The sequence below is a fragment of the Thalassoroseus sp. genome (assembly GCF_984380535.1).
This window is the reverse complement of record NZ_CFHRBF010000005.1, coordinates 152,570-210,240: the sequence shown is the minus strand read 5'-3', so window position 1 is coordinate 210,240 and position 57,671 is coordinate 152,570. Positions and strand designations below refer to the sequence as shown.

41 protein-coding genes (2 of these 41 running past the window's edge) are annotated in these 57,671 nt (G+C 55.1%); 25 read left to right on the top strand and 16 right to left on the bottom strand.

The annotated features are described in order from the left end of the window. Nucleotides 1-97, top strand: the 3' end of a protein-coding gene (locus AC5DDB_RS08525; RefSeq protein WP_491739285.1) for a hypothetical protein. Its footprint begins 137 nt before the window's first position; 97 of the gene's 234 nt are visible here — the last part of the coding sequence; its start codon lies off the left edge, out of view; it ends in the stop codon at nt 95-97. A gap of 145 nt (nt 98-242) precedes the next feature. Further along, nucleotides 243-1,484: a TlpA disulfide reductase family protein gene (locus AC5DDB_RS08520; protein WP_491739284.1), complete on the top strand. Its 1,242-nt coding sequence runs from the start codon at nt 243-245 to the stop codon at nt 1,482-1,484. A gap of 52 nt (nt 1,485-1,536) precedes the next feature. Here the strand turns inward: AC5DDB_RS08520 and AC5DDB_RS08515 are convergent, their stop codons facing one another. Continuing rightward, on the bottom strand, nt 1,537-1,782 hold the full coding sequence (locus AC5DDB_RS08515; RefSeq protein WP_491739283.1) for a hypothetical protein: 246 nt from the start codon (nt 1,780-1,782) through the stop codon (nt 1,537-1,539). A 303-nt stretch (nt 1,783-2,085) separates the two neighbouring features. Between AC5DDB_RS08515 and AC5DDB_RS08510 the strand changes: the two genes are divergently transcribed. Next, nucleotides 2,086-3,399 (top strand): outer membrane protein assembly factor BamB family protein, encoded by a 1,314-nt coding sequence (locus AC5DDB_RS08510; RefSeq protein ID WP_491739282.1) that lies wholly within the window; start codon nt 2,086-2,088, stop codon nt 3,397-3,399. A gap of 180 nt (nt 3,400-3,579) precedes the next feature. Then, complete coding sequence (locus tag AC5DDB_RS08505) at nt 3,580-5,325, top strand: hypothetical protein (RefSeq protein ID WP_491739281.1); 1,746 nt, start codon at nt 3,580-3,582, stop codon at nt 5,323-5,325. A gap of 34 nt (nt 5,326-5,359) precedes the next feature. On the opposite strand, the gene AC5DDB_RS08500 is transcribed toward AC5DDB_RS08505, so the two are convergent. Then, complete coding sequence (locus tag AC5DDB_RS08500) at nt 5,360-5,758, bottom strand: hypothetical protein (RefSeq protein WP_491739280.1); 399 nt, start codon at nt 5,756-5,758, stop codon at nt 5,360-5,362. Nucleotides 5,759-5,908: 150 nt separating this feature from the next. On the opposite strand from AC5DDB_RS08500, the gene AC5DDB_RS08495 reads away from it, so the two are divergent. Genes AC5DDB_RS08495 through AC5DDB_RS08485 form a run of 3 tightly spaced genes read left to right on the top strand, consistent with a single transcriptional unit; the run spans nt 5,909 to nt 6,834 of the window. Then, on the top strand, nt 5,909-6,229 hold the full coding sequence (locus AC5DDB_RS08495) for a hypothetical protein (protein ID WP_491739279.1): 321 nt from the start codon (nt 5,909-5,911) through the stop codon (nt 6,227-6,229). Then, nucleotides 6,219-6,509, top strand: coding sequence for a hypothetical protein (locus tag AC5DDB_RS08490; protein ID WP_491739278.1), 291 nt, complete (start codon nt 6,219-6,221; stop codon nt 6,507-6,509). The genes AC5DDB_RS08495 and AC5DDB_RS08490 overlap by 11 nt, the downstream gene beginning before the upstream one ends. A gap of 58 nt (nt 6,510-6,567) precedes the next feature. Beyond that, the gene (locus tag AC5DDB_RS08485) at nt 6,568-6,834 is read left to right on the top strand and encodes a hypothetical protein (protein ID WP_491739277.1); all 267 of its coding nucleotides are present in this window, start codon (nt 6,568-6,570) and stop codon (nt 6,832-6,834) included. A gap of 68 nt (nt 6,835-6,902) precedes the next feature. Here the strand turns inward: AC5DDB_RS08485 and AC5DDB_RS08480 are convergent, their stop codons facing one another. Beyond that, nucleotides 6,903-7,253 carry a hypothetical protein gene (locus AC5DDB_RS08480; protein ID WP_491739276.1) on the bottom strand — a complete coding sequence of 117 codons (351 nt, stop codon included), beginning with the start codon at nt 7,251-7,253 and terminating at the stop codon, nt 6,903-6,905. Nucleotides 7,254-7,888: 635 nt separating this feature from the next. Here AC5DDB_RS08480 and AC5DDB_RS08475 point away from each other — a divergent pair. Genes AC5DDB_RS08475 through AC5DDB_RS08465 form a run of 3 tightly spaced genes read left to right on the top strand, consistent with a single transcriptional unit; the run spans nt 7,889 to nt 10,857 of the window. After that, nucleotides 7,889-8,383, top strand: a complete 495-nt coding sequence (locus AC5DDB_RS08475; protein ID WP_491739275.1) for an RNA polymerase sigma factor — start codon at nt 7,889-7,891, stop codon at nt 8,381-8,383. After that, a complete protein-coding gene (locus AC5DDB_RS08470) occupies nt 8,361-9,131 on the top strand; it encodes a hypothetical protein (protein ID WP_491739274.1) in 771 nt (256 codons plus the stop codon). The genes AC5DDB_RS08475 and AC5DDB_RS08470 overlap by 23 nt, the downstream gene beginning before the upstream one ends. A 28-nt stretch (nt 9,132-9,159) precedes the next feature. Then, nucleotides 9,160-10,857 (top strand): hypothetical protein, encoded by a 1,698-nt coding sequence (locus AC5DDB_RS08465; RefSeq protein WP_491739273.1) that lies wholly within the window; start codon nt 9,160-9,162, stop codon nt 10,855-10,857. A 134-nt stretch (nt 10,858-10,991) separates the two neighbouring features. On the opposite strand, the gene AC5DDB_RS08460 is transcribed toward AC5DDB_RS08465, so the two are convergent. Further along, complete coding sequence (locus tag AC5DDB_RS08460) at nt 10,992-12,362, bottom strand: type IV secretory system conjugative DNA transfer family protein (protein WP_491739272.1); 1,371 nt, start codon at nt 12,360-12,362, stop codon at nt 10,992-10,994. 562 nt (nt 12,363-12,924) lie between these two features. On the opposite strand from AC5DDB_RS08460, the gene AC5DDB_RS08455 reads away from it, so the two are divergent. From AC5DDB_RS08455 to AC5DDB_RS08445, 3 genes are all read left to right on the top strand, one after another. Further along, a complete protein-coding gene (locus AC5DDB_RS08455) occupies nt 12,925-13,062 on the top strand; it encodes a hypothetical protein (protein ID WP_491739271.1) in 138 nt (45 codons plus the stop codon). Between the two features lie 98 nt (nt 13,063-13,160). Further along, a complete protein-coding gene (locus AC5DDB_RS08450) occupies nt 13,161-13,412 on the top strand; it encodes a hypothetical protein (RefSeq protein WP_491739270.1) in 252 nt (83 codons plus the stop codon). Next, nucleotides 13,409-13,771 (top strand): hypothetical protein, encoded by a 363-nt coding sequence (locus AC5DDB_RS08445; RefSeq protein ID WP_491739269.1) that lies wholly within the window; start codon nt 13,409-13,411, stop codon nt 13,769-13,771. Before AC5DDB_RS08450 ends, AC5DDB_RS08445 begins: the two co-directional genes overlap by 4 nt. Before the next feature lie 16 nt (nt 13,772-13,787). Here AC5DDB_RS08445 and AC5DDB_RS08440 read toward each other — a convergent pair whose 3' ends face one another. Then, the gene (locus tag AC5DDB_RS08440) at nt 13,788-14,201 is read right to left on the bottom strand and encodes an SseB family protein (protein ID WP_491739268.1); all 414 of its coding nucleotides are present in this window, start codon (nt 14,199-14,201) and stop codon (nt 13,788-13,790) included. 102 nt (nt 14,202-14,303) lie between these two features. Continuing rightward, a complete protein-coding gene (locus tag AC5DDB_RS08435) occupies nt 14,304-14,789 on the bottom strand; it encodes a hypothetical protein (RefSeq protein WP_491739267.1) in 486 nt (161 codons plus the stop codon). A 336-nt stretch (nt 14,790-15,125) separates the two neighbouring features. Here AC5DDB_RS08435 and AC5DDB_RS08430 point away from each other — a divergent pair, with 336 nt between their 5' ends. The 9 genes from AC5DDB_RS08430 (at nt 15,126) to AC5DDB_RS08390 (ending at nt 29,871) form a co-directional block, all read left to right on the top strand. Next, nucleotides 15,126-16,763 (top strand): hypothetical protein, encoded by a 1,638-nt coding sequence (locus AC5DDB_RS08430; protein ID WP_491739266.1) that lies wholly within the window; start codon nt 15,126-15,128, stop codon nt 16,761-16,763. Between the two features lie 370 nt (nt 16,764-17,133). Next, complete coding sequence (locus AC5DDB_RS08425) at nt 17,134-18,426, top strand: putative sugar nucleotidyl transferase (protein ID WP_491739265.1); 1,293 nt, start codon at nt 17,134-17,136, stop codon at nt 18,424-18,426. A 300-nt stretch (nt 18,427-18,726) separates the two neighbouring features. Further along, complete coding sequence (locus AC5DDB_RS08420) at nt 18,727-20,463, top strand: hypothetical protein (protein ID WP_491739264.1); 1,737 nt, start codon at nt 18,727-18,729, stop codon at nt 20,461-20,463. A gap of 329 nt (nt 20,464-20,792) precedes the next feature. Beyond that, entirely contained in the window at nt 20,793-21,605 is an 813-nt protein-coding gene (locus tag AC5DDB_RS08415; RefSeq protein WP_491739263.1) for a PRC-barrel domain-containing protein, read from the top strand. A gap of 188 nt (nt 21,606-21,793) precedes the next feature. After that, nucleotides 21,794-22,435, top strand: coding sequence for a hypothetical protein (locus AC5DDB_RS08410; RefSeq protein ID WP_491739262.1), 642 nt, complete (start codon nt 21,794-21,796; stop codon nt 22,433-22,435). After that, entirely contained in the window at nt 22,432-23,589 is a 1,158-nt protein-coding gene (locus AC5DDB_RS08405; protein WP_491739261.1) for an AAA family ATPase, read from the top strand. Before AC5DDB_RS08410 ends, AC5DDB_RS08405 begins: the two co-directional genes overlap by 4 nt. Further along, nucleotides 23,568-24,320: a hypothetical protein gene (locus tag AC5DDB_RS08400; RefSeq protein WP_491739260.1), complete on the top strand. Its 753-nt coding sequence runs from the start codon at nt 23,568-23,570 to the stop codon at nt 24,318-24,320. The genes AC5DDB_RS08405 and AC5DDB_RS08400 overlap by 22 nt, the downstream gene beginning before the upstream one ends. A 59-nt stretch (nt 24,321-24,379) precedes the next feature. Next, nucleotides 24,380-27,139, top strand: coding sequence for a hypothetical protein (locus AC5DDB_RS08395; protein ID WP_491739259.1), 2,760 nt, complete (start codon nt 24,380-24,382; stop codon nt 27,137-27,139). Beyond that, a complete protein-coding gene (locus AC5DDB_RS08390; protein ID WP_491739258.1) occupies nt 27,136-29,871 on the top strand; it encodes a hypothetical protein in 2,736 nt (911 codons plus the stop codon). The genes AC5DDB_RS08395 and AC5DDB_RS08390 overlap by 4 nt, the downstream gene beginning before the upstream one ends. Nucleotides 29,872-29,953: 82 nt before the next feature. On the opposite strand, the gene AC5DDB_RS08385 is transcribed toward AC5DDB_RS08390, so the two are convergent. From AC5DDB_RS08385 to AC5DDB_RS08340, 10 genes are all read right to left on the bottom strand, one after another. Then, nucleotides 29,954-31,768 (bottom strand): hypothetical protein, encoded by a 1,815-nt coding sequence (locus AC5DDB_RS08385; protein WP_491739257.1) that lies wholly within the window; start codon nt 31,766-31,768, stop codon nt 29,954-29,956. A 41-nt stretch (nt 31,769-31,809) separates the two neighbouring features. Further along, nucleotides 31,810-33,363: a multiheme c-type cytochrome gene (locus AC5DDB_RS08380; protein WP_491739256.1), complete on the bottom strand. Its 1,554-nt coding sequence runs from the start codon at nt 33,361-33,363 to the stop codon at nt 31,810-31,812. Nucleotides 33,364-33,413: 50 nt separating this feature from the next. Continuing rightward, on the bottom strand, nt 33,414-35,159 hold the full coding sequence (locus AC5DDB_RS08375) for a cytochrome c3 family protein (RefSeq protein ID WP_491739255.1): 1,746 nt from the start codon (nt 35,157-35,159) through the stop codon (nt 33,414-33,416). A 141-nt stretch (nt 35,160-35,300) separates the two neighbouring features. Continuing rightward, entirely contained in the window at nt 35,301-37,766 is a 2,466-nt protein-coding gene (locus AC5DDB_RS08370) for a hypothetical protein (RefSeq protein WP_491739254.1), read from the bottom strand. 16 nt (nt 37,767-37,782) lie between these two features. Further along, nucleotides 37,783-40,050 carry a 4Fe-4S binding protein gene (locus tag AC5DDB_RS08365; RefSeq protein ID WP_491739253.1) on the bottom strand — a complete coding sequence of 756 codons (2,268 nt, stop codon included), beginning with the start codon at nt 40,048-40,050 and terminating at the stop codon, nt 37,783-37,785. 139 nt (nt 40,051-40,189) lie between these two features. Then, nucleotides 40,190-40,594: a DUF1499 domain-containing protein gene (locus AC5DDB_RS08360; RefSeq protein ID WP_491739252.1), complete on the bottom strand. Its 405-nt coding sequence runs from the start codon at nt 40,592-40,594 to the stop codon at nt 40,190-40,192. A 302-nt stretch (nt 40,595-40,896) separates the two neighbouring features. Next, the gene (locus AC5DDB_RS08355; RefSeq protein ID WP_491739251.1) at nt 40,897-42,918 is read right to left on the bottom strand and encodes a DUF1583 domain-containing protein; all 2,022 of its coding nucleotides are present in this window, start codon (nt 42,916-42,918) and stop codon (nt 40,897-40,899) included. 88 nt (nt 42,919-43,006) lie between these two features. After that, complete coding sequence (locus tag AC5DDB_RS08350; protein ID WP_491739250.1) at nt 43,007-46,351, bottom strand: DUF1583 domain-containing protein; 3,345 nt, start codon at nt 46,349-46,351, stop codon at nt 43,007-43,009. Next, nucleotides 46,341-49,673, bottom strand: coding sequence for a DUF1583 domain-containing protein (locus AC5DDB_RS08345; protein WP_491739249.1), 3,333 nt, complete (start codon nt 49,671-49,673; stop codon nt 46,341-46,343). Before AC5DDB_RS08345 ends, AC5DDB_RS08350 begins: the two co-directional genes overlap by 11 nt. Before the next feature lie 66 nt (nt 49,674-49,739). Continuing rightward, nucleotides 49,740-53,018: a DUF1583 domain-containing protein gene (locus AC5DDB_RS08340; RefSeq protein ID WP_491739248.1), complete on the bottom strand. Its 3,279-nt coding sequence runs from the start codon at nt 53,016-53,018 to the stop codon at nt 49,740-49,742. Nucleotides 53,019-53,269: 251 nt separating this feature from the next. Between AC5DDB_RS08340 and AC5DDB_RS08335 the strand changes: the two genes are divergently transcribed. The 3 genes from AC5DDB_RS08335 to AC5DDB_RS08325 form a co-directional block, all read left to right on the top strand. Then, nucleotides 53,270-53,905: an RNA polymerase sigma factor gene (locus tag AC5DDB_RS08335; RefSeq protein WP_491739247.1), complete on the top strand. Its 636-nt coding sequence runs from the start codon at nt 53,270-53,272 to the stop codon at nt 53,903-53,905. A gap of 99 nt (nt 53,906-54,004) precedes the next feature. Then, nucleotides 54,005-56,521: a DUF1549 and DUF1553 domain-containing protein gene (locus tag AC5DDB_RS08330; RefSeq protein ID WP_491739246.1), complete on the top strand. Its 2,517-nt coding sequence runs from the start codon at nt 54,005-54,007 to the stop codon at nt 56,519-56,521. Between the two features lie 123 nt (nt 56,522-56,644). Continuing rightward, nucleotides 56,645-57,671, top strand: the 5' portion of a protein-coding gene (locus AC5DDB_RS08325) for a DUF1501 domain-containing protein (protein ID WP_491739245.1). Its footprint extends 320 nt past the window's final position; 1,027 of the gene's 1,347 nt are visible here — the first part of the coding sequence; it begins with the start codon at nt 56,645-56,647; the stop codon falls past the right edge of the window.

The following is a 57,671-nucleotide window of genomic DNA, read 5'->3' as shown; positions in this document are numbered from 1 at the left end:
GGCTGCTCCGGTTTCCATGGCGTCGGCTGCCCCGATCAGTTACGCCGCCGCTCCGGCCGCTTGTGACTGCAACGCACCCACCGTTGCCCCTTACTAACCAAATATCCGATTCCGAATCGGAAACTCGATCGAACCGGATGGTCGACCAAGACGGTCGTATTCCGGCATTCGTTCCTCAGAAATCACGCTGTCTTCGGGTGACCATCGCTTGCGTTCGCAAGAGCGGGCCGTCAGAGTAACACTTGAAGGATCGTCGCGCGATGATTGGGGCCGGGTTGCGTTTGTTCGCAACTCCCGTCGGCCAGTTTGCCGTCATACGCACGATTCATGAACGGATACTCACACCCGAGGAAAACGGCATGCCATTTCGAATCTCGCCGCTCGTGCTCGCGATTTTGTGTTTCGTCTCATTTTCCAGCTGCGAGAAGCAAACCGAGGTCCAGCAAGACGATCAAACTGCGGAAACAGATCAACAACCAGAAACGTCCGACGACGAATCGGAACTCACCGAAGAACAAAAAGCCATTCAAAAGATCTTCCTGCAAGCCGGGAAAGACTTTGAAGCTGGTCGTGTGGATGATGCCATTGCTCAAATCAAGAAGGCGCAGGCCGCTGCCCCGGATGATCTCAACGTGCAGATGGCCGCCGCTGTTTCGATGACGCAAATCTCTTCCACGCTTGGCGGAGACGAACTCGAATCGGCCAAGAGTTTGGTTGCTTCAGTCGAAGAGATCATCGAAGAGTTGAATTCCGACGAAACGATCCAAGCCAACACGGAACCTCTGGTCACTCGTTTGACCTTCGAGAAAGCCCGGATCACCGCAGAAGAAGGCCAGACGGAGAAGGCTCTCGATTTACTCGAAGAGTCCATGAAGCGAGGTTTTCAGCAACTCGCGTTAGTTGAGGGAATGAAAGCGTTTGACGCGGTGCGGGAAACGGAACGCTACAACGAGCTGGCGAAAACCGCCGGGCTTAGAGGCTTTCCGTTCGATTTCACATTGCCATCCGCCTTGGATGACAGCACGATTTCGCTGAAAGACCATGCTGGCAAAGTGGTCATTGTGGATATTTGGGGCACATGGTGTCCGCCGTGTCGTGCGGAAGTCCCGCACTTCGTCGACTTGCAGTTCAAGTACGAAGACCAAGGTCTGCAAGTGATTGGCATCAACTACGAGCAGATGCCCAAAGACGAGTGGAAGCCGCACATCCAGAAATTCGCCGACGCCTACAACGTGAATTATCTATTGGCACTCGGCGATGACGCCACGCAGGACAAAGTGCCCGATTTAGAATTCTTCCCTACGACGTTGTTCATCGACCGGGAAGGCGAAGTCCGGCTGAAATTGGTTGGTGGTGCTTCCTTTGAAAAGTTGGACTCGATCGTCAAGAATTTGATCGACGAGAAGAAACCGGACAACGCGACTCCAAAGGAATCGGCGGAAACTCCAGCCAAAGCCGATGGTCCCGCCGTTGCCGAAGATTAGAAGTCGTGTTAGCGGTCGGGCACTCCCAGCCAGTACGAACCACGAAAACGGTCTACGTCGTCAGTCGTTCTTGGTATAAGCGTTCGATGTCGTCGACCGTCACGGTGATCTCCCGGATAAACCCGGTGTGCGATCGTTCGTAGAGAATGTTCGAAGCTTCTTGTGGAGTTCGATGCACCGCTTCTGTGAGCCAACGCCGATCTTCCGGCGAAAGTTCGCCGATGTCGTCCGCCCACCGCGTGCGGGTTTCCATCACCAGGGACTCTAACCGTGGGTCGTATTTCTGCAGGTTTGCCATGACTTTGTGTGTTTCCAGGGAGTAAGGACCGACATCGTCTCAACCTGTAGTTCATGATATCGGACCACGCCAAAATTCCCAGCGTCACGGAATAGGCGGACGGTCAAGATCGAAATGCAGATCGCCGGATGATTCGGGTTTTGACGAGTGCCCACTGACTCCTTGTGCACATATGTGAACAAAAACCCGTTTGGCCTTTCACACGAGATTCGTTGCGAGGTCGGCGTATTGTCTCTGGGCGTTCCGCAACGTACACTCTCACCGTTATATTGTGAGCGTTTTCACGGAAAAGGATGACGTGTCATGTTGAGTCGTGGTTTGATGTTTTTGGCCGTTTGTGGTTTGGGGTTCGGATGCGCAGATGGCATTCCGGCGGAGATCCCCGAACCGGAAACCCAAACATTTGCCGAACCCGAAGCTGCCCCCCTCGACCCGCCCGAAGGCGATTGGTGGTGGTGGCGTGGTCCGACCCGCAATGGTAAAGCCGCCGCCGGGCAAACCATTCCCACCAGCTGGAGCAGAACCGATAACGTCGTCTGGAAAGTCAACGTGCCCGGTCGTGGCCACTCATCGCCCACGGTTGTCGGTTCGCTCGTCGTGATGGCCACCGCAGATGAGTCCGCACAAACACAATCGGTCGTCGCATTCGACCGGGAAACCGGTAAACGAAAATGGATGACCGAACTTAGCCAAGGCGGATTCCCCAAGACACACCCAAAAAACACGCATGCTTCGACAACCGTCGCCAGTGACGGAAAGTACCTCTTCGCGGTCTTCCATCACCACGACGAACTCACGCTGCACGCTCTTGATTTCGAAGGTCACGAGGTCTGGAAACGCGATATCGGTCGGTATGCACCGCGTCGTTACGAGTACGGTTACGCCCCGTCGCCATTGTTGATGGGCTCGTTGATCGTGATTGCCGCCGATTATGAAGAAGGCGGATACATCGCTGCCTTCGATCGCAAAACCGGCGAGCCGACTTGGAAAACCGAACGCCCGGCGAAACTGAGCTTCTCGTCGCCGGTGCTTGCCGACGTGGGCGGCAAAGAGCAGATTTTCCTCAGTGGTTGTGAAATCGTCGCTTCTTACGATCCTAAAACCGGTCAACAGAATTGGGCTGTTCCCGGCACCACAATGGCCACCTGCGGCACGATGGTCTGGGACGGAGACGCCGTCATCGCCAGTGGGGGTTATCCGAAATCGGAAACGATCTGCGTGAAAGCTGACGGCTCCAAGCAGGTGCTGTGGACCAACAATCAGAAGTGTTATGAACAATCCATGATGGCTCATGAAGGTTACGTGTACGCACTCACCGACAAAGGTGTCGCGTATTGTTGGCGGGTGTCCGATGGCGAAGAACTCTGGCGCGAACGCCTCTCAGGACCGGTGTCCGCCTCTCCCGTGCTCGTTGGCGACAAAATCTACCAAGCCAACGAAAAAGGTGAAATGTTTATCTTCAAGGCCAACCCAAGTCAGTACGAAGAAGTCGCCCGTGTGACGCTCGGCGATGAATCCTTCGCCTCCCCCGCCGTCTGCGGCAACCGCCTCTACTTAAGAGTCGCCCACAACGAACGCGGCAAACGCCAAGAAGTCCTGTACTGCATCGGACAGTAGGACGATTCACTGACAATTGCCTGTAATTTCGAAATCGACAGCTGCGATTGTCGGTTTATCGTTGCGCACTCAGAAATGCGTGTTGAACTGCCGCACCGTTCTACGTTTGCCTGAGAAGGGTGTTTAACACGATAGCAATTCAACTCACACCCCTCAGTACTTGGTCGAAGAAAGACTTTGATGGCATGGGGTGATGTGGTGGAAGAGTTTCACCAGCCAGATGAGCGACGAGCCAGAGGCGCTCGATATATACATGCTGCTTGGAACGGGCTTCGTTTCCTATATACGAATAATCCGTTCTATCTTCTCAGCACGGCATTTGTGTTACACGGCAGTGCTCGATGGATGCAGAATCCACACGGGTATGATGCTTGGCTCCTCATCGGACTCGTCGGCGCGTATGTGCTTATGATGGCGGTGACAGCCATTGTGATTGTTCGTGCCGGTGGTGTCTGGGAAGACGCGCGGACAATCTTGTTCCTCGTGCCGGTCTTGCTGGTCGAACTGTCGTTGACGTTAGACAGTCTCATCTTGAGTGACAAATCACTCGGCCCTTCGCTAAGCATTGCTGGCTTCGTATTCGCATGGGTCGTCTGTGAAGTCCTTCTGCGAGGACTTCGAGTTCGGTTCCCCATTCATTTTAGCGGGCCGCTGTCTCTATTCTTGGTGCTGCTATTCTTGTACCCGCAAGCAATTGTCACGGCCATTTACGCGGGTCAAGTTTCCACCGCGCATTGGTCGATCTTTGGTTTCTCCTGGGCGTCCGCTTTCGTGGCCTTGTCGCTTGTTCCTGCGGTGAGACGGGGCCGAGACTTGATCACGAATAACGGAACGCCGTGGCAGTGGCCTTGGTTCCCTTGGAGTTTGATGGTGGTGTGTTTGGTGGGACTGGGTGTGCGCGGCTACTCACTCTGCTTGTCCTTCGATCCCGCTCTCTCACTCAACTTCAACGAGGCAATGCAGCTATCCAGCATTTGGACACCGGGTTTTCTCAGTCCTCTTGTCCTTGCGGCAAGTGTGCTTCTCCTGGAATTCGGGTTGGCCGAGAAAAACCACCGTGTCCAGATTTCCGCGTTAGCCGGTCCGATGATGAGCGTGCTATTGGCGTTGCCTTGGTCGACCTCGTCAAGTCTCGCAAATCAATTTCGGCATGAGTTAACTGCCCAACTGGGTTCTCCCTACGCCCTGATGCTAGTCATGTCTGTCGCATTCTACGGAGTCGCTTGGTGGCGGAACGTGCGATGGGCAGAGCCACTGTTCATCATCTGTCTGTTTCTCATGATCGGCATCCCAGCCGAGAACATGGACGCGCCACTTCTTCATAGTCTCCACAAATTCAAGTGGGTGTTGGCACCCAGCGTGCTGATTGCTGCCGGACTTTGGAAGTGTGATTCGCGACGTCTCTTTGCTGGGACGATGGTACTCATCCCGATTTTGGACTGGGCAATGTTGTCCTACGTGCCTGGTTGGGTCCGCGGCTTCGTTTGGACTCAATTTGTTGGTTTGAGCGTGTTCTCCATTGGTCGTCATGTGGCCGACTCTTTCGGAGCACGCCTCCGCCGTGCTGCTGCACTTCTCCTGGCGATTGATATTGTCACGGCCCTGCTGTTGGCCGTGGATTCACCCCCGGCAATACAAAGCTGGGCATTCGCCGCTTATGCCACGCTCCTCGTGCTGCTTGTATTTGTTGCAGCCTATTCGATGCGAAATATGCTGTATTTCGCCATCGGAGTTGGCGGCGTCATTGCGGTAGCGAGCGAACGAATCAAATCTCTGTTTGACTTGCTATCTCAAACCCATCGTGATGCCAACTCGTTTCTAGCAGCCGCGATACTCTTCTTAATCGCCGTTGGAGTCAGTACTGCCAAAGCCGGCTGGGGTAAAAGATTGTCCGTTCTGTTACCAACACCAAAATCAAACCCATAGCGATGTTGTTGGCACAGTTTCGCAAGATTCGAGGTCACTCGGTTGATGCCCCTTTGAAGTCGGGGCCGTAGCGGCGGACAGACCAAATTGCGGCAATTGCGTTGACGATCAACAAGCCGACAAAAATCGCAGCAAACGTACTCTGGAATGCGACGGCGTAACCCATGGCTAGGACGAGCAGCACGGCGACGACGATCAGGGAAATCTGACTTGCTTTGATCGAGAACAAAGAGGCGAATAGTAAGAGAACTCCGTGCACTCCGGCGAGCGCAAGCATTGACTCGCTCGGCTTGATGTTGGCCTTGGCGAGTTCATCAGGGGCAATGAATGCAACGGCGACAAAGCCCAGCATGAAACAAGCAAACACGCACCACAACAGGACCGAGCGGCGAAGAGTTACGGCTGCTTTAGCGGCGGCGTCAGGGTTGTTCATGTTTTGTTCTCCGTGGGAGCAAGAGCCGGGATGACTCAAGACTCGTTCGTGTGGGCAATACTAGCAAATCCTCAAACCTCAATGAACTGTTGTTTGGCAAACTGGTTTCACGTTTCACTTTTTGGCGACCTCAAGAAAAAGAGGAACAGCATGCCGAGTGAGTTGCGGTTTACGGAGTGGTTCAATGCGTTTGAAGCGGTGTTATGGATGGGGATCGCGGGGTTGATTCTTTGGCGGGGTGCGGAGTTGACTTCACTCTCGCGGCGGGTGCGGTGGGTTTGGGCGGCTTCGTTTTTTCTGTTCGGTATGTCGGACGTCGTCGAGTTCTGCACCGGTGCCTGGTGGCAACCGCCCGCGCTCATTGTGTTCAAAGCTGTGTGCGTGTTCGGCATCGTCTTCTGTGGGATGCAGTTGCGGACACCGAACACCGCCCCTGAACCGGATGACACGGAGGGTGGGCATGCCGCGTAAGAAGTCTAAGCCCTCCTTACTCTTGCCCGTCGAGATTTTTAATGGGGGTCTGCTCTTTTGCTATGTGCTCCTGTTTGTCGTTGGTTCGATCGAGATGTGGACCGGTTTGATCGGATGCAATCCGGCACTGGTCGAACATGGCTTTCAGTTGGCAACGATGCCGTTGATGTTCGGCATTGGATTTTGTGCGATTTTCGTGTTCTTCGGTGTCTGTTATCTATTGGATCAATCGATTCGGTGGGCCTACCGTTGGTTCCGTGACCAGTTTTTGGGTCGATAAGACATCAGTGACCGCAATAGCACTGGCGGAGCCAGTGGCACCCGAGCGGAGAACGGGTATGCCGCGAAAAATTCTTGAACGACTTCTGTGGCATTTTTTGAACTATGGCTTTTTCTTCTTGTACCTTTTCTTTGCGGTCGCTGGATTGTGTGCGGCGTGGATCGGTTGGGTTCGCTGCGATATGAAGCTTGCCGAGCAAGCACTCAAGGCGACTCACCCGTTTTTGCTTCTCTGTACCGTATTTGTCGGAATAGGAGTGTTCGCAGCGGTTGGAACCGTCGTCGATTGGCTGGTTCGGTGGGGGTGGAAGAGGTACCGGCAATAGCTTTCGAGATTCCAAGAAATAAGAACCCGCAATTGCACTGGCAAAGCCAGTGGCACCCCGCGATGACTTCACAGATTGGTGTTCTGATCAGAAACCGAATCCAACCACGTGCGACCATTCGGAATCAAGATGTGGGATTGAACAATGTGAGCCTGAAAATCAAGGACCAAATCGTTCCGATGACGTTCCCGGATGGCACCGTTGTACTTCCACACCAAACCCGTTTCGAGTTCGATATTTAACTGAAAATCTAGAGTCGCACCTTCATGACTCGGATAAAACAACTCGGCGTTTCGGGCATGACGTACAAAAGAAGCAATATCTTGAGTATCTTGAACCGACTCGGGTGGTTGGTCGTCGATCCGGATTCGGATGGCAACAATATCTTGAGCGGAGAGCGAGCGGATTCGGGTACGCATCGTTTCTTCAGATTGGAATTGAGGCATCAATTGAAAAATCGAAATTCCAGCGAAAATCCCACCGCCGAAGAAACACACGAATATAAAGTGTCCTGATGTATTTGGTCTTCGTTCTGGATCGGCTATTTGCCACCACACTCCCGGAATCATCCCAATGAGCGCCCCAGTGGCGCCGCCACACCAAAGTTTGAAAAACCAGAATATGTGGGGGAAGGCTGCATGCCAAGTGAGAGTTGCAGCAATCACGCCGATGGCAATGCAAAACAAAATCCGCCAATGGTGGCGGACATAGATGCCACCGGCTGATTTAGACCAATCTAGGTCACGCAACATGGCAATTGAGTTCGAAAAACTGGTAGTGCACGGACAGACGTTTATTCGCAACCCATATGAACTAAAAATCACGTGTCACCGAGTCTATTCTCTGAACGATGCGTTGTCATCCTCGGACGTTTATTCGCCGCCGGTTCCAAAATCGTTGACACCTCCCGGTTTCGGGCGGGGTATACTCTCGGACGGCTGAGGAAATTTCTTCCCAGCGGTCGGACGACAACAAGCTCCGCGGCTTGGGGTTCATTGTGAGTGTGGATGATACCGTTCTGGTTGAGCGTTGCCTGCAAGGAAACGAGGAGGGATTGCGCTCATTGGTTCAGCGGTATCAGGGGGCCGTCTTTGGATTGTGTTTTCGGATGCTGGGGCATCGCGAGGACGCGGAAGATGTCGCGCAAGACGTATTTGTGCGGATGTATCGCAGTTTGCACCGCTGGGATGCGACGAGGCCGTTCCGTCCGTGGTTACTGACGATCGCCGCGAACCGCTGTCGAACGGCGTTAGAGAAACGCTCTCGCAGGCCAAGGCCAACGGAAATCGTGGAACACATCGCCGAAACTGATTCGCCACAAACCGAATTGGCGGAGGAGCTGCAACAGGCACTTGGCCAATTGCGTGAGGAATATCGAGAATGTGTGATCTTGTTTCACCACCAGGAATTGAGTTTGACCGAAGTGGCGGAGATTTTAGGATGTCCGCCGGGAACTGTGAAAACGTGGCTGCATCGTGCCCGGAAGGAGTTGGCCGATCATCTGCAGCGACGAGGAGTGGCCCCTCATGCCTGTCATGAATTGCCCTGAATTTCATTCTGCGTTAGATCGACTTGTCGAGCAGCATACCTCGCTTGATCGGTTGAGCGATCCGCTACGTCAACACGCCGACCGCTGTGATGGTTGTCGACACTATTGGCAGACGCAAGTCATGTTGAACGGTGCGATTCACCACTGGCGAACCGACACGCCGGAAGTCGATTTGACGGATGTGGTCCTCTCGCGTGTGGCGGAAGAAGCCGACGGGCACTCACCACTGGCTGCCGTTGCGTCTCCGTCGAAACCCCGTCGGATGGCCGGGTTCGCGTGGCCGCTGGTGGCGTGTTTGTGCGTGTTGGGCGTGGGAATCGGTTGGATGGTTGCCCATCGAAGCGGCGATGATTCGAACAACACGCCGCGTCTCGCTGAGGAAACCGATCCATCACCGATTGAAACCGAATCGCCCGCCACGCGGCTCGAACCGCAACACTCGGAAACACGTCGACAAGAGTTGGTGGCAGTCGTCGATGATGCCGGCTCCGCGTATCAGACATTGGTCAACGACACGACGGAAACACTCGGCGATTTCAAGTTGCTCGTTACTGCGTGGGTGCCGTCTTCATCGGCGAACACCGACACTGGCGCGGTGGAACTGCCAACCGAGGCGGAGTCGTCTTGGCTGGATGAATTGCGGGACTTGGAGGGCGTGAAACAAGGACTGGTGCCGGTTGGTCGGGATATCCGTCGTCCGTGGGAGTTCTTGCGAGATGCGTTGCCGACAACGTCTAATCTCCTTTGATGGGGTCTCTCTTTTGAGGTCGAAACTCATGAACCGTTCTCTGCATACCCGTCTGGCTTCGTTCGGTCTGACAATTGGTCTGATCGTGTCGATGTTGGTTCACTCCGCGTTGGCGGCGGAGATGGATTTGTTGCGGTTGGTGCGTCCGGAAGTCGGGTTGTGTGTGTCGGCTTCGGGTTGGAATCCCGGAGTGAAACAACCGAACGCATGGTTCCAACGGGTCAAGGAATCGCCGTTGTATCGTGGTTGGCAGGCCAGTCGGGATTACCAGAAACTTCGCCGTTCGATCGCCAAATTGGAAGGCCGACTCGGGCAACCGGCTTGGGGATTTCTACGGGACATGACGGCCGGCGGTGTCGTGCTCGCGGTGTATCCGCGTTTGGAATCGGAGCCGGTCAGCGTGCTCCTCATGCAAGCCGACGATGCCACCACGATGGAGACCGGCATCAACTTGTGGAACGAGATGGAACACGCCGTCCTCGAAACCGAAATGGTGGGCAACGAGTTGTACATTCGGCGAACCACATCGAAATCCGCTGACAACAACGTCGTGCAGTTTTATGCTCATCGTGGAGCGTTATTTGTGCTGACCGATGATGAATCGACACTGCGAACCACTTTGGAAGCCAGTGCGAAGGCGGAAAATGAGAATCTCACCGCGGCGGGGTGGTTTCAAACCGGACAGGCAGCATTGCCACCGGATTGCGGAGTGAAGGCGTATTTCAATCCGCGAGCCTGGGACGCGGCCGTCCAACTGCCGGAACGTCCGAAGTTCGGCGAACGGCAAATTTTCAAACTTTGGAACGAGTGCGAATCGGTCGTGCTAGGCCTCAAGGTTCAACGGGGCGTTTCGTTGGAAGGCGTGGCATCGTTCGATTTCGCAAAGACGAACAAGCCGATTGAACAAGAGCCGAACAGTGTCTCGGCTTTCCGTCGACATCTTCCGGAAGATGCGTGGTTCGTCTACACCGGCAAATTGAATCTCGTCGATTGCTTGCACGCGTTGCGAATGGAGTTGCCGGAGAAAGATCGGCGGGAGTTCGACAACTTGCGACAGATCGGTCGCGGTTTCTTTCTTGGGCACGATTTGCTGGATGACGTGCTGACTGCGTTGGGGCCGAACTTCGCGTGCTACGTGACCCCGCGTGCGGATATGGAGGACAATGTTCCGCCGATCAATGGGGTGTTCGCGTTGGAGTTTCGTACTCTCGCGGAGCCGAAGGAGAACGCCATTCCGATCAAGACCGCCGTCGATCGCGGATTGCAAACTGGCTGGGGAATCTTGGCGGCTTTGGTTGATCCGTCGTCCCGACTGCGAATCGAGAACGATCTTTGTTGGATCGATTCGTTCGGTCCCTGGCAGCCGGCGTTCTTGGTGACGGACGAGTTCTTGATTCTCGCCACCGCTCCCGATGCCATTCGGAAGTTTGTCGACGCCGAAGCCCAAGATAACCCGCCGAAAGCCGTTGTCGGGTTGCCAGCAAGATCGACAGCGGATCAGCAAATCCTAGTGAACTTGCATGCTGTCCGGTCGTTCCTGGCGAATCACGAGAACGTATTCGTGCAGCGGATTGCCGCCAACTCGCCATTGTCCGCCGAGGAAATCGGACGCCGTTTGCGACGCGCCCTGGCGGCATCTGAAGTGTTCGACGCCTTGTTCATGACCGTCGATTTGAAAGCCGACCAACTCCGTGTGACCATCGGCGGTGCGGTGGATTCTGAGTGATTGCAGCGTCAATTTGGATGAAGCGAGGATGGAAGATTGAGGATGGCGGGCCGCTTGGGTAGACGGTTCGCCTTCTTCATGCTTGTAATGGCCTAAGAGCGGGCTTGTGGTAATGGCTCGCTCGCATTAACTATCTAACGTAGTCCCGGATCGGGGCCGCTGGATTTCTTGTCGCGTTCTCGGCTGGCGAGGAGTGCGAAGCGTTCGTTGAGTTCGAATTGGCTGGCAAAGACCGGATCGTTCAGGTAATCCGGTCGGCGACACCGCTGGCAACCATGCCCCTGCATGAACACAAAACCGTCTTGCGGATCGAGTTCTTGCAATTCTTCGGGGTCCCGATTCAGCACTTCGCTCCATTCCCGTGCCATCAAATGGTTGGCAACTCCAAACGTTTGCAACACTGCCGAGTTATTGATAACGGTTTGCCAATCGTCCGGGTACAAGCTACGAAGTTGGCTGAGATCCTGCCAAAACGACCAAATCTGCAAGCCATACCCTCGTAGCAGTGTGATGGCCTGTTTCAATGCCGGTAGCGAACCAAGTTGGGCACATTCATCGAGTAGAAACAACGTGCGTTGTCGCGGGATTTGTCGACGACTGATAATCGCCGTCAGAAGCGTGCTCACCCACAACCGTAACAACGCCCGGTGGCTATCGAGTTTCTCGGGCGGGATCACGATGTAAATGCTGATCGGTTTGCCATCGACAACGTCTTGCAGGTCGAAACTACTGGTGCCGAGTGTTTCCGAGACTTCCGTGCTACCGAGAACTTTCACGTAAGTCGATGCCGTCGACCGCACGGATGGCCGGGTACGTTCGGACGGATGGGCCAAGTACGCGACCATTTCGTCGCGGGCCATCTTGTTGGTGACTTCGTCTTTATCGAGCATCACGGCGATGGCGTAGTCCATGTCGTCGTGATAGATGTAGCTGCGGAGTTTGTTGAGTGTGCGTTCTTCTTTCGGAACGGCGGTCGCGATGTGAGCGATCAAACCGGCCATCAATGCCGACGCGGAGTCGCTCCAAAAGGGATCGTCCCGAAAATGATGCCCGACACTTAGTAAACTGGCGAGCATCTCGGCATCGCAGTCGAGGATGGACTTATCCAGATCGAAAATGTCCATCGGATTGAGCTGGTCACTTTTGTCGGTCACGATGTGGAACGGATCGAGCACGACGACCCGCTGACCAAGTTCTTGACGACGCCGCGCGGTGACTTGGTAATTCTCGCCCTTCGGGTCGACGGTAATGGTCGGCCCTTTGTAGTGCAGCAGGTTCGGAATAATCACTCCGCGACCTTTGCCAGCACCGGTCGGTGCGACGGTCATCAGGTGACTATCGCCATTGTAAAGGAATGGACGACTCGCGGACCGACGCACACGTTTCGCCTGTGGTGCGAAGCCGAACGGCGAATGCACGGCATCTTCGGCATCCCAGCCTAGCAATAATTCTGACTCATGCCCTTGAAGAACGTGGTTCTCCGCGAGCGTCCTATCCGTCGTCATGCCAATATCTCCGAGGGAACCGAGGTTCAATCCGGAAGGTTGAGGGAGCGTTCCATCCGCACCTTAATCCTACAAACCCGGCAAGCGGGGGAAAGTCTGAAATGGGGGAATTCCTGATTCCGGTAAACTTCCCGAATTTCCGATTTTTCCGCCAAATTGATCTAGCGAAGTCTGAACAGGTGAGAACTACCACATTTTTCGCCCGTTCGCATCCAAGGAAGAAATGCCGGAACGCTCAGAGTCCTACCATCGCGAGTTCGTGTTTCGCATTCGGTGTCGAGACTCCGAAATCATCCCACTGGCGTTTTGAACATTTTTTCAGAACTTTGTGAACCGCAGCGGGTTGATTTGCGTATCTGTACTGCGAGAAAAGTGAGTGGGTGGATTCAACCAATCTTCGTCACCACGCGAGCTTTTCGAAAATATTTGTGTCGGGACCGTACAACGGTTTTTCCATGAACTTAGTGGTTGTCCACGCTTCGAAACGACACACCGGTGACGCCAGACGCGACACCTCCCACACCACGGACGGCTATTTCAGATTAGGAAGAAGTCAAAAACCATGTTTTTCGACCAAGAAATGTGGGCCATTCTCGGAGTTTCTGCATTCATCGGCGCTGCATTCTACCTAGGTGCCGCCATCCGCGTCGGCTTGATCCGTCCGCAAGAAACCGATTCCACATGTGATCCGCTGTCGTAGCCTGAACTGGATCCGGTGACGTCCGCCTGAAACAAGTGGCGTCCAATCCTGGACTGCGTATACTGGTATGTCGATGCGAGTCTCTTGGGAGAGCGAATATGGTATCTGAAGAAACGAAACGTGTTATCGCACGAGCCAAAGCAATCTACGCCCAACAACTGCAAGACACGCTTGAGGCTGAGCATCGCGATCATTTTGTGGCCATTGAGCCGGAATCGGGTGACTATTTCGTGGCGGACACCTTCGATGCGGCTGTGAAAGCGGCAAGATCGAAGCATCCGTCACGATTGTCTCACACTATTCAAATCGGCCATGCGGCGGCGTTCCATATCGGATTGATGGAACGATGATTGGACACGTCGATGACCAGCTTCGGGCGCTGGTTCCGATTAGCGTGGCAGCGAACGCCAGCGATGAACCAACCGAGATCCTGGCGTGGGTGGATACCGCATTCAACGGGAGTTTGGTCATTCCGAGAGCGAAGATTCAGGAATTGGGGTTAGTTCAAGAGTCGTCGGCAGAGGCCGTATTGGCGGATGGGAACATCGTTGAACTGGAAACGTACGGGTGTTTCTTCACATGGTTTAACGCGACATACGAAACACAAGTTGTTGTGAATGACAGCGAGTTTCCGTTGTTGGGCACCATGCTACTGGCAGGACGACGGTTGGAGATCGACTACCACAGGAAAACGGTAGCGATCGAGTAACGCCGTTGCATGACGTCTACTTGGCGTCCAATATTTCCGCAACCTCTTCGCCTGGAATTCCGGCCCACGAGGGAGGGTCGTCAACCATATTTTGGACGATGATGCCGTAATTAGTCTTTCGGGCCATTTTAAGAACAACGATGCCATCGAGTTCAAAGAAACGATCGTTTGGAAACTTCTGGATCATGGATGGGATATCGCACCACACCAACAGCATGGGACTTCCATCAGGCCCATTTGTTGTTGGCACCCCGATCTGATCGGTTTCGATCGTTGAATGCGTGTCACCATTTTGGACCAAACGATACCCGTCGGGCAAGCGAGCACCGACCTTCGAAGTGAGGAGCGCATTGTAAAAGTTGTTACGATTGTTGATGGTCGGGTCGTCGGCGATCCGTGTAATTAGTTGCCTTAAGTTCTGTTCGCCCATTGACTCGCTTTCCATGAAGTCCGCCACTAACTTTGTCAGCGCGATCCACGTGGAGCCAACAACTTCGGAGGTACTGGCAAAGCCGATGGCACCCGGCGGCTGTCATCTTTGTAGTGGATGCGAAGGAGCTGCCGCGATGGGACTGTTTGTTTCACGGATCCGCATTCCGTATCCGGACTGTGGTCCGGTCATAACCACCAGGTTGACCCACCATACGGTGTAGTTTTCTCCCTGAGATGGCACGAAGCTCGAAACAGGACTCAATTGTGTACCACGAGGCAAACGGCGCGTGCGAGCAATACGCTTGTAAATTGCCTGGATTTGATCGGACGCATCGAGATTCGGCAGCTGTGATTCAATGGCGTCTACGATTTCGTCCTCTGTAATCGGGGGCTCGTGTTTTCCCACCGGATGCTTATTGGCCATAGAATTGAAAGCCGCAACCGTCTCGTCCAGCGGAATCGAGGTATACCATTCGTATGGCTCGCGCCCAGCGACAATAACAACTACGAAGATCGCGACTGCCACGATTAAGGTCGCAATTTCAGATCGAAGACGTGACTTGCCTTGTCCGGGATGATCAGTCATCGGCTCGCCTCGTGGCAGAATGATGTTGATGTCTCAATTCAACCTGATAATAGTGTACGAAATAATCGTCGTTGATCTCAAGTTCGATACGGTTGCGGCGTAACGGTTCCTCGCGACACATCCGTGTCAATGGGAATAACCATTTCGACCGCAAGAATCGCAACAACCGCTACAGATTGCCAATTCGGTTGACCGATATAACCTGCAGGGTCTTGTGCCCTATTTGTGGCGCGGGATGTATCGGGTAGCGGATTTGGACGGTTCTTGAGCCGTCAGGGTCTTCTGCCAATTTGCGCGAACTCTGTCGATGTGCGCGAGCAAAGCAAGGATAGACTCATGCGGAGACAGCGCTGGACGGCTCTTCTGCTTTTAGCGGGACTGACATTTGGGGTCAGTCGCGTCGGTTGGGGACAGGGTTTCGCTCCCGGAGCTATTCCCCAGGGAGCACAACGCAGCCTGAACCCATTGGAACCGGACGGATCGGAGATCGAGACGTTCTTCAATCCGGATATGACCGGTCCTCAAATGGCTCCCGGATCAATGCCGCACCCTGGTGCGTATCCTCCGCCACCCGGTATGTACGGGGCCGGTGGACCGGGACCGATGGGGCCGATTCCCTCCAATAGCCCGATCATGGCGGGTCAAATGGGTGGACCGGGACCGGGTCCCGATAGCAATCCTTGGCCGAAGAATTCGTTCTTCGACTTCGACTTCCAACAACACATCAACAAAGATGGGTTGTGGTTTATGGAGCAAAAGGGCTGGGGACGAGACTACTTTGGCAATACCGAGGTGTTTTTCGCCCGCGTTCGGCAACCGAGCGATGCCATTGTCGGGAGCATTCCCGTCGCATTGAATCAGCCGTTCTTAGACCGAGGCAACGCCCGGTTCCCGGTGATCTCGTCGGATGCGATGTTCAATTACGTCCAGCAAACCGTCACCGCGAACGCGACGAATCCCGGTGAGGAAATTCGCGCAGACCCCATCTTGGTCAACGAACGTCGTGCCGGTCATGTGCCGATCGATCAGACTGATGAAGATTGTCCCGATGAGTACCCTTACGAACTCGGTGGTAAATTCCGCTGGGGTTGGGTCGAACCGGCCGGTCACGGGTTTGATATCGGTGGTTACTTCATCTCACAATCGAACTGGTCGTTCTCACGAGGGTTTGATCCGGTTTCGCCGTTCAACGGGCAAAACCTGGTCGTGACAACCGCTTTGGCTCTGAATGACGGTACCGATACCGGCACATTGGTTTCCTTCGACCGGTTTTTCGGGATTCAATTCGAGTCGCAGTCGGCGAGCGTCAACTCCACGTTCCGCATGACGCCGCTGTACAAGAATGACTGGATGAACATTAAACCGTTGGTCGGACTTCGCTACCTCTGGATTGGTGAAGCTTTCCAGATCGAAGGTCGTGACAGTGGTGGGACGGGAACGTTCGACGGAAGTGGACCGCTGCAAGTGGACACCTTCGTGGCCGGCGATCCCTACGAGTTGGCGATGCGGTCGGAAATCACGAGCCATCTGTTTGCTCCGGAAGCCGGTGTGAGTTTCGACATCGGTGGCGATAACTTCAAGATTCTCGGTCGCACTGCAGTCGGTTTGGCGGCGAACTTCGAGGAACTGGAACTTTCCGGCTACGGCGTGGGTGATCCCAGCACTAATTCCAACTACATTCAGAACCGACGCTTCAGTGAGAATCGTGATCACGTTCGACTGTCACCGATTGCCAGTGCGGAAGTGATTCTCGAAATGAATATCGTCCCTTACATCCCGCTGCTCAATCGAGTACGAATTCTGCGAGAAGCGAAGATTCAAGGGGGATACAACGTGCTGGCGGCTTACCAAGTTCACCGTCCGCAAAAGTCCATCGAGTACAATGCTCAACCGCTCACCCCGACGATTCGCGAAAACGACCGCGATCGCTGGTACCTCAGCGGTTACACCCTGGGTCTTCACTGGGACTTCTAGGAATAGGGTGTCGAGTGCGTCGCGTACGATTGTGCATTTGTCAGCGTTAACGGGTGTCACTGCTGGCTTGTCCAGCAGTATTTTTAGCGACTCCCGGACCGCTGGTTACTCGCACTGCTAGGCAAGTTAGCAGTGGCACACAACCTCAGTCTTTGTCGTCGTTTGTGTTCCTTGCAATCTGACAAATGCGAAATCGTACGCGACGCACCCTCCCATTCAAAACCCATTGTATCCGACCGAACCAAAAACCCGTCAGACCATCTGGCGGGTTTTTTGTTGGGCAACGTACGCCTCCTCAGCGGGCTTTTCCGATGAGCGCTTACCTATTATAGTTCCCGACCGCGAACCAATTCGGCAAGGAGGTCGAACCATGCGAATCGCATTTTATGAAGACGAGCACGTCAAAGGATTGACGCCCTTAACGCTCACACGACCAGCTTACGAGTTGTTGTGTGGACGATTTACCGTCCGGGAACGCTGGCAAGATCACTTTTCAACGGCGGCGGAAACGCCGGAATGGGCGGGGTTTGTCCGCTCGGAATTGGCAGCCGTCTGTCGAGAGCGAAACCCTGAGATCGTGATCAACGATCATATCGGTCTGCAATACGGAAGCACGCTGCTGGTTAACAGTCGTTGGATCGGTTCGCCGGACGACGCATTACAACTGAGCAGCGATGAAGTCGGGATGATCGATGGCGTCATCGTGGCTTTGCCGATCGAACCCGAAGAGGCGATTCTGCTCACCGAGGAAAACTTTCTCGAAGCCATTGTCGACCTTGCAAAACCTCGACGAAAACGCGAACTCACCGGCTGTATCGCAGGGCGACCTTGGGATTTGGTCACTCACAACAGCGACCGCTTGATCGCTGACTTCTCGCGAATCGATTTTGACAGCGGACGCGGTACACTCGGTCAGCAAGTTGCGATTATGGGACCTCGCGAAATGGTCTATGTCGACCGTTCGGCTGAGGTCCATCCGTTTGTGGTGCTCGATGCTCGCAACGGTCCAATTTCCATCGATGCGAACGCAATCGTACAACCGTTCACACGCATTGAAGGTCCTTGTCATATCGGTCGCGGATCACAACTCTTCCGGGCTCACGTCAAAGATGGCAGCAGCATCGGGCCAATGTGTCGAGTGGGCGGTGAAGTCGAAGCGAGTATTTTCCACAGTTTTGTGAACAAGTACCACGACGGCTTCTTGGGACACAGCTACGTTTGCCCGTGGGTCAATCTTGGAGCGTTGACGTCCAACAGCGATTTGAAGAACGATTACTCCAACGTCAATGTGCCGATGATGGACGGCCTGATCGACACTGAAGAATACAAAGTCGGTTGTTTCATCGGCGATCATACCAAAGCGGCCATCGGAAGTTTGATCAACACGGGTTCGTCGATCGGCGTAATGTGCATGGTGTTACCCGGCGGTGAATTATTGCCCAAGCACGTGCCTTCGTTCGCCCGCATTTGGCACGGTGACTTGTGCGAAGGTTGGGAGATCAACCGTTCGCTGAAAACCGCCCGAATCGCCATGCAACGACGTGGCCAAGAATTGACCGGGGCCGAGGAACAGTTGCTCCGGCAAGTGGAACGTCAGACTTTCGCAGAACGCGAACGCGCAATAGCGCGGTGGGAAGCCAAAAAGGCCGGTGTAACAACTTAAACAGCCTTGTTTGGTAACGGAGTTTCAGTTCCGGAATGTTCGACTTTCAGAATCTGATTCCCTATGATTGCTGCGATCGAATACAACAGACGCTTGTGAGATCGAGACTTGCAACAAAGCAAACCGACGAAGCGGGCTCCAACTCGAATTCCAGACGGTTCGATGGCAACGAGGCTATCTGCCGAGTGGATCTTGAATTGGTCAGTGTCGGGGCTGCAGTGTGCAAGCCGCGTTGACATAACCGGTTATGTCAACCAATAACTACAAACTACGCCTTGGCAGGCACTCAGGGAGAATGCTGTGAACCAAGTTTGTTTCGGAGCGCGCCGAATTATTGTTGGCAGCAGCTTGGCGATTTGGATGTGTTTGGGGTCGGTCGCATTGGCCCAATGGCAACCTGGCCCGGCCCCTGAAGTGTATTTGATTCACAAGGGAGCCTCTGAAGTTCTCAGCGACTTGAAGGTCATTATGGGCCTGACTTCGCCATCGGAACTCAAACAGTACGAAAAGCTGCTCGACCATTTGGAACTGACGCTACCCGGGGTTGACCGTGATCGACCGTTGCGAATGGATCTCCTGCTCAAACAAAGCCCGTACCGCATGCGGACCTGGATCCCTGTCGCCAACGAGCGGGTCTTCTGGCGGAACAACCTCATGCCGAACGGGATCGGTCAGCAAGCCCAGATTATCCCGAACCGAGTCTACAAACTCAGTGGCAACGTGTACCCTTATTTCCTCTGGATTGAAAACGGGTTTGCCCAGTTCGTCGAAGTTCACACCAGTGTCGGCGGGCAGATTAAAACGGATTTCGTGCCGATCCGACCGGCCGGTCAAGGTGGCCCTGGCGATCCCATGACCGAGTTGGCCAGCGAAGGCTACGAGTTCGGTCTCAAAGGTCTCAACCAACCGGGCAACATCGAGGAGCGTGAGAAACTCTTCTTCGGTAGCGACGGTCACAAAGACAAGATCTTGGCCACTCACGTTAAACTGAAGACCGAGGACCAGGATCTTTATGACCTCAATCATTTGGCTATGTCGGTTCAGCTCGATGAGTTGGGGCGTATCTTCACCGAAGGTCAGGAACTGACCGCCAAAGGGCGTCTCGACGAGAACCGCAAAGTTAGTGAAGCGGACCTGAAACTCGTTGCCCTTCCCGGAACGGCGTTGCAAGCCTCGATCGAGAATATGGGTCGCATGGCGACCAAGTTCGCAACGATTCCACGGTCCGAGAAGCCGGTTCTTAGCTTGCGAATGAACGTGTTCCTCGACGAAATGCGGAAACGCGGTTACCTGACAATCCTCAACCAAGTTCGCAAAGTTGCGGTCAACCGCATCGAAACGAAGTCGCAACGCACCGCGACGCAGAAAGCCGCTTTGGTGACTGCAACCAATCAGATGTACGAGTTGGCCGAGAAGACCCTCGCCGACGGTGCAGCGATTGGCTTTATCGAGATGCAACCTGCTGGCGACTTCCACACGGTGGTTGCAGGGATGCAGGGCAAGAATGGAGACGATGCCCTGACGATCCTGAAAACGCTCCAAGGGGCCGGTCCTGATTTGAAAGTTCAATTTGACGTTGCGAAGATTGGCGACGTGGCGGTGCACTCGTATGAGCTGGATTCGTCCGTGCGAGAAACCTACCAAGCACTTCTGGGTGATAACACGATTTACGTCGGCACCGAAGCAAACGCTATTTGGCTAGCTGGCGGAACGAACGCGTTGGAAGCTTTGAAGACAGCGATCGGACAAGCCAAACCTTCACCGAATGGAACCGAAGAATTCCTGACAGTGACCGGTCGATTCGGGCCGTGGTTTGCTGCTCGTCAAAAGGTCCAAGGCGACAAGCTCGTCGAACCGTTCCGCACACAACATCGCCTCGCGGTGGAAGCTGCCGAACCTGGCGATGATCGTTTCAACCTGGTTCTTAGGAGAGACGGCAAGGACCTCACGGGAAAACTTTCTCTCGACAGTGGCGTCCTGCGTTGGGTCGGGAAATCGCTCGCGCATATGGCCAAAGAGCAAATCCCCGACAAATAACCGACGATCGTTTTTTGCGATTTCCTGTAAACTCTGACAGCTTGTCAACCAACATGATTGCTATTCAATCAACAATCATCGAATGCTCACGTGTTTCTCGGGCGAGATGATGGGGAACAACAGAGAACGTCAAGCCGATATTGTCAATAGTTTCTAAGAGGGTTGTCGACGTAAACCCTTATGCTGTTGAACAATAAAATAAAGACTCAAGTTAATCCCAGGTGACTGGTGACGACTTGAGTCTTTTTTTCGTTTTTCAAGATTCCTGGCATTGCGATTGCGTCTAGTCCTGGTGTTCGGAACAATTCCCTTTAACCAGGAGTCCCACTATGATGAAGATGATTTCAAGCCTGGCACTAGCTGCCCTCGTTGCAGCTCCATTGAGTACACAAGCTGAAGATACCAAACGCGCCGCCAAGACTGACCGCGGTGCGGTCCGTATGAGTTCGAACACCGTAATCGGCTCAGATGTGAACGACGCCAGTGGCGAAGCTATCGCCGACGTCAACACGATTATCCTCGACAACGAAGGCAACGCTCATTACCTCGTCCTAGGCGTGGGTGGACTCGCCGGTGTTGGTGAAACCGAAGTCGCTGTGCCGTACAAAGCTGTCAAAACCAATTGTGTGATGGAAGACGGCGAAAAGGTCTGCAAAATGACCTTGCCGATGTCTGCAGAACAACTCGAAAAAGCACCGGAACTCGAAGACGATCAATACGCCGAACTCACCGACAAAGGTTGGCGTGAACGGAACGCAAAGTTCTTCAACTCGGATGCCACCCAACTGACCAAGAACAACATGTTGGCTGTCAGTGAACTGACCAACCTTGACATCGTTGGGGCAGACAAAGAAGAAATCGGCGTGCTCGATGCTGTGATTCTGAACCCACAAACTCGCAAAGCGGAATTCGCTATCATTGGTTATGGTGGAACCTTGGGAATCGATAAGAGCTACACCGCAGTTCCTTTCAAAGCGATCAAGTTCGTGCGAACCACCGAAGGTGAGTTGCAAGCGTCGATGAACGCAACAGAAAAAACTCTGCAAGCTGCCTTGAAAGTGACCCCATCGAACTACAGCGAATTGGATCAAGCTAAAAATCGTGACCGCATCAAAGAGGCCTTCGGTCACGCTGACGAATAAGCCCAACTGTTACCTCGATTGACAACCTGATCACTCTGAACGGCTCATGGTTTTTCCATGAGCCGTTTTTCCTTTCACTCCCCGAGTGCGTCTCAAATCGAGGGAGTTCTTGCCGAACCGTTTTCTTTTGGTGGGTGTCTTGGCATAATGAACATGTGTTTTAGTTCATTGTCTTGTCGAGGTTCGTCATGGAGTTCGGGTCCATTGTGGACACGATGCTGGAAGAAGGTCGCGTGATCGTTACCGGTCCCCTTCCGCCCGAAGCCGTAACCGATGCGACGCCCGTCATCGAACAATTCGAAGCCCGCTATCGACTCAATTTCCCCGGCGAACCACCGCCACTCTCGATGGCTGTTGCCCTCTGGGCGGTCACACGGTTCTACCAAGCGTGCCAATACCTGATGTTCCGTGAGATCGATGCGGAAGTTGTCACCCGAGGACTCGCGATTGCATGCCCAGATGCGGAACCGGCGTCGGCTCATTATTCGGCCGATCTGGTGTTCCGTTTTCTTCCCGATCTCGACAAACGAGTGCGGGCAGCCAATGCGGAAGATGTGCTCGCAAGTTCGCTGCAAAACTTGGCGAACCGTTGGCCGTTGTCTTCGGTCGGAATGAAGAACGTGACCCCCACGCACATCGGCGAAATCTTCCAGCACCCCGGTCTGCGGATGTTGTACCGTGATCGGGTACTGTCGCGGGAAGATTGGCCACGCCTCGATCATGAACTGACACGCTCGCTTGTGGAAGAGGCCATTGGCGGGCATCCCGAATTGGCACCAGGGGCCGTCTCGGAACTTGCCGCTCGACTCAAGGAATCACCCACCCCATGACCGCTGTCCTCACCGACCAAAACCGCGAACACATTCGCCGGTTCAATGCCGACGTCTTGCAAACGCTCAAGGAGGCGTTTGTCGGGAAAGATGAAGTCATCGACTTGCTCGGCATCTGTCTGATCGGTGGCGAGAACCTATTTATTCTCGGCCCACCCGGAACCGCAAAAAGTGCCTTGGTGCAAGCGCTGGCCCGACGGCTCGATGGTCGCGTCTTCGACTATTTGCTCACGCGGTTTACGGAACCGAACGAACTGTTCGGGCCGTTCGATATCCGCAAACTTCGCGACGGCGAACTGGTTACGAACACCGAAGGCATGCTGCCCGAAGCGGCGTTCGTCTTCCTCGATGAACTGCTCAACGCCAACAGTGCGATCTTGAATAGCTTGTTGATGGTCCTCAACGAACGCGTGTTCCGTCGTGGACGCGAAACCCGCAAACTTCCCACGCTGATGGTCGTGGGTGCCAGCAACGGACTCCCCGAAGACGACGCCCTCGGCGCGTTGTTCGACCGATTTTTGCTTCGCGTCCGTTGTGACAACGTTTCGCAAGAACAATTGAACGACGTGCTTTCCGCCGGTTGGCGATTGGACACTGCAACATCCGCGAACACGTCTGCCGCGATGACTGTCGAGGAAATTCTCGGCTTACAATCGCTGATTTCACAAGCGGATTTTTCGCAGGTCCGTCCTGCGTATCTGGAGTTGGTGCATCGGCTGCGTCATGCGGGGATCGCGATTTCCGATCGACGGGCCGTCAAGCTGCAACGATTACTGGCGGCGAGTGCCCTGCTCTGCGGTCGGCTCAGTGTTTCACCGTCGGATTTGTGGATCCTCCGTCACATTTGGGACACGGAGGAACAACAAGACGTCATTGCCGCGATCGTGCAGGAAACCCTCGACCGCACCGAATTCGATGAGCAAACCCACACCCGTGCTCGGCAGACCGACACGCCACACGCGGAATCATTGGCCGCCGACCTCGATCGGTTGCAACACCGCATCGACGGTCAGGAACTCGATGCGACCAGCTTGGTGTACGTGAAAGATCAACTGGGCGTACTTCGTGGGCGTGTCCAATGGATTCCCGACGAACAACCGCGAACGTTCCTCGAACAGCGATTGGAGCAACTTTGGAATCGCCTGTCGGAGTAACGAACCCGAACACAATCGCCGTCCGTCTGCCGCTTGAAGATCGCGGGCAGTTAGGACCGGTACGAACACTCGCCGGGTTGGAAGCCTGCATCGTCGACGACTGGTTATGGCTGCGTCTGCACCAAGCGGACCTGCCACTACCTTTACAGAGTTTGCGACGTAGCCACATGTTTCGTGTGCTTGAAGACGGCGGACTCGTGCCCTTCGGTCGGCACGTTCCGGACGGTTATCTTCCCGACGGACCTTGGCAACCGCTCGCGAAACTGTGGTCGATCGAATGGCCTCTCGCTGCGATACCCGCCAAGACGCATAACCTTGTTACTCCTCAGCTGGTCCGTAGCGAAACGATCCGTAAACCCAACATACTGCAAACCCATCAAACCGAATGGACCGCTTACGCCGTCACCGCACCGCAAATTCGGCTCGACCGTTGGCACTTCGCGGTGTCTCGTGAAAACGAACCCCGCGTGTTGATCCGAGGCACACCGTTGCCACCGCTATCGGGCATGCGGTTCGTCGAAGAACACGGCATCGCGGTTCCCTGCGGTTGGCATTGGTCGCCTGCGGTCGATAGCGATGTGCTCCAGCAAGTCTTTGACGTCAAGCCGCCGGATTTCATCCTCTGGACTCCCGATGGACGCTGTGAACGCATCGCCGCCGAACATTTCGTACGAGCCACACGGTCCGCCGTGAGGCAATCGACCGCGGAATACCATGACGAGTATCTGTAGTCAGTGGCACCCGAATATTCAGTGGGCCCAAAGATCTTGACCAAAAACGAACACCACTCATGAATGGCGACCTATCCGCGATTCGCGATTATCTGCAACCAAGTTCGAATTCGTTCTGGCAGTGGACCGAAGATGGCAAAGCGATTGTCTGGCGAGACGGCCGCACGATCGCGTTTCGTCAGGAAGTCGAAGCGGTGTTGTCCCGATTGCAACCGCTGGGATTGCCGCCGTTTGTTTCGATTGTGTTGTTTCTTGCTACGTGTCGGAACTCGTTGCCGACGACCGCCGAACAACTCGCGGCGCTCCGGGGAACCACTTGGGATTGGATTCACGAACTTCCCAGCAAGCTCGTCAAAATCACTTACCTTCCACTCGCCATCCGGTTTCATCTCAATACGAGGGCGGAGTTGGCCGCGATGATTTTCGAGTCGCGTCCGTTTCTGACGTCCACGCAATTTGCGGAAGTCGTTGTGAAAGCCCTCGCGGACGGCGTGACGACCGAACTACTGGAAAACAAAGTCGGCGGCTCGATTACGGTTGCCGAATTCGTTCAGCAGACGACTCCATTGAACTCCGGTCTTCATCGTGTGGACTTGAGCACGCTTGCGTTGCGGTTGGAGACGGGTTTGGAGCAAGAGTTGCTGCCTGTCGAGAAAGAGTCGCCGCCGGTTTCCAGTGTTCGACAGTTGTTGGAGCAACTTCGCGATGATGAGGAATTGGCCGGGATGGTGCGGTTGGCTCAAAATTTGTTGGCGGTCGTCTCGTTGCCGCGACCACTTGCCGACCACGATGAAATGCCAATCGGCGGCGTGTCGGACATTAGCAACCGTGGCACACTCGATCGGCTACTGATCAGCGAACTCGCCCAAGACGACGACACACTCATGATGCGAGTCGCCATGCGGGAGGCGTTGTATCTCCGCCGGGAAACACCGCCCCGCAACCCGCCGCGAAGTCGTCGGATTATTATCGATTCCGGTCTGCGATTGTGGGGTGTGCCACGTGTGTTCGCGACATCGGTCGCGTTGTCACTTGCGGCGATGAGCGATCCGGATGGCTGCGTGGAAGTGTTCCGTCCGACCGGTGAAGAATTGCAACCCGTCGATTTCACAACGAGAGACGGTTTGATCGAACACCTGAAAGCCCTCTGCCCCGACATTCATCCCGGACCGGCTTTGCGTTCGCTATCGGAACCCAACGAGACGGACACCGACACCATCCTCATTACCAGTGACGATGTCGCGGACGATCCGGAATTTCAACGCGATCTTTCGTCGCTACCGGTGTCGATTCCGTTTTTGATGACAATCTCGCGTGACGGAAACTTCCAAGTCTTCGAGCGTACGCCGTTCGGTACGAAACGCATTCGGGAAGCGACGCTGTCGCTCGACGAGTTGCTCGCACCAACCGAGAAACCGCGTCTGCCGTTGCTCGACGAACGGCAGAAACGCTCCGAAGACCTGCCCGCGATTTGGCGTGTCAAACCGTTCCCGTTGCGGTTGTCGCATCACGTCAAACCGGAGAACACCTGGCTGGTGCGGAATCACGGAGCGTTGTCGATTACGAACGATCGTCGCCTGATGCACTGGGACAAACCCACATTGGGAGCCCGCCAACTCGCCGACAATTTACCGTCGCGTCGTCTGCATTGGTGTCGCCGCTCCGCCGAAAATGGCATCACGCAATGCGTCATCGGCGACCTCGGCAAACCGCAACTTTGGCTGGTGACAATCAACCTGAAAACCGCCTCGGCCACCACACGAGAATTGCCGACTCAACGAACACCGGTTCATGGAGTCTGCGAATACACCGGTACGTTGTTCGTTATCCACAAACGTTCTGTCGCCGCTCATGATCTCGATAACGGCGAGATGCTTTCGAAGATACATTTGCGGCCACGAATGCATTGGCTCAATGGGCGTTACTTCATGGAAGGGATGACCTATCAGGCTCTTTGTATTGAAGGAAATCTCTTGCGGTTTGAAACCATCCTTATCGAACCTGACTTACCACTTGCTGATGCACCTCGCGGCGTGCGTGATTTTCTCATTACCATTTTCGATGTTGACGGCGAAGCGGGACCATTCGGTTTGCTGGCGCATAAACCAGCGATCTATCGAATCGCGGACAAACAACGCTTTCCACTTTCAAAGCCTTTGCACCGGGCGATGAAAGTACAACGCGTTTCCCGCGACGGTCGACGATTGCTCGTGAGACAGTTTGTCAATCGTCCTCACCATGAATCGGAAACGGTAGTTGTGAATACGCAGACCCATAAGGTGTCGTGGTGCGGTTCCGATCCTGGTCTATTGCTGGAACCCGAAATTCTGCAAGTCGTCAGGCCGCGAAACGTGCGGAAGAAGTTCATTGCTGTGGGACTGCCTTTCGACGACTTTGAAGCTCAACGGTTCTTGTTTCTACGGACTGCAAGCAATCGAGATTTGACAATTGGCATGTCCACGCAATCTCCAGAGAGAATGCAGTTGTTCGGGGTAGAATATGGAACAATTTCACGCTGCCCGATTCAAACATTCCAACCGCATGAGACGCCGAGTGACACTCGGTTGCGGTTGCAGTCTGCGAATTTCCCAGATGGCAGCCGCGTATTTTTGGATGCACGAGGGTTGCTACACCTGCAGAGTAGCGACAACAACATTCCTGAAGTGACGTTCGTTTTGACGGACTCTGAACTCGCGGGTTGGTCGAGTGACGGTCGCATGTGGGGGCCGCGGTATTTTCTGGGGAACCACCCCGCGACTGACCCGGCAACCATATTCCGCGAAATCCTGCGACCCTTCTTAAAACGGATTGTCGGATGAAGGCGACATTACAACTTCGATTCACACCCCGACCGCAACGCGAGACAACCGCCTGGTTCGTGCCTGGAAGCGATCCGCAGGTATGGCTGGCGGAGTTCGTCGCGTGGAGTGTGTCGTCATCAACGATCACGTTGCGAATGGTTCCGCGCTCCCGAGCGGACCGCACACCGATCGGTGTATTGGCGAGTGTTGACGCTTCGACGTCGCCAAGGGTTTCGTTTCGTTGTCATGCTTACGGACGGATCGCGGAGCAGCTATTTGTGCCGATCGAAGCGGAACTTTGGCCCCATGTTACCGATGAGGAATTGCATGCTCGTTGGCCAAGTGAGACGGAGTTCGTGTGGCATCCGCAAGCGGGTTTGGTCGCGTTCGGTCCCGACGATTTTCTAACGCTGGCCGACTTAATGCGGCCGCCGACTGAAACACCCGCCGATTGGACAGGCGCGGATCCCGGTGTATCGTTCAGTTCCCGATTGCATGCGATCGACGTGGTCAAATCGCTCAGTCCGGGATCGATCATGCAGGATGCACAGGGCGATATCGGCACGCAGTCGAACTCGCTCGACGAACTTCCACCCGCGGATGGTGAGCCGTCCGCAGGGGCGTTGCGGAAGTCCTCGAATTTCCTGATGCGTCCGTTTGCCTCGTTCGCGAAGTGGATCACAAAGCAAGTGCCGGCAACCGCGAGTCAGGAGACGATGTGGAACCGGTTGGAACGTTGGGCCGCTCAGGTACTTTCACCGGAATGGCAAAACGAACGCGAGAAGGAACTTTCGCGGCTGATGCAAATGTTGCGGGACGATCCCGATCAGGGGTTAAAGTATGCGTTGCCGATGGGCGGTGATTCGCCGCGAGGAGTGGCTCCGCCGTCGCAGCATTTGACGCAGCGGGATGTCGACTTTCGCCTCTCCGGCGGTGGCGGACCGGCCGATGCGTGGGATGTGTCGTTCGCGATGCAGCAGCAGTTGACGGCTCGGTATCGGGAGTTGGCGGACCGCGAGATTCGCCAAGGGCGACACCGACGGGCGGCGTACATCTACGCGGAATTGCTCGGCGATTGGTCTCTGGCGGCGGCGGCACTCCGGTCGGGCGGACACTTTCGAGAAGCCGCGGTGTTGTACGCGGAGCGTCTCGATCGTCCGGCCGATGCGGCTGCCTGTTATGAAGAAGGCGGGTCTTGGACCGAAGCCATCGCGATCTATAAACGCCTCGAAAACTTCGAAGCCGTCGGGCGGATTCATCGCCGGCTCGACCAACACGAAGAGGCCGATGAGGCATTCCTTCAAGCGGCGAGATGGCACGAGCAGCATGATAACCACCTGGCTGCCGCCCGCATCTACGAAACCGAACTCGGTCAAGTGGTGACGGCTTACGGGATTCTGAAAGAGGGATGGAATTCGTCGGGTCAGTGGTACGAATGTTTGGAAGAGGGGTTTCGATTGCTTGGGCGAACCGGTCGACACGCGGATGCCTCCGCGTGGATTGAGGAACTTCGACAGGAACCGATGCCCCCGGAACGAACCGCATGGCTGGCGAAGGGGCTTTCCGGCTCGGCACAGAATTACCCGCATGAGTCCGTCCGCATAGAAGCGGCAAACGCCACCCGACAGGTAGTTTCCATTGCGTTGACGAAGTCGCAGACGAGCAATGCGTTGCCCGACCGCCGATTGCTGCAAGTTGTCGAGCGTTTGGTGCCGTCGGATCGGTTGCTGAGTCGCGATTGTCAACGGTACATGCAGGTCGAAGAAGCCCGAACTCAAGTGTCGCCTCGTAGACCGATAAAGTCGGAATCTCAGGTGTTACAGACTCATCGCGTTAAGATCGGTTCCGGAATCGATTGGATCGACGCCCAACCGACGAACCGCGGTTTCTATCTGATAGGTTTGTACGAGGGCTGGCTGACGATGGTGTATTCAACGTGGCTCGCGTTGGATGCTAAGCCCCCATCAAAACCTCAAGGCCATACTTGGTCAGATATACCGAAAGAAGCGTGCTGCCCGGTATTGTTGGCGGTGGCAAGAAACGAGCGACCGCAAGTCTGGTTGCACAATGTGGGTGGGCCGAAATTTCATCCTCATGAATTTGAACGGACCGTCGTCCGAGATCCAGCGTGGACCGGACCGACCACAATTGCGATCTCGCAGACAGCACATGGGGAATCGGTAATGCTCACCGAAGAAGACTTCGGCTACGACGTGGTGCGGTTCTCGCCGGACGGCACGCCGATCAACTCGCATAGTGTTCCAGTTGTCGAACCGATCGCATTAAAGTTGGACGCTTCACAGCCGGCGGGAATTCCTCGACATGCGCGGAATGAAGGGGCGTTCTTCGGCCTCGACGATTACCTGCTGCAAACGTCACCCAATGGGGAAATCATTTGGCATCGGTTTGAGGAAACAATTACGTCAATCAGTGGCAGCACACCCAATTCCCGTTTACGTCTGGCAATCAGTTTGGAACGTGGCGGAACAGTGATGTGGCCGGATATCAAGCACAAGCAAGCTTTCGGGGAGACACTCAGGGCACCGAAAACGGCGTTTACGCTATCTGGCCATTTGGTTGCGGTAGATGATTCCCGCATTGAAGTTTATTCGACGACTCGTTGCCGACTCGAACGCGTTTCGGTTCACCGGAATGCCGTGCGTCCAGTCGCGGTAATGCCGGTTCGCACGAACGAATTCGCGATCCTCGACCAACACTGTGATATCTCGCTATATCGAATCGACCGGTAGAGAATGCCCAAAGAAAAACCAGCCAAGCGACGCAGTTGTCGATTGGCTGGCTCCTTGGGGTGAAGGAAGTTCGTGGCTTAGATTACTCTGTCGCTAACTGCTCTTTGAGAACTTTGAACAAGTCGGCTGCGGTGCGGGGTTGGAAGTCGCCGATGGGTGGCAGGCTCTTGTCGAGATCGACTTCGACGACTGGTCGATCTTCGTTTTCACCTGGCACCACAACCCCCACATCACGACCTTTTCGCAGGTCGAGCAAGAAGATCTTGTCGAACTGAGCGAGCAATTGTTGAGTTTCGTCGAGGTCGGTGACGGTCTTGAACCATCCCGGGACCGCAGCGAGGGTGTAGCGGTTGTTCTTGGCTTCCTCGGTCAACGGCAGCGGATTGAGTTCGTTGTAGATAATGCCCGCTGCCCATGCGAGTTGGCGGGTGGCATCATAATCGAGTTGCTCATCCGCACCCTTTTCGGCGATTTCCGCAAGTGCCATCTTGGCGGCTTCCGGAGTGATGGGCTGCTTTTCCATCGCGAGTGCTTGTTCGAACAACCACGTCGAAAGTTTGCTTGCGGAACTGTCGATCTGGTTGGCCGCACCGAAAGGTTGACGATCGACAGACTCGTCCACCGCTTTCTTCAAGCGTTCGTATTCATCGAGATCGGCACCGGCATACTTCAAGGCGATCTCTGTGAGCGCGGTGGGCCATTCATGAAGTCGCGGACGACCCGGTGTGCCGACGGGCGGCCGTGTAAGTCGCCAACCGCGTTCCTGCAAATCGTGGTGACAGGCGTAACAGGCAAAGTTGGCGAGCTCCGGCCATTCGGGCTTCGGCACCGCGCACTTGGCATCTTCGTTGGCGAGGTCGGCGTTAAGTTTCATGTATTCGGCTAAACTCGCCACCGAACCAATCAACACGTCCTGGGTTTGATTCAACTCTGGCGAAATGAACTCGCCCTTTTCCCCAGCCTCTTTGCGGAACTCCTCGCGGACTTCTTCGGTTTTCTCTTCGAAATCACGCCAGTGCTTTGGTTCTTGATGAATGAATGTCGCCGTTTCGAATCCGGGCAGTGGGGGGTGTCCGGCGGCATACATTTCGTGCGTGACGACTTTGCCTTCGGACACATTCCCAAGATGACAGGACAGACAGATCCGCGTTTTCGAGACCGGCGAGCGAACGTCCCAATAACCGTACTCAGCTTCCTTCTCGGCGGCGGCTTTATATCGCCAAGCGTCTTTCGACACGTGAATTCCGCACCAGCCTTCATTCGATTTGTCGGTGAGCGAGTCGCCGCAAGGACCGTGACAGCTCTCGCAACTCACCCCAAGTGCGAGTTTCGGATCTTGAGTTAGGCTTTCGGCGACGAGCCAGTCATGGCCGGGAATGTTGGCCACGTTCTCTTCGTCCTGTTTCTTCGTCTTCAACATTTGATCTGCAGGCATGCCCACGTGGCAGGTTAGGCAGCGAACGTCACGATGAATCTGAGATTTACCATCTTTGTCGACAACGCCAAGGATCTTCGCCATTTGCTTCGAACGCTCGTTGAGCAGCACTGCGTACGCTTGGGTGTGTTTATCGTTCGCACCCCAAATGACGAGTTCATCCGCCCGAATCCAGCGATCGTTCGACAAGCCACCGACGTATTTCCCCAAGAAACCCGGCAATGATCCGGAAGCCACCGGACGTACATCGCCCTTCTCGTTGCCGTGACAGTTCGCACAGCCACCACGAGCAACTCCATAGAACTCATGCGGATCATTCGAGCGTTTATCGCTGATGACGGCCGCTAATTTGGATGGCCCCTTTAGTGCGGGTTGGGCGCTCGCTGGGGACGACCCGCCGACCGCGACGCATGCCGCTGCGGAGACGGCCAACATGAGTTCTCGGAATCGTTTCTGAAGCATAGTCTTCTCACTTGATGCGGAATCAGTTGGCGAATTCGATGTCACTCGGGGATGGCTTCGGACAGTTCCTTGAGTTGTTCGAGGATGACGTCGACGCGGTCCTGGGTTTTTTGTTCAAACGTTCGCGGGCTGTCATATGGATCGGGGAACTTCAGCTGTTCCCGGATCGTGCGGAAGCGGGCGAAGTTCTCGCGATCTGCGGGAATCGGCCGGGTGATGCGGCCGTTGGCATCCATCATGGCTTGATAAGTCGCAACCGCTGCCAAGTAAACCTGCGAGGCGGCGTCCCAACTGTTGTCGGCAATCTTCTGACCTTCAGTTGTTGAACCGGCCAAGAGTTGCTTGATCGTTTGGGCGGACATCGGTTGTGAGTTGATCTGATGACCAAGTTCCGCCAACGACTGCCGGATCGGTGTCGACAGCTTCAACACCTCTTCGCGGTTCGGCGATGGTTTCCCCATTTCCGCACGCAGTTTTTCGAAAGCGCCCGACTCTGCGAACACGTCGGCAGCGTTAGTGTTTTTAGTGAGAAGGGGAAGAGCGGCGAACTGCCAGGTTCCGTAAGGGAAGTGGCCGGGCTTCAGATGGTAACCGCGATTCTTTTGTCGCCATGCGGACGGTTGCAAATCGTGGTGACAAGCGTAACAGCCATACTCGGTGAACTCCGGCCACACGCGGTCTTCGTTGGCGGCTCGGGTTTCCAACAGTTCGAGTGCTTTCTCTGCCGCCGCGACTTGTCCGAGTGCCCAAAGTTTGGCGAAGTAAGCCGACTGCACGTTCTCCGCCGACGTATTCGGATTGCTGACAGCATGCCGACGACGATCGTCATTCGAATTCCAATGCGGCGGCAATACGGAGCTGAACGCGGCCATCTCGAAGTTCAACCGGGGGTGTCCGCCGGCCATGATGTCGTGATTTACTTCGCGATCCGCCGCACCCACATGACATTCCGCGCACATTTTCGAGCGGGAATAGAGGTCGTCAGTATTCACGAAACCGAGCGACGATTTTTGCTCGGGCGTAAGGAATTTCCAATCCCAGCGTTTGTGGGGATCGAGCCATTGTTCGGCGGCACCGTGACAACCTTCGCAACTCACGCCATCCCGCAGCGAAAACTTATGACCGGCTGCCAGTTGCGAGCGGTCCGATGCAGATGCGTGACAATCGAGACAGATTTTTGCTTCCCAAGCGGGCACGTTTTCTAGCTCGGCATACCGTTTCGACTTGGCGAGATAGTCCATGATGCGAGCGGACGTTTTATTCCGCAGCACCGCGTAGGCGTTGGCGTGCGGATCCTTCTGAACCCAAATGCTGTGTTCGCTGCCGACGGTTTCTTTGAGGGCATCGCCGCCGTGACAGTTGGCAGCCGAACAACCGGAGGCACCGATATACTTGAACTTCGTTGCCTTGGCCTCTGCATGCCAGTCAGGAAGAACATCGGGACTCGGGGCCGTGACGGGAGCATCCGCGATGAGCGTAGCTAACTGAATGGGCGCGTCCGGTTCCACCCCATAACCACGGCTCACGAGCAAGGCGACACCGACCGCGGCCAGCGGTAACAAGGTGACTTGCCATCGGAATTGCAATTGGTTCATGAGCGTGTCTCCGTCGGTCCTTATGCGCAGCAATGCACGTATCTGTAAAACTATTTCGTGTCCGTTTGCATCGGTGCATTGCTTTTCTTAGCGGGATCGGCGGTCAAATCCAAAGTTAGCTGGCCGTTGAAGTCCTCTTTGCTGTGATCATGATAAGTATGGCATTCGACACAATTGGAGCGAGCACCCACAAGTTGTTTCCCAGACTCAGTTTGTATCGAGTTCTCTCGTCCAGTGTGACACTTGGCGCACGAAGCCTTGGCGGGCATCAACACATCGCCCGTACTGCGACTTTCCCAGACAGGATGTCCACTGATGAGGTCCGTGTGACACTCCGTGCAACCGAGCATGCGGTGGCTGTTATGTTGAAATCGACTATGAGCGTACCACCGTTCGGGGATGTTCGGTGCGACAATTTCCGGAGTCGTTTCGCCGTTATCGGCTGACGTGTTGACGTCGTGACAAAACGCACACGCTCCGTTCTCTTTAAAGAGCACCTTTTGGCCCTTCATGCGGGCAATTTCGTTTTCGACAAACTCTTCAGGGTAGAACTCGCGTTCGTCGAGCCGAATTTGTTCACGGACGGCCTCCGCCAGTTTCGTGTTCAGCGTGACCGGAAAATCCTCGCCGGGGAAACCCTGACGGAGATCGGCCAGCGGATCGAACTGTGTGTCTTTGCTCTCGGCTCCACGATTCGAAACCCTCAGCGAATACAACTCCGCCAGGAACCCTCGCACGATTTCGGGTGACTCGTGCGGCACGGTGACGGCGAATTGCTCTTCGGTCTCCCCATTGGCGGCAAGAGTTTTGACAATCTTTTCTGTGTCGAACGTCAACGGATGACATTGGGCGCAATGTTGCTCATAGACAATTGGTTTCATATACCGGCCGGCTTCGTCGGCTTGATGACAATCGGCACACGACTGCGGATACGCCAGCAGTTCCCCAGCGTTCTCTCCCTTGCGGCGTTTGATCGCTTCCCGCTCGTCACCAGTGAGTGGTTCGCCCTTCTCGTTGAACATTCCCTTGAGGTGAGCTTGATGGTTGAAGCGAATACGGGCGGTATCTTGCCAGCGTGCGGGTTCACCATCCCGGGCGATGAAATCGACAACCGTATGAGCGTGGTGGATCGGTTTGCCATCGGCACTGGTTGCCGGTGAAACCGATTTGTCCATCGCGAGCAATTGCTCGATGCGGAAATCCGGGTGACCTTCCGGGTTACTGAAGTCGGATATCACTTCCGCAAAGTGCGGCGGGCCGTCATTCGTATGGACGACAAGATCGTTGTGACATCGTGTGCAATGGCTGTCGGCAATCGATACCAGCGAAATATCGCCTTCGTGTTCTCGATGGCACATTGCGCAAGACAGTTCACCCGTTGCGTCGCCATGCATCGGCAACTGATTTTTGTGGTGGACCGTTCCAGTATGGCAAATCTCGCAGTTGGCATTGCTGACCGAGTGAATTTCATCGTTGAGATTCAGCAATCGTCGCAATGGTGCCCAGGTGCCTTCGGTGTGGTTGGCGGCCGACAAGTTGGAACCGGTGAGCAAATCGTTCGACAAACTATGACACTTGGCACAATCGTTCTCGAACATCGCGTGGGCCGTTGAGATGTCGCCGCCTTGGTAAATGGCCGTTTGCCCTTTGGCGGTGGTGTAACCAAGCCACGCGAGTGAAACCAAGATCGCTGCCACCGCGGACCACCACGCCGCTTGTTTGATGGGGTTGGGGCGTTTGTGGAACTCAATCTCCACCCGTCCTGAGAGTTCGCGGCTCGAACGATGGGCACTCATTGCTGGGAGTCAATTCCTAAAGAGTCGAAAGTTTGCAGTGTTACCGAATGGTCATCTCTACGGCTTGGGCACTCACTTCCGAAAGCCGTTAGTCGTTGAAGGCGTAGAATCTGTCGCTCGGAATCAAATGACAATCAACCGTTACAACGGCGGTACGACTCGCAATGCCACGATGATGTGAACAATCACTAAAACAAATAACGCCATCGAAATGGGGATATGTAAAATCAGCCAAGTGTGCATCGATTTATGAATTCGCGACAGTGTGCGGAACTGACGTCGTTCCGTCGCGTATTCTTCCAATTCGAGCAAGACCCCATGCAATTCTCCGGGCAATTCTGCCCGAAGTTGGTTGAACATCCGCGAGGTGCTTTGTTCGGATTGGAATTCCGGGAACCGTCGCGATCGCATGCGGGCATCGAGAAACGGTCGCAGACGTGTTTCATAGAATTTCTTGAGATGTTCCGAGCGAACGATCGGGCCTTTTTGTTTGGGCGGAGCAATGAAGCCACGGATTTGAATCGATTGGCCCGCTGCCGCGTTCACCGATACCGCTGCCGGTTTCTTCGCTGTCGGCTTGGGTTTCCCCGCCGCTCCCGCTTTGGCTTTGACGGCGGCTTTCATCTGTTCGATCTTCGACTTCGCTTTTTGGATCGGTGCCGGTGCGTCTTTGCCAGTCGCTTTGGCGGCTTGCTGACGAACAATATCGAGCGGCGACATCCGTTTCTTCGAAGTGGTCGCAGCGGGTTTTTCGGGTTCATCATCGACGACGATTGGTGGAGAGTCGACATCCCATGACAAAGACTCACGACGGAGACTGGCTGCGTTGCGTCGTTCTTCCTCGATCTTGGCGATCTCGGTGACTTGGTTGGATTCGAAAACGCCCACTACACCGGCGGTCAGCAGGATTTCCTCGTCCTCATCTTTCGGCTCTGGCAGTGCACGTTCCTTGAGGATGAACTTTTTCTGGCACATCGGGCAACGTGCTTTGCGACCGAGCAACGACCGATTGGGAATCAACATTTGATAGTCGCACTCGGGATTCCCACAGGGCACATAGAACGACTCATCCACATCATCGTCTTCGTCCGGGTCGAACGATTCACTGCCCATCGCCAATCGGGCGAGATTTCCCATTTCATCCGCGGTGAAATTAAGCGTGGCCATTGCACCGGGATCGGCTGAAGACATTCTCGATGCAGGGGCGGTTTCTTTGGCCTTGTTCTTCGCGGCGGCTTGTTCTCGAGCCAATTCGAGTGGAGATTTTTTCTTTGTCGAGGTGCCGTTGTCGTTCTCGGATTTTTTCTGGGCTTGCTCTCTGGCCAGTTCCAAGGGGGATTTTTTCTTGGCCGGCGGTTCTGCATCCTCGGTTTTCTTTTTCGCTTGTTCTCTTGCGAGTTCCAGTGGCGACTTCTTCTTGGCGGGTTCGTCGCCACCGTTTGCTTTAGCCGCCTGTTCGCGGGCCAGTTCCAACGGAGACTTTTTCTTTGCCGGTGCTTCATCGCCGTCGCTTTTTTTCGCGGCTTGTTCTCTGGCGAGTTCCAAAGGCGATTTCTTCTTCGCGGGAGCGTCACCACCGGCTTTCTGGGCGGCCTGTTCCCGCGCGAGTTCGAGTGGTGACTTCTTCTTGGCCGGCGCCGCACCGTCATCGGCTTTTCCGGCTGCTTGAGCACGGGCTAATTCGAGCGGTGATTTCTTTTTCGCCGGTGCTTCGTCGCCCGATTTCTTGCCGCTTTGTTGCCGAGCCATTTCCAGTGGCGAGAGTTTCTTCTTCGCACCCGCATCACCACCGCCGCCCGCCGCTTTCTTGGCTTTCATTTGCTCCAACGGACTAGGCCCCTTTTTCCCCGCGGCTTTGGCTTTGGCTTTGGGTGCCGGTTTGAAGTCGAGACCTTCGTAGATCTCCGCGAGCATCTTCGGGAAGTTGTCTTCCTTGTTGATCCAACCGTTTTGCTTCGATGTTTTCCCCAGGTCGATAAACAACCCTCGCCAATTTTGATCGACCTGGTCCGGCCAATTCGGGAGTTCGTCTTTCGAAGCTTCCGCTCCGAACTTGGCGAGCTTTTCAAACTCGGGGAAGAAGTCGTCTTCGCGGGCGTCGAGTTTGCCGCACAAACTGGAAACAGCCCGGTCAGCGAGGAACTGCATCCGGTGACACTGATACGGAACCTGAGCCATGAACGTTTCGTAAGGAACGCGGCTGGTGAGTAATCGAGGCAAGAAGTGTTGCAACACCACTCCCACAAAACCGCTGACAATCACAATGGCAAAGGTGATCCACAGGATGTTCTCCACCAATCCGCCCCAACCGAAACCGGCGTGGAACAGAATCAGCGGGAAACTCAGCGTGCCTAGCCATAGATGACCTTTAAGCCAAAACTTCGCACTTCCTAGCCGCCAATGCGGAACGCGTTTGCGACCGGCGAGGAGTCCGGCGAAGACCATCATCAAGGTGCCGATGATGCCGTAAATCAAACCGGCAACGCTTCCGCCATGCGCACCGTTCGGGCTGGACGACGCATAAATGACGTACGTCACCGTCGCGACGAGGAGAATCCCCGCCGAAATGAATGCCCAACCACGATGGTCCTTCCACTGAATCAGCATTCCAATGTCCCCAAGATCATGCCCGACTATCGGTAGCCGGCTTCATGAAGAACGTCTGCGCATGAACGCGAATCGCGGCATCGTGCGGGCAGGCGTACACACACGAGGGGTTTTGCCCCGGCACGTTACTACACAAATCACACACGACGGCTTGTTCGCCTACAGATTTCAATGTGGTCTCCGCACCGAGAATCGCTTTCTGCTCCGCCGAAAGTTGGATCGGATTGCGAAGCTCGTTCATTTGAATCGAACCGTATGGGCATTGCTCGGCGCACATTCGGCAACCGATGCACCAATCCCGAATGACGATCTCGCCGTTCGATCCCCGGTTGATCGAACCGACCGGGCAACCGATCATGCAGACCGGATCGAGACACTTTCGGCAGGTGATCGGCACGAGATAATTTTCATACCGCGGCCCGTCGAGATACAGCCGCGTGCGTCCATCGTCGTGGGCCGACACACAGGCCTCGACGCAGGCGTTGCACCGGGTGCATTTTTCCAAGTCGATCAACATCAACTTTTGGCCCTGCACCAAACCGAGTTGGTCGAACTCACGACTTTGCGGAATGGTGCCGGCTTCGTCGAAATCGCCGACGGTCGCTTGAAAACTTTGATCGCGACGGATGATTTCTTCTTGAATCCGCTCGTGCATGACGGGCGATTCATTGCGGATTTGTTCGATCAGATCTCGGCGAATCCGAATGAGTTCCACTCGTGACGGGACCGCTCCCATTCGACCATCGGGAATCCGTTGTTGGTAGCCACTGTCGGGGTGGTCGTAGGCGATACACGTCGCGCCGCACGGCTGATTCCGAAATACCGCCATTTCGCCGAAGAAATCACCCCGCCCGAGATACGCCAAAGTCCGTCGTGGACCGGCACTCTCTAACCGTCGCGGCACACCATCGGGGAAAATGTGTTCCAATAACGCCCGGTGAAATGTGCGGTACTCCAATTCCGACCATTTCTTGGTGTCACGGGGATACTCGGCGATTGTCGTTTCCAAAGTTGGCCCGTGAACAACCTCGAGAACTTCCTTTCGCGTTTTACCCAGCTTGGTATAGATCTTCGAGTTGCGAATTAGATCGTTGAGGATCTTCCGAGCTTCGGCTTGTTGTTCGTCTGTGAGCGACTTCGCCTGAATCGCTTTTTGCAGTTCCGGTGGGAATTTCTTGAAGACCGCTTCCCGCAGATCTGTCACCTCGCTCGATTTCTCGGCTAACTCGTTCGCGAAGTTATTCCAATGTTCGGATTTGAATTCATTCGGCTGGAAGGCATACCAGGCATTCTTGATGACTTTCACCAACCCGCTACGGATGATGTAGAACGAATCCGAATCGGCTTTTTCCTCGAGGATTGTGGCCCCAGACTCGTAATCGACTAGCTCGATGCCTTCTTTGAGTCGGGCGAATTGCTCGTCGGTCAATTCATCGAAAATGGACAACCGCCGCACATGGGTTTCGAGCACACGTTTGCGGTAGCTGGCATCCATCCGCTTTTTGTACGCCGGATCTTTGTGGAGCATGTCCAGCACGTTGCGGAGCATTTCCAGCATGTAACAGTCTTGATCAGCGACCACCGTTGCCGACCGGGGTGCCCGGTTCATGCAACTCATTTCGCCCATCAACTCGCCTTCGTGCAACGGCCCCCGGAGGGTTTGCGAGTTAATGTCGCTCGGGGCGTCGATCGGGATGAATTTTGGAATCGAATTGCGAATTCGACTTCCCCCGCCTTTCAACGCCGTTTTCAGACGATGCAATAATCCGCGTTTGGGTTGGTCCGGCTCGAAGTTGACGAGCAAGTGAGCCGTCGCGATGTGTCGTTGCGGACCGTCTTCGTTCTCGACCGGTGGCAGTTGTTCCAAACGGCTTTTCAGCGTGGTGATTTCGTCGACGATCTCTTGACGACGGCGTTCCAATTCGCGAGGTGACATCCGCAAAAAATACGGGTGCATTTCCAGTTCCGTGCCCTGCTCGGCTTGAGCGCGGATCGTGGTGTCGAGCGATTCCAACTGCTTCTCGCGAAGTGCGATGACGTCCTCAGTCGTCAGAATATAGAACGCGGTCGCACCGGCTTCGCCCTGTTCACAGATGATGCGTCCTTGCGGGCAGTACCGGAGAGCTGTCGTACTCGGAAAACGGCGGAAGTCGGGGCCGCCTTTTTTCATCGCCGTGAACAGCGAGAGCGTATTGAGTTCGTCAGCCGTCAGCAGTTCGTCGCCATCTTGCAACGGCTCGGTTACTTCCTGCAACGCTGCCGGTAACATGCTCTGCTGAGCCACGATAGAAACTCCGTTCTGGGGGCAATCGCTGAATTGTTTCCATGAGCCGAATGAGTCGCATCACCGGCTCACAGACCGCGTCCGTTATTGATGCTTGAGAGAGACGTTAGTGTACCCTCCCCCACAGAAGTCGCAAGCGTCAAATCAACTTTGCCCAACGCTGGCGGAGAGATTCCAGGCGTTTGCGGTTGGCGCCGAGGTCGGAATGGCCAAGGCGGGAGGCAGAGCGAACGTGAATTACACCCGCGGATTCGTCGATCAGAAATTCCACATCGTCCACAAAACGAAATAGACGGGACGTGAATTCGACGCGGACGTAACGATCGGTTTGTTCGATGATTTTTGCATCGCTGCGATCTTCCAGCAGACGCCTCAACTTGGCGAGTGATTCCTCCGGAGAACCCGAGAGCGGCAGCGGTTCGATGTAATGCTGGGTGTCGTCCGGCGACTCATAGGAACACACACAGTTCGGTGACGACGGGCATGGCTGAAGGCGGCCGTCTTGCACACCCAGTTCGGGACGTTTGCCGGTAAATAAACCCATCGTCGAATGCACTCCTGACAAGAACGAAGTCGACTTGGGTTGTAACAATCAACGCATGTCCCTGGCAACTCGTTGCCAGTGGGGATATGGGTGGCATGCCTACAACTCAGGGTGGGCATGGGTAAGCGACGTTCGAATTCGATTCATGCCCGCGCAAAGCCGTGGGCATGCCACCCGATGTCAAGGATGGTCGCAATTCGCCCGGGTGCCACGGTTCTGTGAGCCGTGCTGAGCGACGTTGATTGAAAACACGGCTCACTGAGTCGTGGCACACTTTCAACTTTGATTCCACACGCTTTGGGTTACTCGGTTGCGGTGATTTGGTCGGGGTTTTCGAGTAGTTCTTGTGGGAACTCCTCTGGCCAGTCGCCTTGGAGAATCGCATTTCGTACGCGGACGGAAGAGGTCGTGCGGTCGCGGTAGATGCCGAACTGCAAGTCGCCCGTAAAATCGATCGAGCGTTGGTAGATGGTTTCGTCATTCAGTGAAACGGTGATGCGGTCGTTCTTGCGTTCCAGACGAACTGTGTTCCAGTCTTCATCCTTCAATGGCAACGGTCGTGGTCCACGACGATTGAACGGTTCGAGGAGCGAATTGTCCTCGGCCAAGCCCGTCCATTCATACGGTCCGGCAGTGAGCCAATGGACTTTCACGCCGCTCGGCTCCAGCAAGAACGCCATCCGTCCCAACACCGGATGCGCTTCGGTTTGATCGGCTCGATGAAGGAATTCATACGTGACGGATTCACCATCTAATAACGGACGGTGATAACGGATCACGCTTTGCTTGCCGAGTGTTCCCGCTTCTGCGGAAGGAGCGGCTTCGAGGACGCCGTCTTTCACCGTCCAATCGGTAGGCGGTTCTTCGGTGTCTTCTGACAGTTCAAAATCCGGTTGCGATTCTTCATAGACGGCGGTTTGCCACCCGCGAAGCGTATTTGTGCCGATCATTTTTACCTGACGTGGAATCACGGGTTGGCCGCGGAATTTGAAGTTGCGAAACACTGGGCGATTGCCGGCGAAACTTCGCAGCCCCAACCAAGGGCTTGTCTCGACCGCTGCCAAGTCCGTCCACACGGGATGCAAGTTAGCCAAGAATTGCGGACCGGACGCCGATCGCCGAATCGTCACGCGGTTAAACGTGGGTGTCGATGCATGTCGGGTGAAATGGTTGGGTCGAATGGTGAGGTTCCACAGGTCGGCGTCCCACACGTTCAAGTTGTTTTCCGCACCGACCGCCTCGAATTGCAATCCGCCGTAGACTAACCCGCCGTTCGTGCCGATGTCGCCGCCCTCTTGAGTTTCGCAGGTGAATTCGAATTCGCCGGTCAGCGGGTACTTGAAAAACAGTACATCGCTGCCGGTTCCTGCCAGGTGCAAAATGTGGTTTTCATGCGTGAGCCAAACAGCCGGATTCGCTCCCATTGCGTCGAAGAGGGTCGTTGTCCCGGAGACCGGCACCCAATATTTGAGCCGATTCTTGAAGAGAACTTCCGGGCCGGATTCCCCTCGATGTCGTTGGACCGCGACCGCGTGAGCCAAGCGGTACAAAGGACGTAAGGTCGTGGCATTGGGAGAAATCGCAAGCGGTTGCAGAGTTTGTTCGGCGAGTTCATGAAGTTCGTCGTGTCGCAACGCCGCCAATGCAATGGCGACTTGAGTCGCGGTGGGTGTCGTTTTCAGTTGTTGCTGCCATTGGGTTTGGACGGCGTCCGCATCGACGCGGCTGTCGGCCAGTTTGGCAAGTAACGCCAACGGTTTCGCTCCGGCGATGTTGTTATTGGCGAGTTCATCGAGCGTCAGTTGCAACCGGCTAAGTTGCCCGAGTTCATCCGCGGTTCTCGCGAGCATCCAACCCGTGCAGAATAAACCCGGTAGACCGTTCATTTGCGGAATGGCGAATGTCTCGTCCCGCGACCGTTCCCCGATTTCCCGGGCAAAGACTTTCGGCGGAGCCGCTTGTGGCACGGGAAGCGTGACTAAGCGAACGGTCTGCCGCGTTTCCGTGGGCAATGTCCAGGTCAGAAGCAAGTCGTAACGATCTTGTTCGTCGAGTTGTGAAAGATGTCGCGCGATCGCACCGGCGGCCGCGTTCAAGACCGTGGGCTCTTCCATCGTTGTCGGACCGAGGGAATCGATCAGTGTGCCGAACGCATCCAACGCCAAAGCGACGTCGCCATTTCGCAATTGATCCAGAATCGATCGCGAATGTTCTGGAACGATTGTCGGTGGTTCGTCGAGGGTCTGGCCGAACACCGGTGATAAATTGACACACGCGGTTGCAAGTATCCATCCGGCAACTAGACAAGGATATGCAAATTTCATCGGCTTGGCTTTCACAATCGGTGTCTCGATCAGGTGATTTCGCTGGTAGCGGTTTCTGTTTTGTGGACGCAGAAACCGATAACACGGTCTAACGGAATAGATTTCGTATCGCGTCAAACAACGAGGGCTTTGCAGGTGGTTTGACGGGTGCGGGCATGGGATTGATTGCAGGCACCGGATTCATTGCAGGCATCGCTCGGAGACGGTCTTCCTGCGTGACGACCCGGTCGGCTCGGAATTCGACCGATTTCAACAGCACGACGGTTTCCAAACCTTCGCCTCGCGTATTGACCATGAAGCGAATGAATCTTGGCGGTAGCGGTCCGGTGCCGACTTCCTTTTCGGTGACAATCGTATCGGATTCGCCGTCCCTAGTTTTCGCAAGAAGCGTCAACAGCGAACCATATCGGCAGACACGTAAACCCGTGATGTCCTTCACCGGAATGGTGCCAAATTCCGCGTACTCTCGTTGGCCGTTCTCGGCACGCATCCCGAGATGTCCCCGAACGGACTCCCCATCTTTATTGTTCTCGTAGAGCGCGCTGATTTGGTCGTAGTTGTCATCCGGAATCTCGACTTGCAAGTAAACCGTGCTGAGGTCACTGTTTTCATATTCGGGAACTTTGAGCACCTCGAAGTCGGCGGAAAGATCGAAGTTCCCGTCGATCAAAACTTGTGATTGAAACCCCGTAGCAAACCAATCTTTTTGACCCACCGCGGGGATTCTCCAGCCTTTGTCCTTCGCGTTCCATGCGGGTGTTCCCGAGCGTAACGCGAAGTTCGGTGTTGGAGCGTTCTTGGTGAAATCGTGTTGGAACCGCTCGGCTAACTGTTCGCGTTTTTGATCGAGATCGGCGACGTTTGTGGTCGATGTTTCCAATGCCTCACCGGTGAGTTCTTCCGCTTGGATAGACAGCGACTTCCATACTGCGCTCACTTCGCCCTTTTGAAAGATCTGTGTGACCAAGCGAATCTCACGCACGTCGGCCCGATCGTTCAGGGTTTCGATCTGGCCGCGAAGTTGGAAGTACTGCGAATCCCCCTGGGCCGTGAAGTACGAAAGCGTGTTACCCGTGCGTGTGAGCCGCAGTTTCCCGGCGTGCTCTTCCATGGCAGTATTCGAGAAATGATTTCGACGATTTTGTCCCGGCGCATTCTGCACGACAATACATTGGCATTGATGACGAACGGTGCCGGTTTGATCGTGAATTTTTCGCCGCGTGATGGAATACTCTTGGTTATCCGGCGTCTCGAAATACACGATGAGGTAGAGAGTCGAATTGCCACCAGGGATTGTGTCGGCTTCGTAGTCTTCGAAGTCTGCGACAATATCGAAATCGCCTTTGAGGGTGAGTTTCGGTGCAATCGAAACCCCGCGATATCCCTTCTCGGAAGTTTGTGTCGTGAACAAACCTCGGTTGGTGACTTTGGTATCACGGATGCCATTACCACGGTGGATTTCGAATTTCGAATACCATTGAGGATTATTCGCAAAATTGAAAGCGAACTTATCAGCAAGGTGTTCGGTCTTCCCATCGAAAGGATCGAACTGCTCGAACGCCATTTCCTGCATGGAGGTGGGAGGCACTTCCCGCAGCCAGGCTCCCCGGTGAACAACGTTCCGAACTTTGACTCGAGCCCGGTCGATAAATTGGAAGTAACCGAAGGTGCGTGGGTTCGTTGCAGCCAACTGATGACGATAGATCGGTTTGTCGTTCAGGTTCAGTGTGATCGTGTCGCCTTCGAGTGTGACCCGCACACGGTTCCACGCATTCGCAACCAAAGGCAACTCGCCGCCGATTTGGTTCGCGGGTTCCACCGAGACATTTGCGGGATCAAGATCGGTGCGTTCGAAGGGCCCGTCAGTCACGCGATGGATCTTGACGCCATCCGGTTCCATTAAGAATGCCAACCGTCCGATGGCGGGGTGCGTGTGAAACTGACCGGGTTCGTAGAAGAATTCGTAGGTGATTTCGCCATCTTCGAACAGCGGACGCTGATAGAGCAGTAGGCGTTCGACATGATGATCGGGCAATGCCGCCATGTCGGTTTCCAAAACGCCATCGCGTTGAATCCATCCGCCCTCGGCCATCCCCACCGGCATACCAAAATACGACGACCAACTGCTCAGGTCGGAACCGGTTAGCAGAGGAATCGCATCGGGAACTCTGGGATTGCCGGTAATTCGTAAATTGCGAATGCCCCCGTCGCGACGAATATCGCTATGAATGCCGATCCACGGGCAAATTTCGTAGTCGGTGACTTCACGATGAGCCAACAATCCGTTGACGTACGTGGTGACGATGTTGTCTTCCACTTCGACCCGCATGTAAAACCAATCGCGAGTTTTCGTCAACTTTCGCGAAAGCTTTCGGTTATCAAATCGGAAGCGATAGTTTCCGATCTCATACTCGTCGAGCAAATACGACGGATACACCCAACGTCTGCCAACCAGCAAATGCGTATCACGCCAATCGAACGCTTGGGCTTCCCATTCGATCCGAAACGTGCCTTGCAGCGGGATTGCATAATACAGGTAGTCGTCTTGGTAACTCACCAGGTTCTCGGCATACCCGGCGTGCATGTCCCAGACGGCGGTTGGTCGCCCTTCTCCGTTAAATTGGGCCGTCATGCGACTGGCAGGTTGCCAGTTTTTCAGCGTGTGAACTTTCGGGCGTTGATCTTCGTCGAGCGTTTCCACCATCGTCCGGCGAGAGATCCCGATCAGTCGGCCCCAATGTTGCCGGTCGATCGACAGTGTATAATTCTGCCGCGTCCAAGAGAAATACCGATACACCGCATAAGCGATGTCGTTGCGTTGAAGTTGATGTCGCAGACAGTACTCGTAGACCAACCATTCCGCGTTTGTCGGTCCGTCTTCCACGTTGACCGGTGTCGTTTCGATAAACTGGCTCAATAGTTTTTCGAAAGTTTCCGTGTTGCCCCGGTACGACTCCGCCAGTAGCAAGATTGCCAGTTGGGACACGCGATCTGCCGAGGCGTCTTCGATTGGTATTGCGTGAACTTTCGCAATGACCGCATCCAATTCTCCGAGTTCCCGAGCGGTTTCCAGCCAATCGTAGACGGGAGAAACCATCTCGCCGCCTGTCGCGTTTGGTTCATCGATCGTCGCGGTGTTTTCCGCGGAAAGTGTTTCGGGAGGGTTCGTCGGGGTGAACCCGAATTGCAATCGCCAAGCGGCATGCGTGGAGTTTGGAAGAATCCAATTCGTCAGGAATTCAAAGCGATCTTTCGCGGGTAACTGTTGGACTTTGTGATGAATCGTCCAGGCCGATTCGGTCGTGTGTTGTTCGGCGAAAATCTCGCTGATCGCCAAATCATCACTGGCGAACAACGGATTCACGACGCTGCAATGCGTCAACACAATCGCGACGAAACACCAACATTGCAGCCAAAGTGATTTATGGTTCATCTCGATCCTCTGGCTTCGGTTGATCGTTGCGTTTTGCAAGCGTCAGTGTTTTCCAAGTCACATCGACCGACCAAGTCGGCGTGGTTGCGTAGGCGTAGGACATGATAAGCCCCGATGAAAAATCAGCCCGATCGATTTTGATTCCCGCCTGCACATGCCAGTCGTCGGAATCGTCTTCGGAATACAGGAAGTACAGCGTTCCACGATCGACAACGAACCGCAAGCGATCCGGTGAGTTCACGGGCATCGACCGGATCGGCAGATAAACCCGACGACCGGCGATATCACGACAGACCACGCGGGCCGTCAACCAACGCAAGCCGTTGGGCTTGTGTTTTAGAATCCAAGTGACTTTGTACGGCTTCGTTTGGATCGATTGCTCGCCGATGGCTCCGACCGGCCATGAAACGCCGGGCAGGTCTGTCGCTTCGTACGGAAATATCATTTCCACTCCGACTTCCGTCCGGTCTCCGGAACCGTTCGAGGTTTCGATGTCATGCACATCCAACGCGATTTCCACGTCAGTCGTACCGTTGGGGAGGCTGTGACCTCGAAAGGGGAACGGCCGAGAACTGTAGCCGATCGATTTCACCTGCCATCGTGGGCCATCGGTTGTCGGGGTCGTCACGACCATGACACTGGGATCATTCGCTGTCGGCTGCGGAAACTGGTCCAGCTTGGTGAACTCGATAACTTCCGTGTCGGCTGCGTCTCGGTGTTCATTGAGACGCGTCGCGAGTTGCAGTTCGTTGGCAGTCGGGCCGCCGTAGATTTTCTCGGCTCGAACGATCAGTTCGTTCCACACCACCCGAGTCTGGACGTCAGGACCATCCGCCTGTAGCAAGCACTTCAAGCCTTGCACACGTATGGGAGCAGCGGGCAGCGGTTCGTTGTCGATCAGTCGGAAATTCGGCGAGTCGCCTTCGGCATACAAGGCGTAAATGCGGTCGCCTCGTCGAGCCAAGCGAAGTTGCCCGGATGACGAAGCTTCCACAACACGATCGGTCGTCCAAGGGACGCGTCCGTCGTGTTTGGTTTCCGTCTTGGCGAAGGCGGCTTTGTCGCCATCCCAATCGAACCGGCGAAACACAACCGCGGCCGCTTGACTGGCGGTATTGGTGCTAGCCTTCAAACCGATTGCACCGCGTTTCTTATCACCTTCGGGTTGTACAACCGAGAAATCCTGAAAGCGAGCAGTCACGTCGAAGTCGCCCGCGAACTCGAGACACGCTAGCAAATCGTGTAGACCATCGTTGCCGATCCGTTGCATCAGAACGCCCGATTCACTCGGTTCGAGCGTGGATAAATCACCGTTGCCGTCGAACCATTCCGCGGGAGCGCCCGTTTTGAAGTCATGTCGCCAGACGGCCGGTAACTCTTTGACCGAACGGTCAAGCTCCGCGATGACCGGATCGACTAGTTCCTGTTCTGGCAGCGATTTCGGCCAACCGCCTTGCCATACCACAATCTTGACAAGAGCTTCGGTCCAATCCGCGTAATGAAAGAGCCCGAACTCGCGTTGATTCGTCACTTCCAAAGGCCGTTCGAAGATGAACTCGTCATTCAATTTCAATCGGACGGTTCGTCCTTCAAGTGAGAGTTGCAACCGATTCCAAGCGTCTTCACGAAGTGGCAGTTCTTCCGGACCGCGTTGAAACGTCGGATCAAAGTCCGCGTTCATGGGGTCGAGTCCGCTGGTTTCGTGACGACCGTCGGTAATCCAATGGGTATGAACGCCATCGGGTTTCAATAGAAACGCCAACCGTCCGATCGCGGGGTGCACTTCCACGAGGTCTTTCTGATAGAAAAACTCGTATTCGATCGTTCCGTCTTCGACCATCGGGCGGTGATATCGCAACCACTTTTCCATGCCTTCCCCGCGGACATCGACACGGGGATAACCTTGGACCACAACAGTGCCGGTCTCGTCGGCTTTTGCCGACCAAAACCCCTGATTCGCACCGAAACCGTGCTCGTAATACGGGACCCAACCAGGCATATCGGGTTCTGCGGTCAACAAGATCTTATCAGGGATGACAGGATTGCCGGTGATGTGAAAATCCCGCATTGTCGGATGCGATCGTCGCCACGAGCGAAAAGTGACCCACGGGTTATGCTCGGCCGGCAAGGTTTCCTCGTAGACGAGTTGCCCGTTAAAGAAAGCTTGGAGTTGCCGATCGTGAACAACGGCTCGGAACCGTGCCCAATTGTCGCTGCCGAGTTTTGGCGAAACGTCATTCAACCCGAGGTGTTTGCGATACGTGCCTGTCTTCAACTTGGATTGGTGAAAATCCATCTCCAATACACGACCCGCCACCACAAATCCGCCATGAAAACCCGATCCGGTGGTGTAATCGCATTCGACTTGAAAGTCGCCTCGCAGGGGCACGCGATAGGTCAAATAGTCCATCTCATGACCGGACAACTTATGCAGTTCATGTCCGCGTTGTTGCCAACATCCGGTCGGGCGTCCTTGACTGCGGGATGATGAATCGGCGAACGAATCCACCGTCCAATTCGCGAGCGGCGAGGCGGTTTCGTCGTGTCTGAGACCTCGGAAAATACCGGTCAGGGACCGAATATGGTCGTTCATCGAATCCAAACCGATGTCGGGCGAGTAACCGAAAATACTCGCAAACTCGCTGTTCGCCCATTCGCCGACCATGGCCCGGGTTTTCGGATTGGCCAACCCTTGTTGGAGGATCAACACTTCAGGCCAGCGGTCCGCCCCGCGTTCATCGGGCACCTGAGCCGCGTGGGGAATGAACGCATCGAGCGTGGCGGTCGCGGCGGGCACGTCGTCCCGGGCAATCGCTGTCAGAAACAGCAATGCCAGTTGATCGCGGTGTTCGTCGCCCGTTTGGGCGGAACGGGATTTGATGTCGCGTTCAAGTTCCTGAAGCCGACCCAATTCGCGGGCGGTTTCCAGGAGGTCCAACACCGGCGAAACCACCACACCACCACGATCCTCACGCACCGGTTCGCTGTCGGTCGCCGGTTTCCACAAACTCGCGCGGGAGTCATGGGGAGAATCTTGCTCACCAGCCGGGTGAGTGGTCAGGAATCGACCGATCACACGGAATTTCTGCGGCTGGCCAGTTGGCAACACATATTCTCTCAGGAACTTCCACCGCTCTTCCGACGACTGTTCGGCCGCTTGCACCTGAACGTGCTGAATGTTTGCCGCGAGCACATCGTTGCCAAACATCACACGCAGAGCATACGCATCCGATGACGGATCGGTTGTCGGTTCGTCTGCAAGCCCGCAAGACGCGTAAAACAATCCCAGACCCAAAGCGACAGAGTTGAAAATTCGAAGCATGGAATACTCACTCCCGAGTCGCATGGGTTCAATCCCGTTCTAAACTCTTACCGGGCTTCAACGATGTTAGGGGTTTGGGAAAACCGTGCTTTCCAGTCGATCTGCAGCGAGCGTGATGGACTTGTACAACACGACGGTTTCCCGATTCGGTCCGCCGGTGTGCACAATCGTGCGAAGATCACCGAACCGCACCGGATGAAGGGGAACTTTGAGCAAGCCCATCAGCACCGGCTCAGTTTCGGGTGTTTCTTGGAGAATGAAATACGCGATGTCGTTACGTCGCACGATTCGCAATCGATGAACCTGTTCAAACGGCACACTTGCAAGCTCTTCGTATTCATGCCCGTTACCATTCGGACGCCGGAGCTGAAGTTCCCCGGCTTTGTATCCCACACTCGAAATCGCGAACTTCGACTGAACAAGTGTGGCGACGGGGTCTGACATAACGACTTCCAAATACGCCGTACATTCACCGCCCGATTGTGCTGCCTGAATTTTTTGCACATCGAGTTCGACGGTGTAATCAAAGTCTCCATAAACGGCAAACGGCAGCACCAAACCGGAACCCCGCCAGCTACTAAATCCTGGTTGCGTCAGGGTCAAGCCATCTGGGCCAACTTGGTACGTTCCGGGTGAACCCCAACGAGGAATTCGGCTCACTGTTTTGGCATCACTGAGATCGAGTGTGTGCGTTGCCTTCAGGGATTTCCGGTGTTCATCGAGTTCAGCGATGTTCGGAATCGATTCGATCGCCGTCCCTGTCATTTTTTCCGCACGGACACTCAGCGACTTCCAGACGACTTTAGCATTTCCGAGTTTTGTGGTCTCGATGATCAAGCGAAAGTCGGACGCGCGGGTGTGGTCAGTCGGGGCAGTTTGCGTGTATAGCAGCCGGTAGTTTTCGGAATTCTCGGCAGCAAACAGGTAGTGAACTTGATCATCCTTGCGAACGAATCGAAGTTTCCCGGCTGGGCTGGCTTCGCTGGTTTTTTTCGGGAATTCGTATTGTCGTTCGCCATTCCGGACGTAGAAGTACGCCGCTTGGATAATTTGCTGACCGAGTTCTTTTTTGTCGAATCGGGAGAACTTGCGATAGAATCGGCATTCGGTGAGGTCTTCGAAACCGACGAACAACTGGATGTTCCCGTCGCCGCCCTCGGCAATCGAAGATTCGAATCCTTCGAATTCCGCGATGATATCGAAGTCTCCCTGTAATTGGAGTTGCGGAATGATTTCGTATCGCACGTAGTAGTCACGTCCAGGTCGGGTCAGTTGAAGACCGTCTTCCAATTGTTTCGAGTTTCTCTGCCAGCCTTCACCTTGCATCAGAAACCGTTCCGGCGGCAGACCGTTGGCGAAATTGTGCTCGAAGGACATTGGCAGTTCGAGACCCGCCAGTAGCGTTTCAACGCGGTCGTCGGCCAATTGTTGCTGGAGCGGTGCGGGAAGTTTCCGGGGCCAATCGCCTTGCCAGCGAATGTTCCGGACGCGGGCTTCGGTTTGGTCGGCGTAGTGGAACAGTCCGAAAGTTCGCTGATTCGACTCCGCAAGAGTATGCTGGAAAACCGTCTGTGCGTTCAGGCGGATCGTGACCACATTGCCCGTGATCGTGAAATCCACGCGGTTCCACTCCTTCGATTTCAATGGCAACGAACCAGTGATGTTCTCGCGACCTGTGACCCATGTCACATTTGTAGGATCGAGACCGGTGCGGTCGTAGGGCCAATCACCGATCGTGTGCAGAGACACGCCCTTGGGACGAATCAGAAACGCCGTGCGACCGAGAGCCGGGTGAATGTCGAACCGATCGGCCTCGTAATAGAATTCGTAAGAGATCGAGCCGTCTTCGATCATCGGCCGATGATACCGAATCAAACTTTCTCGGTACGAACCGAGGTTCTCGGGATCGCAATCGCCTTGCAAGATTTTGCTGCCGGTCTCGTCGAACTTGCTGGCGTCGACCAACCGCCAATCGCTGTCACTTTTGCCGATGGACTCGTCGTAGTACGACAGCCAACCGAGTAATCGCTCATCGCTGAGAAGTTCGATTTCCTCGGGAATCGTGGGTTCGCCGATGATTCGCAGATTCTTGACCCAACCGTGGGTGTACCAATAACTCATGATGGTCACCCACGGGTTGCTCGTGGAGACGTCGGCTCGGAACACTTCACGACCGTTGATTTCGGTGATCCGCACGCCATCTCGGACCACCAACCGCACCCGCATTGGTTCGCTGACCTCATCGAGTGGTCGTGCCAGCAGGACACTAGGATCGTCGTCGTCGAAATGGCCGTTGAGGATGCCCTTGTGATCGTACCCAGGCCCGGCCCACGTTCCGCCGTAGCCGAGTCGCGTGTCGCGGTAGTTGAAGGCACTGACGTCGGCTTCGACGACGAAATCTCCGAGAAGCGGCGTGCGGTAACACAAGTAGTCGCGGTCGTGTCCCGAGACATGGGCGATCAACCCGCGTCGGCGAATCCAATTCGGTTCGGGAAATCCTTTGGCGACAGTGCCGGCGATCGCACGGGATACCGGAATCCAGGCGTCGCTGAGCATCGCGTCTGACGAATCACCGGCTGTGAGATCCTTCTCGTCTTGCAGATACCACTGTAATAGGTACTTCAACGCGTAAACCTGGCGATGCCACCGTTCGCTACGCGGTCCTTCGCCATTCCGGGTTTGTTCGTAGACCTGAAACACCAAGTCGGCAATGTTCACCCGCAGTTCCGGCACGCGGGCCGCAGTCCAGAGCACAACGGTTTCCGGGCCGCGTTCGGCGACGGTCACGGGGGTGGCGGAAACGTGATTGTAGAATGTGACCAGTAAGTCCTGGGTCGGTTCGTAGTCCTCACGGGCAATCCCGATGAGAATCCGCACGGCGAGCGCTTCGCCGGATTGCGACGGATCGGCTTTTAGACGGGCATCGACAAGTTCCTCGATTTCGTCCAAGCGGTTTAACTCGCGGGCACATTCCACCAGTTCACGGACTGGAGCGATGAGCTGTCGATCGAGATGCGAACCGAGCGGTTCTGTCGCATCGGATGTCACATGGTCGGTGGGGGCAAAATCGACTTCCACGCGAATCTTGGATCGCTTCGGCGGAAAGACGGCCTCTCGCAGCAGCGGATATTTCTCTCGCGGCGGCAACGACGCCGTGCGAACATGGAGTTCAAAACTGTTTTCGAGGTTCTCATCACCGAACAACTCCGCCATCGCGGCCAAGTCGCTGGGGTCTTCGGCGTTTGCGACGCCCCCCAAGAGCGATTCAAAACTCAGGATAACGATCAACAGACCCCAGGCGTGGAAAGTGAATCGCAAGAAGGGGTAGCGCTTTTCAGTGTTCACGTTTTGAAATCTCCCTACTGATTGACTCAACGAGTACGTGTTTTCACGTAAACTATTTCTGAAAACGGTAAGATCATCGCCGGAGTAACTCGGCCGAAAGAAATTCAAACACAATAAGTTGTGTTATATCAATTGGTTACGTTCTCTTCCTGAAGGTTGTTACAAAAAAGTTTCCGAAAGGCATACGTGTTCTGTGTTACCGATGCGACTTATTTTGTGCCAGCCAACCTGAACAGAAAACGAGGCCGGTCTTGAACGATATCGAATTCGTCGCAGCGCTCCGTCGACGCGAACCGGCGGCGATCCACCACCTAACCGAAACATACGTACCGTCTGTCTGGCGGTTCGTGTATTTCCGGGTCCATGGTGATCGTCACCTCGCGGAGGATATTGTCAGTGAGGCCGTTCTCGCGATCATGCGAGCCGCCGCCAAGGGGACGGAAATTCACAGTCCGTCGGCTTGGTTGCGGACGGTGGCTGTTAATAAGGTGAACGATCATTTCCGGGCTGCCGCTCGTGTTCAACACTTGATCGAGGAAGCTCGGCAAACGGGAACACATGTGGAAGACGAAGACGCGGTCGCTCAGGAGGTGCTTGTCGAAAAGCGGATGGAAGTCCGGCGGGCCATGGACGAACTGCCCGAACAGCACCGGTTGGCGATGGAATGGAAATACATCGAAAAGTTGAGTGTCCGTGAGATTGCCCAACGCTTGGATGTGACTGAGAAGGCGGCCGAATCGATTTTGTTTCGAGCTCGCCGCGAACTTCGGGCCAAATTGAAACCCAATGATGATGACGACGAAACGAGTCGTCGTTTCCGGCGGTCGCGTGACGAGCGTGAACCGTCGAGTCATGAACAAACCGAGTCCGTGAATGAAGTGACGTAGGGCGCGTCCCCGCGCACCGACGGGCCGACGACGATGTCGGCTCACCAGATCAATCGCTTACGTTTCTTTCTTTGGTTCTTTTCACAGTCAGCAACGGTCATGTCATACGACCCCTCAGACTTCGATGCCGCCGAATTGGCTGATCCGGAATTGGAACAGTTGCTGGACGATTCGTACTCGGCTCCTCCGGTTCCACGGAGTTTGCTCAAACGCATCGATCAAACCGTGAAAGCCGAATGGGGCGAGTCCCCACGTTTGGTGGAAAGCCGAACGAGTCGGCTGCGTGAGCGGTTCGCGTCACGTCCTAAATGGTTGCGGTTTGCACCATTGGCAACGGCGGCGGCGATGGTGATCGCCATCGGTGTGTTGACGATTACCGGTTCGACACCGTCTGCCTGGGCGAAGATGCTTGAAGCACTCTCCAATGGCGAAGTGGTGGAAATCGAAACGGCTGACGGTGTGCGATGGATGTCGCTGTCCGAACGCGAACTCGGCGAACGTACGGCTCAGGTCACTCAGGTTTGGGACGCCCAAAACCAAGTCCTCTTGTACCGACAACGTGGGACGAACCAGATTCAACGGGCTCCGCTGAATATTGAAATGACTTCCGGCGATCTGGCGGCGAGTTTCTTCCTGGGGAATATCGCCTCGGACGAACCACGACCGCAAATCGTGAGTGAGCGTTGCGAGACTTCGAATGACATGCTCGTGCTGTTCGTCGAATTCAACACGGTCGCTGCCACCAATACGGAACTGCGGTTGGAACTCGATTCCGAGACGTATCTGCCGCTTCGCTACCGCCTTGATTCCGATCGAGTCCCGAGTGGGTCTGCCACGGTCAATTATTCGTCACGAGCTGTCGCTGACATCCGCAAACAGGAATTCCCTGCCGATTTGCCGGTTGTCGATGTGGATGAAGTTCGGCCGGTTGCGGTGGCTCAGCGAGATGATGTGACGGTCGTCGAGAATGACAACCTCACCAAGACCGCTGAGAACACGGCAGCTCTCCCTGTGACAACACCGACCTTGACCAAACCGCAAGCCGAAGCATTGGCTGCCATCGATTGGAGTCAGGCCGACCCTGCGAAATGGGGGGCTGTGCCCTCGCGGAGTGAATCGACCACGCAAGTCGTTGCTCGCCTCAATTCTCGAATGGCGGAACTGTGGCAGTCACAAGATGTAAAACCCGTCGCGGCGGCCACCGATGAAGAGATGCTCCGACGAGTGTATCTCGATCTCGCCGGTCGCACGCCGAGTGTGCACGAAGTGCGAGCGTACTTGAAAGACACCTCACCGAATCGCTACGAGCAACTTGTCGATCGGCTGCTTGCCAGCCCCGATCACGCCTCACATATGGCGGCCGTCTGGCGGACGTTCCTGATCCCCGAGGGTGTAGACTTGTCCGCCTTCGGCGGTGTGCAGGCCTTCGACAAATGGCTCGCCGAGCGGTTCGAGAGTGGTGATTCCTACGATCAAATCGTGCGAGACTTGTTGCTCGCCGAGGGTCGGTTGTCGAAATCCGGTCCGCTGTTGTTCTACTCGGCGGTGAAACTCAACCCCGAAGAACTCGCCTCCCGTACCGCTCGCGTGTTCCTAGGCATGCGGTTGGAATGTGCTCAGTGTCATGACCATCCGTTCGAGCCGTGGTCACAAGAAGACTTCTGGGGGTTTGCAGCGTTCTTCGCGCAGATTTCCCGACCGAACGCCGAGTTGGAGACCGTTTCCAGTGTGATGCGGGTTGCCGACGTCGATCACGGCGAAGTGCAGTTGCCGATTTTTGAAACTGTGATTCCGCCGAAGTTCCTCGACAACGAACCGATGGCGACCGGCGACGAGAAATCCACGCCGCCGCGTCGGCAACAACTCGCCGACTGGTTGACTCGACCTGAGAACCCGTACTTCGCCCGAGCGACGGCCAACCGTGTGTGGGGGCACCTGTTCGGCAAAGGAATCGTGGACCCAATGGACGACTTCGGCACCCAACACCCGCCGAAGTCGAAGGAACTGCTCGACTTGCTCGCCAGTCACTTCGTGGGGTCTGGGTTTGATCTGCGGGAACTGTTCCGCGTGATGGCCCTGTCGCGACCGTATCGTCTCTCGAGTGGAGCCGGTGATGTCGATGAAGACCGTCTCGAGTGGTTTGCTCAGATGAACGTCAAGATGCTCACCGCCGAGCAAGTTTATGACTGTATCAGCGTGGCGACCTTGCTGGAGTCGGCACCGGTACAAAATCCGTACGACTTCAACGTACTGCGGTTCAACAACAGCGAACGGGAACTGTTCCTCGAACAGTTCCGCACCCCCGCAGGACGTTCAACGGAATACCAAGCCGGCATTCCACAAGCGCTGACACTGATGAATGGCACACTCATCGAAGGTGCCACAAGTCTGGCTCGTAGTGGGTTGCTCGCAAGTTTGGATGCACCGTTCTTTACGAACAAGCAGCGAATCGAAGTTCTCTACCTCGCAACGTTGTCTCGACAACCCACCGAGACGGAATGGACATTCCTCGAAGACTACGTACCCGCCGATGCCACCGGTCAGGAACGCAAAGACGGCCTGGCCGACATCCTCTGGGTGCTATTGAATAGTGCTGAGTTCACGATGAATCATTAGTAGGAACGAGGGGTTAGGATTTGGGGGTTAGGAAAATCTCCTGACCCAAGAATCTGGTTTTCAATTCTGCCCTAATCCCTAAATCCTAATCTCCAACCCCTGATTCCCAACGGACAACGAACCATGAATCGACGCAATTTTCTTTCTTCGCTCGCGGTGGGAATGGGCGGTTTGAGTGCCAGCGGTTGGTTTCCGGCGTTGGCGAACGAACTGGCTTCCAACAAGAGTCGCAAACGGCATTGCATTCTGCTGTGGATGAGTGGCGGGCCGACGCAGACCGACACCTTCGACATGAAACCCAATCACGAGAACGGCGGCGAATTCTCTGAGATTCAAACAGCCGCTCCCGGGTTGCGTTTCAGCGAACATCTTCCGAAGTTGGCGAAGTTCGGTGATCAACTCGCGGTCATGCGGGGGCTTAGCACGAAGGAAGGCGACCACGGTCGTGGCACCTATCTGATGCGAACCGGGCATGTTCCAATGGGGCCGATGATGTATCCCAGCATCGGGTCGTCACTCGCAAAACATCTGGGCGAAGACGATTCCACATTGCCGAATTGCGTAAGTGTCGGCAGCTATCGGGCCTTTAATCAAGACGCGTTCGGCCCAGGTTTTCTGGGACCGAAGTATGGGCCGCTGTTTGTAGGGGCATCTGATATTCCAGCCGCTGCACCGGCGGGTAATGGTGGAGGCGGAGGTCGCAATAACAACCAGCCACCGTTCCCGGAACTCAAGGTGCAATCGCTCGACCGTCCGCAAGACGTCAGCGAAACCCGAATGACCAAGCGATTGGAACTCTGGAGGAATCTGCAAGCGGACTTTCTCGCGAAACACCGTGCGGGGGCTGCGAAGTCGCATAACATGGTGTATAGCGGAGCCGTCCAACTCATGAACAGCAAAGACGCGGAGGCGTTTGACCTGTCGAAAGAATCCGACGAACTCCGTGAAGCCTACGGTCGCACTGTGTTCGGGCAAGGTTGTTTGCTCGCTCGGCGGTTGATCGAACGCGGGGTGGCCTTTGTCGAAGTCTCATTGGGACTTACCAGCGGCGGAGTCGGTTGGGACACCCACGTCAACAACTTCAACGCGGTCGAGCGGCTCTCGAACGATCTCGACGCCGGTTGGGCAACGCTGATGGAAGACTTGAAAC

What these genes read in the sequence shown, in the direction of transcription:
- AC5DDB_RS08415 (WP_491739263.1), top strand. Translation starts at nt 20,793, where the DNA reads ATGATGAAGATGATTTCAAGCCTGGCACTAGCTGCCCTCGTTGCAGCT.
- AC5DDB_RS08385 (WP_491739257.1), bottom strand. Translation starts at nt 31,768, where the DNA reads ATGCTTCAGAAACGATTCCGAGAACTCATGTTGGCCGTCTCCGCAGCG.
- AC5DDB_RS08345 (WP_491739249.1), bottom strand. Translation starts at nt 49,673, where the DNA reads ATGCTTCGAATTTTCAACTCTGTCGCTTTGGGTCTGGGATTGTTTTAC.
- AC5DDB_RS08440 (WP_491739268.1), bottom strand. Translation starts at nt 14,201, where the DNA reads ATGGGCGAACAGAACTTAAGGCAACTAATTACACGGATCGCCGACGAC.
- AC5DDB_RS08375 (WP_491739255.1), bottom strand. Translation starts at nt 35,159, where the DNA reads ATGAGTGCCCATCGTTCGAGCCGCGAACTCTCAGGACGGGTGGAGATT.
- AC5DDB_RS08435 (WP_491739267.1), bottom strand. Translation starts at nt 14,789, where the DNA reads ATGACTGATCATCCCGGACAAGGCAAGTCACGTCTTCGATCTGAAATT.
- AC5DDB_RS08405 (WP_491739261.1), top strand. Translation starts at nt 22,432, where the DNA reads ATGACCGCTGTCCTCACCGACCAAAACCGCGAACACATTCGCCGGTTC.
- AC5DDB_RS08505 (WP_491739281.1), top strand. Translation starts at nt 3,580, where the DNA reads ATGGCATGGGGTGATGTGGTGGAAGAGTTTCACCAGCCAGATGAGCGA.
- AC5DDB_RS08350 (WP_491739250.1), bottom strand. Translation starts at nt 46,351, where the DNA reads ATGAACCATAAATCACTTTGGCTGCAATGTTGGTGTTTCGTCGCGATT.
- AC5DDB_RS08480 (WP_491739276.1), bottom strand. Translation starts at nt 7,253, where the DNA reads ATGCGTACCCGAATCCGCTCGCTCTCCGCTCAAGATATTGTTGCCATC.
- AC5DDB_RS08360 (WP_491739252.1), bottom strand. Translation starts at nt 40,594, where the DNA reads ATGGGTTTATTTACCGGCAAACGTCCCGAACTGGGTGTGCAAGACGGC.
- AC5DDB_RS08515 (WP_491739283.1), bottom strand. Translation starts at nt 1,782, where the DNA reads ATGGCAAACCTGCAGAAATACGACCCACGGTTAGAGTCCCTGGTGATG.
- AC5DDB_RS08465 (WP_491739273.1), top strand. Translation starts at nt 9,160, where the DNA reads ATGAACCGTTCTCTGCATACCCGTCTGGCTTCGTTCGGTCTGACAATT.
- AC5DDB_RS08390 (WP_491739258.1), top strand. Translation starts at nt 27,136, where the DNA reads ATGAAGGCGACATTACAACTTCGATTCACACCCCGACCGCAACGCGAG.
- AC5DDB_RS08410 (WP_491739262.1), top strand. Translation starts at nt 21,794, where the DNA reads ATGGAGTTCGGGTCCATTGTGGACACGATGCTGGAAGAAGGTCGCGTG.
- AC5DDB_RS08490 (WP_491739278.1), top strand. Translation starts at nt 6,219, where the DNA reads ATGCCGCGTAAGAAGTCTAAGCCCTCCTTACTCTTGCCCGTCGAGATT.
- AC5DDB_RS08330 (WP_491739246.1), top strand. Translation starts at nt 54,005, where the DNA reads ATGTCATACGACCCCTCAGACTTCGATGCCGCCGAATTGGCTGATCCG.
- AC5DDB_RS08510 (WP_491739282.1), top strand. Translation starts at nt 2,086, where the DNA reads ATGTTGAGTCGTGGTTTGATGTTTTTGGCCGTTTGTGGTTTGGGGTTC.
- AC5DDB_RS08370 (WP_491739254.1), bottom strand. Translation starts at nt 37,766, where the DNA reads ATGCTGATTCAGTGGAAGGACCATCGTGGTTGGGCATTCATTTCGGCG.
- AC5DDB_RS08485 (WP_491739277.1), top strand. Translation starts at nt 6,568, where the DNA reads ATGCCGCGAAAAATTCTTGAACGACTTCTGTGGCATTTTTTGAACTAT.
- AC5DDB_RS08450 (WP_491739270.1), top strand. Translation starts at nt 13,161, where the DNA reads ATGGTATCTGAAGAAACGAAACGTGTTATCGCACGAGCCAAAGCAATC.
- AC5DDB_RS08470 (WP_491739274.1), top strand. Translation starts at nt 8,361, where the DNA reads ATGCCTGTCATGAATTGCCCTGAATTTCATTCTGCGTTAGATCGACTT.
- AC5DDB_RS08430 (WP_491739266.1), top strand. Translation starts at nt 15,126, where the DNA reads ATGCGGAGACAGCGCTGGACGGCTCTTCTGCTTTTAGCGGGACTGACA.
- AC5DDB_RS08445 (WP_491739269.1), top strand. Translation starts at nt 13,409, where the DNA reads ATGATTGGACACGTCGATGACCAGCTTCGGGCGCTGGTTCCGATTAGC.
- AC5DDB_RS08395 (WP_491739259.1), top strand. Translation starts at nt 24,380, where the DNA reads ATGAATGGCGACCTATCCGCGATTCGCGATTATCTGCAACCAAGTTCG.
- AC5DDB_RS08455 (WP_491739271.1), top strand. Translation starts at nt 12,925, where the DNA reads ATGTTTTTCGACCAAGAAATGTGGGCCATTCTCGGAGTTTCTGCATTC.
- AC5DDB_RS08380 (WP_491739256.1), bottom strand. Translation starts at nt 33,363, where the DNA reads ATGAACCAATTGCAATTCCGATGGCAAGTCACCTTGTTACCGCTGGCC.
- AC5DDB_RS08495 (WP_491739279.1), top strand. Translation starts at nt 5,909, where the DNA reads ATGCCGAGTGAGTTGCGGTTTACGGAGTGGTTCAATGCGTTTGAAGCG.
- AC5DDB_RS08500 (WP_491739280.1), bottom strand. Translation starts at nt 5,758, where the DNA reads ATGAACAACCCTGACGCCGCCGCTAAAGCAGCCGTAACTCTTCGCCGC.
- AC5DDB_RS08355 (WP_491739251.1), bottom strand. Translation starts at nt 42,918, where the DNA reads ATGAAATTTGCATATCCTTGTCTAGTTGCCGGATGGATACTTGCAACC.
- AC5DDB_RS08460 (WP_491739272.1), bottom strand. Translation starts at nt 12,362, where the DNA reads ATGACGACGGATAGGACGCTCGCGGAGAACCACGTTCTTCAAGGGCAT.
- AC5DDB_RS08425 (WP_491739265.1), top strand. Translation starts at nt 17,134, where the DNA reads ATGCGAATCGCATTTTATGAAGACGAGCACGTCAAAGGATTGACGCCC.